54 protein-coding genes (2 of these 54 only partly in view) are annotated in these 55,057 nt (G+C 69.5%); 42 read left to right on the top strand and 12 right to left on the bottom strand.

The genetic code is table 11. The annotated features are described in order from the left end of the window. On the top strand, positions 1-158 hold the final stretch of the coding sequence (locus tag AC1RAA_RS25990; RefSeq protein ID WP_159275680.1) for a YciI family protein. Its footprint begins 262 nt before the window's first position; 158 of the gene's 420 nt are visible here — the last part of the coding sequence; the start codon falls outside the window, past its left edge; the stop codon is at positions 156-158. A 13-nt stretch (positions 159-171) separates the two neighbouring features. Here AC1RAA_RS25990 and AC1RAA_RS25985 read toward each other — a convergent pair whose 3' ends face one another. Beyond that, positions 172-1,167 (bottom strand): formylglycine-generating enzyme family protein, encoded by a 996-nt coding sequence (locus AC1RAA_RS25985; protein ID WP_492728290.1) that lies wholly within the window; start codon positions 1,165-1,167, stop codon positions 172-174. Positions 1,168-1,208: 41 nt separating this feature from the next. Between AC1RAA_RS25985 and AC1RAA_RS25980 the strand changes: the two genes are divergently transcribed. Further along, on the top strand, positions 1,209-2,501 hold the full coding sequence (locus tag AC1RAA_RS25980; protein ID WP_492728288.1) for an RNA polymerase sigma factor: 1,293 nt from the start codon (positions 1,209-1,211) through the stop codon (positions 2,499-2,501). Here the strand turns inward: AC1RAA_RS25980 and AC1RAA_RS25975 are convergent. From AC1RAA_RS25975 to purM, 5 genes are all read right to left on the bottom strand, one after another. Then, complete coding sequence (locus AC1RAA_RS25975) at positions 2,498-3,493, bottom strand: GlxA family transcriptional regulator (RefSeq protein WP_492728286.1); 996 nt, start codon at positions 3,491-3,493, stop codon at positions 2,498-2,500. The two genes, AC1RAA_RS25980 and AC1RAA_RS25975, sit on opposite strands and share 4 nt — an antisense overlap. Continuing rightward, positions 3,478-4,092 (bottom strand): DJ-1/PfpI family protein, encoded by a 615-nt coding sequence (locus AC1RAA_RS25970; RefSeq protein ID WP_492728284.1) that lies wholly within the window; start codon positions 4,090-4,092, stop codon positions 3,478-3,480. The genes AC1RAA_RS25975 and AC1RAA_RS25970 overlap by 16 nt, the downstream gene beginning before the upstream one ends. A gap of 61 nt (positions 4,093-4,153) precedes the next feature. Continuing rightward, positions 4,154-4,726 (bottom strand): isochorismatase family protein, encoded by a 573-nt coding sequence (locus tag AC1RAA_RS25965; RefSeq protein ID WP_369629771.1) that lies wholly within the window; start codon positions 4,724-4,726, stop codon positions 4,154-4,156. A gap of 112 nt (positions 4,727-4,838) precedes the next feature. Next, positions 4,839-5,909 (bottom strand): AI-2E family transporter, encoded by a 1,071-nt coding sequence (locus AC1RAA_RS25960; RefSeq protein WP_095950558.1) that lies wholly within the window; start codon positions 5,907-5,909, stop codon positions 4,839-4,841. A gap of 50 nt (positions 5,910-5,959) precedes the next feature. Beyond that, complete coding sequence (gene purM, locus AC1RAA_RS25955; RefSeq protein ID WP_062475090.1) at positions 5,960-7,000, bottom strand: phosphoribosylformylglycinamidine cyclo-ligase; 1,041 nt, start codon at positions 6,998-7,000, stop codon at positions 5,960-5,962. A 152-nt stretch (positions 7,001-7,152) separates the two neighbouring features. On the opposite strand from purM, the gene hda reads away from it, so the two are divergent. The 5 genes from hda to AC1RAA_RS25930 all read left to right on the top strand — a co-directional run bounded on the left by hda (position 7,153) and on the right by AC1RAA_RS25930 (position 12,045). Then, on the top strand, positions 7,153-7,842 hold the full coding sequence (gene hda, locus AC1RAA_RS25950; RefSeq protein WP_056571899.1) for a DnaA regulatory inactivator Hda: 690 nt from the start codon (positions 7,153-7,155) through the stop codon (positions 7,840-7,842). Positions 7,843-7,884: 42 nt separating this feature from the next. Continuing rightward, entirely contained in the window at positions 7,885-9,522 is a 1,638-nt protein-coding gene (gene pcnB / locus AC1RAA_RS25945) for a polynucleotide adenylyltransferase PcnB (RefSeq protein ID WP_492728281.1), read from the top strand. Beyond that, positions 9,519-10,154 carry a 2-amino-4-hydroxy-6-hydroxymethyldihydropteridine diphosphokinase gene (gene folK / locus AC1RAA_RS25940; RefSeq protein ID WP_492728279.1) on the top strand — a complete coding sequence of 212 codons (636 nt, stop codon included), beginning with the start codon at positions 9,519-9,521 and terminating at the stop codon, positions 10,152-10,154. The genes pcnB and folK overlap by 4 nt, the downstream gene beginning before the upstream one ends. A gap of 221 nt (positions 10,155-10,375) precedes the next feature. Further along, positions 10,376-11,020 (top strand): DUF47 domain-containing protein, encoded by a 645-nt coding sequence (locus tag AC1RAA_RS25935; RefSeq protein ID WP_056571891.1) that lies wholly within the window; start codon positions 10,376-10,378, stop codon positions 11,018-11,020. Positions 11,021-11,034: 14 nt separating this feature from the next. Beyond that, positions 11,035-12,045 carry an inorganic phosphate transporter gene (locus AC1RAA_RS25930; protein ID WP_062475084.1) on the top strand — a complete coding sequence of 337 codons (1,011 nt, stop codon included), beginning with the start codon at positions 11,035-11,037 and terminating at the stop codon, positions 12,043-12,045. A 53-nt stretch (positions 12,046-12,098) separates the two neighbouring features. Here AC1RAA_RS25930 and AC1RAA_RS25925 read toward each other — a convergent pair whose 3' ends face one another. After that, positions 12,099-12,545, bottom strand: coding sequence for a TM2 domain-containing protein (locus AC1RAA_RS25925; RefSeq protein WP_095950592.1), 447 nt, complete (start codon positions 12,543-12,545; stop codon positions 12,099-12,101). An 8-nt stretch (positions 12,546-12,553) separates the two neighbouring features. Further along, positions 12,554-13,078: a GNAT family N-acetyltransferase gene (locus AC1RAA_RS25920; protein ID WP_492728277.1), complete on the bottom strand. Its 525-nt coding sequence runs from the start codon at positions 13,076-13,078 to the stop codon at positions 12,554-12,556. 179 nt (positions 13,079-13,257) lie between these two features. Here AC1RAA_RS25920 and rpsP point away from each other — a divergent pair, with 179 nt between their 5' ends. From rpsP to AC1RAA_RS25880, 8 genes are all read left to right on the top strand, one after another. Continuing rightward, positions 13,258-13,521 (top strand): 30S ribosomal protein S16, encoded by a 264-nt coding sequence (gene rpsP, locus AC1RAA_RS25915; RefSeq protein ID WP_007831311.1) that lies wholly within the window; start codon positions 13,258-13,260, stop codon positions 13,519-13,521. Positions 13,522-13,536: 15 nt separating this feature from the next. Further along, positions 13,537-14,091: a ribosome maturation factor RimM gene (gene rimM / locus AC1RAA_RS25910; protein WP_492728275.1), complete on the top strand. Its 555-nt coding sequence runs from the start codon at positions 13,537-13,539 to the stop codon at positions 14,089-14,091. Positions 14,092-14,107: 16 nt separating this feature from the next. Then, positions 14,108-14,854, top strand: a complete 747-nt coding sequence (trmD, locus tag AC1RAA_RS25905; RefSeq protein WP_139701983.1) for a tRNA (guanosine(37)-N1)-methyltransferase TrmD — start codon at positions 14,108-14,110, stop codon at positions 14,852-14,854. A 110-nt stretch (positions 14,855-14,964) separates the two neighbouring features. Beyond that, a complete protein-coding gene (gene rplS, locus AC1RAA_RS25900) occupies positions 14,965-15,348 on the top strand; it encodes a 50S ribosomal protein L19 (protein WP_056572437.1) in 384 nt (127 codons plus the stop codon). Between the two features lie 127 nt (positions 15,349-15,475). Beyond that, on the top strand, positions 15,476-16,219 hold the full coding sequence (locus AC1RAA_RS25895) for a CoA pyrophosphatase (RefSeq protein WP_492728272.1): 744 nt from the start codon (positions 15,476-15,478) through the stop codon (positions 16,217-16,219). Between the two features lie 58 nt (positions 16,220-16,277). Next, entirely contained in the window at positions 16,278-17,279 is a 1,002-nt protein-coding gene (locus AC1RAA_RS25890) for a CobD/CbiB family protein (protein ID WP_492728270.1), read from the top strand. A 4-nt stretch (positions 17,280-17,283) separates the two neighbouring features. Then, positions 17,284-18,369 carry a histidinol-phosphate transaminase gene (gene hisC / locus AC1RAA_RS25885; RefSeq protein WP_492728268.1) on the top strand — a complete coding sequence of 362 codons (1,086 nt, stop codon included), beginning with the start codon at positions 17,284-17,286 and terminating at the stop codon, positions 18,367-18,369. 17 nt (positions 18,370-18,386) lie between these two features. After that, positions 18,387-19,412, top strand: a complete 1,026-nt coding sequence (locus tag AC1RAA_RS25880) for a hypothetical protein (protein WP_492728266.1) — start codon at positions 18,387-18,389, stop codon at positions 19,410-19,412. A 25-nt stretch (positions 19,413-19,437) separates the two neighbouring features. On the opposite strand, the gene rsgA is transcribed toward AC1RAA_RS25880, so the two are convergent. From rsgA to AC1RAA_RS25865, 3 genes are read right to left on the bottom strand one after another with little or no spacing between them, the layout of a single operon-like run. Beyond that, the gene (rsgA, locus tag AC1RAA_RS25875) at positions 19,438-20,397 is read right to left on the bottom strand and encodes a ribosome small subunit-dependent GTPase A (RefSeq protein WP_489058032.1); all 960 of its coding nucleotides are present in this window, start codon (positions 20,395-20,397) and stop codon (positions 19,438-19,440) included. Positions 20,398-20,409: 12 nt separating this feature from the next. Further along, positions 20,410-20,760 carry a 4a-hydroxytetrahydrobiopterin dehydratase gene (locus tag AC1RAA_RS25870; RefSeq protein WP_492728264.1) on the bottom strand — a complete coding sequence of 117 codons (351 nt, stop codon included), beginning with the start codon at positions 20,758-20,760 and terminating at the stop codon, positions 20,410-20,412. Between the two features lie 31 nt (positions 20,761-20,791). Next, positions 20,792-22,057, bottom strand: a complete 1,266-nt coding sequence (locus AC1RAA_RS25865; RefSeq protein ID WP_492728363.1) for a M48 family metallopeptidase — start codon at positions 22,055-22,057, stop codon at positions 20,792-20,794. Positions 22,058-22,119: 62 nt separating this feature from the next. Here AC1RAA_RS25865 and orn point away from each other — a divergent pair, with 62 nt between their 5' ends. From orn to AC1RAA_RS25835, 6 genes are all read left to right on the top strand, one after another. Beyond that, positions 22,120-22,716 carry an oligoribonuclease gene (gene orn / locus AC1RAA_RS25860; protein WP_487848937.1) on the top strand — a complete coding sequence of 199 codons (597 nt, stop codon included), beginning with the start codon at positions 22,120-22,122 and terminating at the stop codon, positions 22,714-22,716. A 248-nt stretch (positions 22,717-22,964) separates the two neighbouring features. After that, positions 22,965-24,872 (top strand): DEAD/DEAH box helicase, encoded by a 1,908-nt coding sequence (locus tag AC1RAA_RS25855; protein WP_070062330.1) that lies wholly within the window; start codon positions 22,965-22,967, stop codon positions 24,870-24,872. 215 nt (positions 24,873-25,087) lie between these two features. Further along, positions 25,088-26,161: an NAD/NADP octopine/nopaline dehydrogenase family protein gene (locus tag AC1RAA_RS25850; RefSeq protein ID WP_487848936.1), complete on the top strand. Its 1,074-nt coding sequence runs from the start codon at positions 25,088-25,090 to the stop codon at positions 26,159-26,161. Further along, complete coding sequence (locus AC1RAA_RS25845; RefSeq protein ID WP_492728261.1) at positions 26,151-27,155, top strand: 3-hydroxybutyryl-CoA dehydrogenase; 1,005 nt, start codon at positions 26,151-26,153, stop codon at positions 27,153-27,155. Before AC1RAA_RS25850 ends, AC1RAA_RS25845 begins: the two co-directional genes overlap by 11 nt. Next, positions 27,152-27,955 (top strand): alpha/beta fold hydrolase, encoded by an 804-nt coding sequence (locus tag AC1RAA_RS25840; RefSeq protein ID WP_492728259.1) that lies wholly within the window; start codon positions 27,152-27,154, stop codon positions 27,953-27,955. The genes AC1RAA_RS25845 and AC1RAA_RS25840 overlap by 4 nt, the downstream gene beginning before the upstream one ends. Further along, on the top strand, positions 27,952-28,839 hold the full coding sequence (locus tag AC1RAA_RS25835) for a quinone oxidoreductase family protein (RefSeq protein WP_492728257.1): 888 nt from the start codon (positions 27,952-27,954) through the stop codon (positions 28,837-28,839). The genes AC1RAA_RS25840 and AC1RAA_RS25835 overlap by 4 nt, the downstream gene beginning before the upstream one ends. 21 nt (positions 28,840-28,860) lie before the next feature. Here the strand turns inward: AC1RAA_RS25835 and AC1RAA_RS25830 are convergent, their stop codons facing one another. Further along, positions 28,861-29,337, bottom strand: coding sequence for a MarR family winged helix-turn-helix transcriptional regulator (locus AC1RAA_RS25830; RefSeq protein ID WP_062475035.1), 477 nt, complete (start codon positions 29,335-29,337; stop codon positions 28,861-28,863). Between the two features lie 144 nt (positions 29,338-29,481). Between AC1RAA_RS25830 and AC1RAA_RS25825 the strand changes: the two genes are divergently transcribed. The 21 genes from AC1RAA_RS25825 to AC1RAA_RS25725 all read left to right on the top strand — a co-directional run. Further along, positions 29,482-31,674 carry a thiamine pyrophosphate-dependent enzyme gene (locus AC1RAA_RS25825; RefSeq protein WP_492728255.1) on the top strand — a complete coding sequence of 731 codons (2,193 nt, stop codon included), beginning with the start codon at positions 29,482-29,484 and terminating at the stop codon, positions 31,672-31,674. 4 nt (positions 31,675-31,678) lie between these two features. Further along, entirely contained in the window at positions 31,679-33,184 is a 1,506-nt protein-coding gene (locus tag AC1RAA_RS25820; protein WP_492728253.1) for an indolepyruvate oxidoreductase subunit beta family protein, read from the top strand. 13 nt (positions 33,185-33,197) lie between these two features. Next, complete coding sequence (locus AC1RAA_RS25815; RefSeq protein WP_307637399.1) at positions 33,198-34,184, top strand: PDR/VanB family oxidoreductase; 987 nt, start codon at positions 33,198-33,200, stop codon at positions 34,182-34,184. 32 nt (positions 34,185-34,216) lie between these two features. After that, a complete protein-coding gene (locus AC1RAA_RS25810; RefSeq protein ID WP_492728249.1) occupies positions 34,217-35,530 on the top strand; it encodes an aromatic ring-hydroxylating dioxygenase subunit alpha in 1,314 nt (437 codons plus the stop codon). Next, the gene (locus AC1RAA_RS25805; RefSeq protein WP_492728245.1) at positions 35,530-36,027 is read left to right on the top strand and encodes an aromatic-ring-hydroxylating dioxygenase subunit beta; all 498 of its coding nucleotides are present in this window, start codon (positions 35,530-35,532) and stop codon (positions 36,025-36,027) included. The genes AC1RAA_RS25810 and AC1RAA_RS25805 overlap by 1 nt, the downstream gene beginning before the upstream one ends. Positions 36,028-36,034: 7 nt before the next feature. After that, entirely contained in the window at positions 36,035-37,660 is a 1,626-nt protein-coding gene (locus tag AC1RAA_RS25800) for an AMP-binding protein (RefSeq protein ID WP_492728243.1), read from the top strand. After that, positions 37,657-38,829, top strand: a complete 1,173-nt coding sequence (locus AC1RAA_RS25795) for a thiolase family protein (protein WP_062475018.1) — start codon at positions 37,657-37,659, stop codon at positions 38,827-38,829. Before AC1RAA_RS25800 ends, AC1RAA_RS25795 begins: the two co-directional genes overlap by 4 nt. Then, entirely contained in the window at positions 38,826-40,079 is a 1,254-nt protein-coding gene (locus AC1RAA_RS25790) for an SDR family NAD(P)-dependent oxidoreductase (RefSeq protein WP_070062341.1), read from the top strand. The genes AC1RAA_RS25795 and AC1RAA_RS25790 overlap by 4 nt, the downstream gene beginning before the upstream one ends. Before the next feature lie 16 nt (positions 40,080-40,095). Beyond that, positions 40,096-40,908: a cyclase family protein gene (locus AC1RAA_RS25785; protein WP_492728241.1), complete on the top strand. Its 813-nt coding sequence runs from the start codon at positions 40,096-40,098 to the stop codon at positions 40,906-40,908. Next, the gene (locus AC1RAA_RS25780; protein WP_492728239.1) at positions 40,905-41,639 is read left to right on the top strand and encodes an SDR family NAD(P)-dependent oxidoreductase; all 735 of its coding nucleotides are present in this window, start codon (positions 40,905-40,907) and stop codon (positions 41,637-41,639) included. The genes AC1RAA_RS25785 and AC1RAA_RS25780 overlap by 4 nt, the downstream gene beginning before the upstream one ends. A 62-nt stretch (positions 41,640-41,701) precedes the next feature. Beyond that, positions 41,702-42,868 (top strand): ABC transporter substrate-binding protein, encoded by a 1,167-nt coding sequence (locus AC1RAA_RS25775; protein ID WP_492728236.1) that lies wholly within the window; start codon positions 41,702-41,704, stop codon positions 42,866-42,868. 37 nt (positions 42,869-42,905) lie between these two features. Continuing rightward, on the top strand, positions 42,906-45,368 hold the full coding sequence (locus AC1RAA_RS25770; RefSeq protein ID WP_492728234.1) for a penicillin acylase family protein: 2,463 nt from the start codon (positions 42,906-42,908) through the stop codon (positions 45,366-45,368). Between the two features lie 43 nt (positions 45,369-45,411). Next, a complete protein-coding gene (locus tag AC1RAA_RS25765) occupies positions 45,412-46,554 on the top strand; it encodes an ABC transporter substrate-binding protein (protein WP_062474995.1) in 1,143 nt (380 codons plus the stop codon). A gap of 26 nt (positions 46,555-46,580) precedes the next feature. Next, the gene (locus tag AC1RAA_RS25760; protein ID WP_492728232.1) at positions 46,581-47,900 is read left to right on the top strand and encodes an aromatic ring-hydroxylating dioxygenase subunit alpha; all 1,320 of its coding nucleotides are present in this window, start codon (positions 46,581-46,583) and stop codon (positions 47,898-47,900) included. Continuing rightward, positions 47,897-48,361, top strand: a complete 465-nt coding sequence (locus AC1RAA_RS25755) for an aromatic-ring-hydroxylating dioxygenase subunit beta (RefSeq protein ID WP_492728230.1) — start codon at positions 47,897-47,899, stop codon at positions 48,359-48,361. Before AC1RAA_RS25760 ends, AC1RAA_RS25755 begins: the two co-directional genes overlap by 4 nt. Before the next feature lie 39 nt (positions 48,362-48,400). Next, complete coding sequence (locus tag AC1RAA_RS25750) at positions 48,401-49,564, top strand: ABC transporter substrate-binding protein (RefSeq protein ID WP_492728229.1); 1,164 nt, start codon at positions 48,401-48,403, stop codon at positions 49,562-49,564. A gap of 55 nt (positions 49,565-49,619) precedes the next feature. Next, on the top strand, positions 49,620-50,675 hold the full coding sequence (locus tag AC1RAA_RS25745; protein WP_070062349.1) for a branched-chain amino acid ABC transporter permease: 1,056 nt from the start codon (positions 49,620-49,622) through the stop codon (positions 50,673-50,675). Next, entirely contained in the window at positions 50,672-52,459 is a 1,788-nt protein-coding gene (locus tag AC1RAA_RS25740) for a branched-chain amino acid ABC transporter ATP-binding protein/permease (protein WP_095746373.1), read from the top strand. The genes AC1RAA_RS25745 and AC1RAA_RS25740 overlap by 4 nt, the downstream gene beginning before the upstream one ends. Further along, positions 52,456-53,187: an ABC transporter ATP-binding protein gene (locus tag AC1RAA_RS25735; protein WP_070062350.1), complete on the top strand. Its 732-nt coding sequence runs from the start codon at positions 52,456-52,458 to the stop codon at positions 53,185-53,187. Before AC1RAA_RS25740 ends, AC1RAA_RS25735 begins: the two co-directional genes overlap by 4 nt. Then, positions 53,177-54,766 (top strand): ATP-dependent acyl-CoA ligase, encoded by a 1,590-nt coding sequence (locus AC1RAA_RS25730; protein ID WP_492728227.1) that lies wholly within the window; start codon positions 53,177-53,179, stop codon positions 54,764-54,766. Before AC1RAA_RS25735 ends, AC1RAA_RS25730 begins: the two co-directional genes overlap by 11 nt. Beyond that, on the top strand, positions 54,763-55,057 hold the 5' portion of the coding sequence (locus AC1RAA_RS25725) for an SDR family NAD(P)-dependent oxidoreductase (RefSeq protein WP_492728226.1). 455 nt of this gene lie beyond the right edge of the window; 295 of the gene's 750 nt are visible here — the first part of the coding sequence; the start codon lies at positions 54,763-54,765; its stop codon lies beyond the right edge, outside the window. The genes AC1RAA_RS25730 and AC1RAA_RS25725 overlap by 4 nt, the downstream gene beginning before the upstream one ends.

The following is a 55,057-nucleotide window of genomic DNA, read 5'->3' as shown; positions in this document are numbered from 1 at the left end:
CTTCGCGCGCCGAGGCTATCGAATGGGCGAGCCGCTGCCCGGGCAGCGAAGACGAGGTCATCGAGATCCGTCAGGTGCAGGAGATGGAGGACTTCTCGCCCGAGGTGCAGGACGTGGCGAGCGAGTTCACGTCGATGCAGCAGACGCTCAAGAAGTGAAAGTGAGCGGGGCCTAGTCGTCCCGCACCAGCCGGATGCCCACCAGCGTGTAGCGCGTGTCCGGCGCATTCCAGTTGCGGTACGACGAGCGGGCATAGAAAGCCCAGGTGTGCCAGGAGCCGCCGCGGCGCACCCGCACGGTGCCCGTGGCCGGGCCCTGGGGGTCGTCGACCGGTGAGCGCGCGTAGTATTCGTCGCCATGCCAGTCGGCCACCCACTCCCACGCATTGCCGTGCATGTCGTAGAGGCCCCAGGCGTTCGGCGCGAAGCTGCCGACCGGGGCGGTGAAGGCAAAACCGTCGTCGCCCGCGAGCGCCATCGCGCGCCAGCGCGGCCAATGGGCGGCGCTGCGCGTGTCGAACACATTGGCCCCGCGCAGCAGCGTGGCCGGATCGTCCCCCGTGCTGTAGCGCGTGCGCGTGCCGGCGCGGCAGGCGTACTCCCACTCGGCCTCGGTCGGCAGGCGGTAGCGCCGGCCCTCCGTCTTGCTCAGCCAGGCGGCCAGCGCCTGCGCGTCGTTCCAGCTCACGTTGACCACCGGGTGGTCGTCGCCCTGCGCGAAGCCCGGGTTGCGCCACGAGTAGCGCGGGTCGCGGCCTTCGAAGGCGTCGCCGCGCCGCGTGGTGGCGGGGTCGTAGTCGGCGCGCCAGCCGTAGCCGCCGGTGCCGTCGGCCACCGATTCGGGCACGTGACCCGAGGCCTCGAGGAAGCGCCGGAACTGGCCCACCGTCACCTCGTGCCGGCCCATCCAGAACGCCCGCGTGATGCGCACCTTGTGCACCGGCCCTTCGTCGGCCAGCTGGGTGAAGCGCTCCTTGGGCAGTTGGGGGTAGTCGCGAGCCAGCGCGTCGGGCGCCTCGTCGCTGCCCATGAGGAATTCGCCGGCCGGCAATCGCACGAAGGCCATGCCCAGGCTGTTACGTTCCACGGCGAGGTCGTCCGCCCCGGCGCCGCCGCAGGCGAGGCCGAATGCGAAACCCAGGCTCCACAAGACGAGGCGTGGTGTCATGGCCGCATGCTATCCGGCCCGCCGGGCCGCAGCGAGGCCGCATGAGCAGCGGACAGGACGCCACCGCCATCCACCGCGCCATCGAGGCGGTCTGGCGCATCGAGTCCGCGAAGATCATCGCCGCGCTCGCGCGCAAGGTGCGCGATGTGGGCCTGGCCGAAGAGCTGGCGCAGGACGCGCTGGTGGCCGCGCTCGAGCAGTGGCCCGTCGACGGCGTGCCCGACAACCCCGCCGCGTGGCTCACGCAGGTGGCCAAGCATCGCGCCCTCGACCGCCTGCGCCACGTGCAACTGGCCGAGCGCAAGGCGCCCGAGATCGGCCGCGAGCTCGATGCGCTGCACGCCATGGCGCAGGCCGATTTCGCGCAGGCGGTGGATGCGGCGCTCGACGACGACATCGGCGACGACCTGCTGCGCCTGGTGTTCACCGCCTGCCACCCGGTGCTCTCGACCGAGGCGCGTGTGGCGCTCACCTTGCGGCTGATGGGCGGCCTCACGACCGACGAGATCGCGCGCGCCTTTCTCGTGCCCGAGGCCACCGTGGCGCAGCGCATCGTGCGTGCCAAGCGCACGCTGGCCGAGGCGCGCGTGCCCTTCGAGGTGCCGCGCCGCCACGAGCTCGAAGCCCGGCTGGCCTCGGTGCTCGAGGTGCTCTACCTGATCTTCAACGAGGGCTACTCGGCCACCGCCGGCGACGACTGGATGCGCCCCGCGTTGTGCGACGAAGCGCTGCGCCTGGGCCGCATCGTGGCCGAGCTGGTGCCCGGTGAAGCCGAGGTGCACGGGCTGGTCGCGCTGATGGAAATCCAGGCCTCGCGCACCGCCGCGCGCGTCGGCGCCTCGGGCGAGCCGGTGCTGCTGCTCGACCAGAACCGCGCGCGCTGGGACCCGATGCTGATCCGCCGCGGCCTGGCGGCGCTGGCGCGCGCCGAAGCGCTGGGCGGCGCGCTCGGCCCCTACGCGCTGCAGGCCGCCATCGCCGCCTGCCATGCCCGCGCGCGCACCGCGGGCGAGACCGACTGGGCCCGCATCGCGGCGTTGTACGACGCACTGGCCGCGCTGTCGCCGTCGCCCATCGTCGAGCTGAACCGCGCGGTCGCGCTGTCGATGGCCTTCGGGCCGGCGGCCGGGCTGGAGGTGGTCGATGCGCTGCAGGACGAGCCCGCGCTGAAGGGCTACCACCTGCTGCCGACCGTGCGCGGCGACCTGCTCTTCAAGCTGGGCCGCCGCGACGAGGCGCGGCGGGAGTTCCAGCGTGCCGCCTCGCTCACGCGCAACACGCGCGAGCAGGCGCTGCTGCGGGCGCGCGCCGAGGCCTGCGGCGACAAGCCTTAGCGGACGGGCGCCGATGTGCCCGCGGAAGGCGAGCCCGGCAACCCGAACTGGTGCCACGCGCGGCGCAGCTGCGTGTCCGAGCCGAAGCCCGACAGCTCGGCCGCCCGCGTCACGCTGGCGCCCGAGGCCAGCGCCAGTTGCGCGGCGGCCAGCCGCAGTCGGCGCAGGTAGGCCAGCGGCGCCACGCCTGCATGCTCGACGAACAGGCGCGTCAGGTGCCGCGCCGAGGTGTGGGCGACCTCGGCCATGCGCGGCACGCTCCAGTCGGCCTGCGGTTGTTCGCTGACCGCGTCCTGCACCCGGTGCAGCGCCGCGTGCAGGTGGTTGCGGTAGGCGAGAAAGGGCGACAGCTCCGGGTCGTGCGGGCCGCGCCGCAGCGCGACCACCATCGCCTGCGCGACCTGGGCCGCCAGCGCCTCGCCGCAGGTGTCGGCGATGCGGTGCAGCATCAGGTCGATGCCCGTCGTGACGCCCGCGCTGCTGTAGACCGGCGGGTCGATCACGAAGACGCGGTTGCTCACCACCTCGCAGCGCGGCTCCACGGTGCGCAGTTCGTCCAGGTGATGGTGGTGCGTGGTGACGCGCCGGCCCGCGAGCGCACCTGCGTGTGCCGCGAGCAGGGCGCCCGCACAGACCGTCACCAGCTCGACGCCGCCGCGCGTGAAGCGCTGGCCGCGCAGCCAGTGCAGCAGGTCCTGCGCCTCGGGCGTGTCGGTCGCGATGGTGTCGCCCGGCAGGCCGACCAGCACCACCCAGCCCGGGCCATCCCACTGCGTCGGCAGCGGCGACAGCCCCGAAAGCGCGACGCCGACCGAGCCCCTCATGCTGGGCCGCGGCCCCGCGAATTCGATGAGGAAGCGCTCGGGCTGGCCCGCCGCGCGCAGCCGCTGGTTGGCGATGCGCAGCGCCTCGGCCGGTCCGGCCCAGTCGAGCACCAGGCTGTCGGGCAGGAGCACGAAAACTACGCGGACAGGGGCTAGTTGTGGGTCCATGTGTAGTCCATCTGGCGCGCGGTGCGCTCGGCCAGGTCGCGCCCGGCCAGGCGTTCGACCAGGTGCAGGCTCATGTCGATGCCCGCGCTGATGCCGGCCGAGCTGACGATGCGGCCGGTGTCGACCCAGCGCACGCCGTCGCGCACGTCGAGTTGCGGGAACTGGGCGCGCAGGTCGGCGAGGTCTTCCCAGTGCGTGGTGACCGCCTCGCGCGTCACGACGCCGCTTTGTGCCAGCAGGAAGACGCCGGTGCAGACCGAGGCGACGAGCTGCGCGCCGGCCGCGCACCGGGCGATCCAGCGCAGGGTGTCGGGGCTCGCCATCGGCGCATCGACCACGCCGCCGGGGACGACCAGCACGTCGGCGGTGGCGGCGGCATCGGCCAGCGTGTGGTCGGCGAGCAGCCGCAGGCCGGCGCGCGCCTGCACCGGTTCCCCGGCGCGGGTGTGGGCGACCGAGGCGACCTCGAAGGGCGCGGGCGCACCCGGCTGCAGGCGCTGGTGGACGCGCGCGGCGGTGGTGAAGACCTCGAAGGGGCCGGCGAAGTCGAGCGCCTCGACGCCGTCGTAGGCCAGGATGCGCACGCGCAGCGGGGTCATTGAAATACCTCCGTGCTTCGCACTTCGGTGCGAGCTTGCTTGGGGCGGCCCGGCGCGGCGCTCATGCGGTCGCGCCTTCCGTGGCACGCGCCAACGCCTGCGCCACGCTGCAGACCGTGGCGAAGCGCCCGTCCAGCACGGTCGCGGTGCGCGCCTTGATGTCGGCGGCCGACAGGGGGCGGCCGTCGGGCTGCACCATGTCGAAGGTGAGGGTGGCGTCGGTCACGTAGTCGACCTCCCAGCCCAGGTCCGAGGCGTGACGCGTGGTGGTTTCGCAGCATTGCTCGGTGCGGATGCCGCTCACGATCAGGCGGCGGATGCCGTGCTGCGTGAGCCATACGTCGAGCCCGCTGTTGACCAGCGCGCTGTGGCGGTGCTTGGTGAAGGTGGCGGCCGCCTCGAAAGGCGCGAGGCCCTCGATCGGGCGCACGTGGCCCGATTCGAGCGCGAAGGGGTTGGCCGGGGATGGCGGCGCATCGACGTGGAAGACGCGCACCACCGGCAGTCCGGCCGCCACGGCGCCGGCGATCAGCGCGTTCTGGGCCTCGAGGTAGGGCGCGAGCAGGGCGGCGTTCCAGTAGGGGCGGTGGCGGAACGATTCCTGGGCGTCGATCACAATCAGACAGGTGGTCATGGCGGTGGCGGGTAAGGCAAAGTGGATGATGCCGCCTATTTTTGGGCGCCGCCAGCGCTTCGTCCGCGCCGAAGCGGACCGGAACCGATCAGATCAGGACATTGCCCGGTCGCTAGACTAGGCCGCCCGCGTGCAGTTCTTTTTTCAGGTACGCGTAGTACAGCGGCGCCGCCACCAGCCCGGCCGGGCCGAACACCGCTTCGGCCACGAACATCACCGACAGCAGCTCCCACACGCGCATCTGTGTGCGTGCGCCGACCACCTTGGCGTTGATGACGTACTCGGCCTTGTGGATCAGGATCAGGAAGGCTAGGCAGGCCGCGGCCGTGACCGGCGACACCGACAGCGCCACCAGCGTGATCACCGAGTTGCAGACCAGGTTGCCCACGATCGGCACCAGCCCGGCCACGAAGGTCAGCGTGATGAGCGCGGGCGTGTAGGGCAGCTCCAGGCCCCACAGCGGCATCAGGAACAGCAGGAAGATCGCGGTCAGCAGCGTGTTGAAGGCGGCGATCCAGAACTGCGCGGCCACGATCTGGCCGAAGGCCTCGCCGAAGGTGGTGATGCGCAGGAACATCTGCTGCGCCAGCGGCCGGCGCTGGGCTGGCGCCGGCGCCACGGCGGCCAGCGCGCCGATGATCAGGCCCACGTAGGCGAACAGCAGCCCGCCCAGCCAGGCGCGCCCGGCCATGGCGAGCGAGCCGGCCTGCGTGCGCAGGTAGTTGGCGACGATGCGCTGCACCTCGGCCGCGCCCTCGGGCAGGTAGACGGCGATGTCGGGTGGCAGCTTGGAGCGCAGCTCGAGCACCGTGCGGGCCGTGTAGTCGAGCAGTTCGCGGTACTGGTCGGGCGCATCGAGCACGTACTCGCGCGCCTGCGAGAACCCCAGCGTGACCAGGCCGATCGGGCCCAGCAGCACCAGCGTGACCGCCACCACCCGGGCCAGGCTGCCGGCGGCGGAACGCAGGGGCTTCAGGCGCGACAGCCAGCCGCCCAGCAGCCGGGCGAACCAGCGCGCGACCAGGAAGCCGATGCACACGCACAGCAGCCCCGGCAGCAGGTGCTGCCACATCACGAGCATCAGCCCCGCGAGCATCAGCAGGTAGCTGGCCAGTACCACGTGGCGGGAGGCGGCGGCCGGGGGCGGGGCGGCGAGGGTGGCGTCGGGCAGCGGCGTGGCCATCCGGGGAGCGGGGCGTGCGGTGAGAAAAAGAAAAAAGAACGGGCGCGCGATCAGGCGACGACCACGGCCGCGCCGTCGCCGCGCTCGGCGATCACGCCGATCTCGTGCACCGATTCACCGGCGGCGCGCAGCGTGGCGGCGCAGGCGGCGGCTTCGGCCGCATCGATCACCACGACCATGCCGATGCCGTTGTTGAAGGTGCGGTTCATCTCGATGTCGTCGATGCCGGCCACCTTCTGCAGCCAGGCGAAGAGCTCGGTCTGCGGCCAGCTGCCCTTCTTCAGGTGGGCGGCGGTGCCTTCGGGCAGCACGCGCGGGATGTTCTCGAGCAGGCCGCCACCGGTGATGTGGGCCAGCGCCTTGATCGGGTGCTTGCCCAGCGCTTCGAGCACGGGCTTCACGTACAGGTGGGTGGGCTCCATCACGGCTTCGCGGAAGGGCTTGCCGTCGAGGGTGGCGGGCAGGTCGGCGCCGGCGCGCTCGATCACCTTGCGCACGAGGCTGAAGCCGTTGGAATGCACGCCGGCCGAGGCCAGGCCCAGGACCACGTCGCCGGGCTTGACGTTCTGACCGGTGAGGATCTTGGACTTTTCGACCGCGCCGACCGCAAAGCCGGCCAGGTCGTACTCGCCGGCCGGGTACATGCCGGGCATTTCGGCGGTTTCGCCGCCGATGAGGGCGCAACCGGAGATTTCGCAGCCGCGGGCGATGCCGCCAACCACGGCCGCGGCCGTGTCCACGTCGAGCTTGCCGCAGGCGAAGTAATCCAGGAAGAACAGGGGCTCGGCGCCCTGCACCAGCACGTCGTTGACGCTCATGGCCACGAGGTCGATGCCGACCGTGTCGTGCATGTTCCATTCGAAGGCCAGCTTGAGCTTGGTGCCCACGCCGTCGGTGCCGCTCACCAGCACCGGTTCCTTGTAGCGCTTGGGCACTTCGAACAGCGCGCCGAAGCCGCCGATGCCGGCCAGCACGCCTTCGCGCATGGTTTTCTTCGCCAGCGGCTTGATGCGGTCGACCAGGGCGTCGCCTGCGTCGATATCGACACCGGCGTCCTTGTAGCTGAGCGGGGTGGGCGTGGAGGAGGTCATGGGCGGGCGGTGTCGAGAAGAAGGAGCGAAAAGGTTCGCGAAGCAGCGAGGAAGGGCGGGCAGGGGAGGCGCCGGCGACCGAGGCGGCCGGGCCGATAGAATTCCTCACGATTTTAAGGGCCCTCCGGGCCCCCTCCATGAACCTTCCCGGGATGAAACAGCTCGCGCTCGATATCGGCATTGCGACGGGCCCCAGCTTCGACGCCTTTTTTGCCGGCCCCAACGAGGCGGCGCTGCGACACCTGCAAGTGTGGGTCGGCGGCGCCGATGGCAGCCCCGCGCTGCACTCGCCGGTGCCGACCTACCTCTGGGGCGACAGCGGCAGTGGCAAGACCCACCTGCTCGAATCCGTGCGTGTCGCACTGGCCGAGCAGGGCGCCAGCGTGGGCTGGCTGCATGCCGGCCTGCTGGAGCCGCCCGAGTTCGACGAGCGCTGGGGCGCCGTCCTGCTTGACGACGTCCACCTCTACACCGCGGTGCAGCAGCACGCGGCCTTCAACTGGTTTGTCAACGCCCAGACCCTGCAGCGCGGCGTGGTCGCCGCCGGCGCCTTGCCGCCGGCCGACCTGCCGCTGCGCGAAGACCTGCGCACCCGCCTCGGCTGGGGCCATGTCTTCCACCTGCAGGTGCTGAGCGAAAGCGAACGCCGCGCGGTGCTGCGCCAGGCGGCCGACGCGCGCGGCGTGATGCTGTCCGACGACGTGCTCGACTTCATGCTGCACCGCTTCAGCCGCGACCTGGGCAGCCTGATGGAGCTGCTGTCGCAGCTGGACGGCTACGCCCTGCAGACCCAACGCGCGATCACCATTCCGCTGATCCGCTCCATGCTCGAAAACGAATAGACAGATAAGAAGAAGCGCCTGCTCCTCCTCAAAAAACAACCAATGATCAAGAAATTCATCGACAAGCTGCTCGGCAAGTCCGCCGGCGGCACGCAGGGCAAGAGCCGCTTCGGCAAGCGCCAGGAGGTGCCGGCAGAGGTTCACAAGATCGATCCCGCCCTGGTCGACGAACGCGCGAAGAACGTGGTCACCACGCTGCAGCAAGCGGGCTACGAGGCCTACGTGGTGGGTGGCGCGGTGCGCGACCTGCTGCTGGGCCTGCGCCCGAAGGACTTCGACGTGGCCACCAACGCCACGCCCGAGCAGGTCAAGTCGCTGTTCCGCCGCGCCTTCATCATCGGCCGGCGCTTTCGCATCGTGCACGTGGTGTACGGCCGCGGCCGCGAGCACGAGGTGATCGAGGTCTCGACCTTCCGCGCCTACATGGACAGCGCCGCCGCCGAGCAGGTGGCCGGCAACGAACGCACCAGCAAGGGCGAACTGGCGAGCATGAAGCACGCCGTGGACGCCAGCGGCCGCGTGCTGCGCGACAACGTCTGGGGCCCGCAGGAAGAAGACGCGGCGCGCCGCGACTTCACCGTCAACGCCATGTACTACGACCCGGCCAACCAGGTGGTGGTCGACTATCACAACGGCATCAAGGACGCCCAGAAGCTCACGCTGCGCATGATCGGCGACCCGGTCACGCGCTACCGCGAAGACCCGGTGCGCATCATTCGCGCCATCCGTTTCTCGGCCAAGCTCGCCGCGCTCGGTTTCAAGATGGAAGCCAAGACCGCCGCGCCGCTCATCGAATCGAGCAAGCTGCTGGCCGACGTGCCGCAAAGCCGCATGTTCGACGAGATGCTCAAGCTGCTGCAGACCGGCCATGCCATCGCCACGGTGGAGCAACTGCGCAAGCTGGGGCTCGCCACCGGCATCTACCCGCTGCTCGACGTGGTGGTGGAGCGCGCCGACCAGCCCTTCGTGAAGGCCGCCCTGCAGGACACCGACCGCCGCGTCGGCGAAGGCAAGCCCGTGGCGCCCAGCTTCCTGCTGGCCTGCGTGCTGTGGGCCGACGTGCGCGACGGCTGGGCCCAGCGCCAGGAAGGCCGCCACGGCCAGCGTCCGCAGCCTCCGTTCCCGGCGCTGCAGGATGCGATCGACGACGTGTTCAATTCGCGCATCGGCGACGTGTCGGGCCGCGGCAAGCTGGCCGCCGACATGCGCGAGATCTGGATGATGCAGCCGCGCTTCGACAAGCGCACCGGCTCCACGCCCTACAGTCTGGTCGAGCAGGCGCGCTTCCGCGCAGCCTTCGACTTCATGCGCCTGCGTGCCGACGTGGGCGAGGTCGGTGAAGCCATCGCCGAGTGGTGGCAAGAGTTCAGCACCGCCGACGACCTGCGTCGCCAGGACTTGCTCGAACAGGTGCGCGAAGAACAGAAGGTGCGCCAGCGCGTGCGCCTGCGCGACCCGGCCGCTGCGCCCAAGCCGCGCAGCGAGCAGCCGGCACGCCAGAAGCAGGCCGCCGCCGGGTCGGACGATGGCGACGGCCCCGACATCGAGGCCGATGCCGTGCCGCCGGACGGCGAAGCCGCCGCGCCGCGCAAGCGCAAGCGCCGGCGCAAGCCGCGCCCCGTGGGCGGCGGTAGCGGTGGTGGCGGCAGCGAGGGCGGCGGGAGCGCCGCAGGCGAATGAGCACGCCCGACCGGCCGAAGGACGGCAAGAAGAGCGCCCCGACTGCCAAGGCAGCCAAGGGGGGCAAGCCCGCGCCGCGCGCCGGAAGCAAGCCGCCATCGGCCGGCAGCAAGAGCGGCCCGCCCGCACGCCGCGCGTCTTCGCGTCCACGCGGTCCGCGCGAGGACTACCCCACCGTGCAGGCCTTCGTCGCCATCGGCGCCAACCTGGGCGATGCCGAGGCGACCGTGAAGGAGGCCATGGCCGCCATCGGCGCGTTGCAACGCACCCAGGTCACGGCCCGCTCGTCGCTCTACCGCAGCGCGCCGGTCGATGCCGAAGGCCCCGACTTCATCAACGCCGTGGTGGCCGTGCGCACCGGGCTGGACGCGGAGCAGCTGCTCATCGCGCTGCAGCGCCTGGAAACGCTGGCCGGCCGTGAGCGGCCCTTTCCCAATGCGCCGCGCACGCTCGATCTCGACCTGCTGATGCACGGCAACTCGGTGATCGAAAGCCCCACGCTGACCCTGCCACACCCGCGCATGCGCGAGCGCGCCTTCGTGCTCAAGCCGCTGGCCGAGATCGCGCCCGACAAGGTGCCGCGCGCCGCGCTGGCACGCGTGACCGGCCAGGTCATCCAGAAAATCCGCTGACTCTCGGGGCTGCCGGCATGCGGCTGTCCCTGCCCGATCTCGCCGGCGTTGCCGCGTGCGTGCGGCTGGTCGTGGCACTGCGGCTGCCGGCCTGAGCGAGCCTGTCGCGCCGGAGCCCGAAGGTCGGCCCGACCGGGCGTTCCGGTCGCGCCCGTTAAACTCGGGAAGTTTTCACGAAGGCGTCATGAAATTGTGATTGGCGCGTCCCAGGAGTTTTTTCCATGTTCGGCAAGCTGCTGCCCCGAGAGGGCAATTTTTTTGAAATGTTCAACCAGCATGCCGAGCGCATCGTGGAGGCGGCGCGTGCGTTCGAGCAGCTCGTCACCCACTATGCGGACGTGCACCTGCGCGAACAGTACAACCGCGACGTCGACAACGCCGAGCGCGCCGCCGACCGCGTGACGCACGACGTCAACCGCCTGATCCACAAGACCTTCATCACGCCCATCGACCGCGAGCAGATCCACAAGCTCATCAACACGATGGACGACGTGGCCGACCTGATCCAGGACTCGGCCGAGACCATGGCGCTGTACGACGTGCGCCACATGACCGACGAGATCGTGCGCCTCACGGCCCTGAGCGTGAAGTGCTGCGACCGCCTCAAGGACGCCGTGAAGTACCTCGGCAAGATCGCCGACCCGGCCGTGGCCGAGGCCACGCTCAAGACCTGCGAGGAAATCGACCGCCTCGAATCCGACGCCGACCGCGTGATGCGCAGCGCCATGAGCAAGCTGTTCCGCGAAGAGCCGGACGTGCGCGAGGTCATCAAGCTCAAGGCGATCTACGAGCTGCTCGAGACGATCACCGACAAGTGCGAGGACGTGGCCAACGTGATCGAGGGCATCGTCCTCGAGAATTCCTGAGCGGGTAGCAGCCGATGACAACGGTGCAGGTCGCCCTCTGGGTGGTGGTGGTGCTGGTCGCGCTCGCGATCCTGTTCGACTTCATGAACGGCTTCCACGATGCCGCCAATTCGATCGCGACGGTGGTGTCCACCGGCGTGCTCAAGCCGGGGCAGGCCGTGGTGTTCGCGGCTTTCTTCAACCTGATCGCGATCTTCGTCTTCCACCTGAGCGTAGCGGCGACCGTGGGCAAGGGCATCGCCCAGCCTGGGGTGGTCGACGTGCACGTGGTGTTCGGGGCGCTCATCGGCGCCATCAGCTGGAACCTCGTCACCTGGTACTACGGCATCCCGAGCAGCTCGTCGCACGCGCTGATTGGCGGCATCGTGGGCGCCGTGATCGCCAAGACCGGCACCAGCGGCCTCGTGGCCTCCGGCATCTGGAAGACCGTGGCCTTCATCTTCGTGTCGCCGCTGCTGGGCTTCCTGCTGGGCTCGCTGATGATGATCGTGGTGGCCTGGGGCTTCCGGCGTGCGACGCCCTCTCGGGTGGACCGATGGTTCCGGCGATTGCAGCTGGTCTCTGCCGGTGCCTACAGCCTGGGCCATGGTGGCAACGACGCGCAGAAGACCATCGGCATCATCTGGATGCTGCTGATCGCCACCGGCTACGCCTCGGCCAGCGACGCAGTGCCGCCGACCTGGGTCATCGTGAGCTGCTACGCAGCCATTGCGCTGGGCACCATGTTCGGCGGCTGGCGCATCGTGAAGACCATGGGCCAGAAGATCACCAAGCTCAAGCCCGTGGGCGGCTTCTGCGCCGAGACCGGCGGGGCGCTGACCCTGTTCCTGGCCACCGCGCTGGGCATTCCGGTGTCGACCACCCATACCATCACGGGCGCCATCGTCGGCGTCGGTGCCACGCAGCGCGCCAGCGCGGTGCGCTGGGGCGTGGCGGGGAACATCGTCTGGGCCTGGGTCCTGACCATTCCCGCCTCGGCCTTTGTGGCGGCGATGGCTTACTGGTTCAGTTGGCAGATTTTCTGAAGCACTGAAGCGTCGGCGCCTCGTTCGCAGAGGCGCCGCGCTTGGCCGAGCGCCTATTGCGAGATTTTTCGGCCTTCTTCGATCTGGTGTTCGAAGTAGTGCTGGAAGCTGTACACGATGCTCGCCATCAGGATCGAGCTCCCGAAGAACAAAGACGCGACCACGGCGCCGATCGTGAGCCAGTTGGTCTGGCCCGGTGCGGCGTCGGCCGGTGCGCCGGCGTTGAAGCGCGCATTCCATTTCTCCGGTGTCATCAGGCCGTAGATGATCGCCATCAGCGCGCAGCCCGCGATCGTGAAGCCGAGCAGCGGGATCAGCGCCCAGCTCACGCCGTCGTCCACGCCGTACATGCGCAGGCGCTCGATGCCGTAGATGCCCAGCGCCGTGGGAATGGGCAGCAGCCAGCCGAGCCAGTCGCCCATGCCGCGCAGGTAGAAGCGGTGCAGGCCCAGCGGGCCACCGAGGAAGGAGAGCCAGGCGGCGACGGTCTTGCTTTTCATCTTTTTCATCATTCGGGTTTGGTGCGGCTGCCTTCGCCGAGTACTTTTTCCATCAGGACCACGTCCCGCCAGGCGTCGAACTTCCAGCCGCAGTCTTTCAGCACGCCCACGTGCGTGAAGCCCTGGCTGCGGTGCACGCCGACCGAGCCGGCGTTGGCCGAGTCGCCGATCACCGCGATCAGCTTGCGCACGCCGACCGCCTCGGCCGCCTGCGAAAGCGCCGCCAGCAGCTGTGCGCCCACGCCTTTGCCGCGCGCGGCCTCGGACATGTAGATCGAGTCTTCGGCCGAAAACCGGTAGGCCGGGCGGGGCTTGAACCAGTTGCAGTAGGCAAAACCCAACACTTCGCCGTTTTCTTCGGCCACGAGGTAGGGCAGGTTCTTGCCCAGCACGTCGGCGCGCCGGGCGGCCATGTCGGCCTCGGACGGAGGCTCGGTTTCGAAGGTGCCGGTGCCGTGCAGCACGTGGTGGGCATAGATGGCCGTGATGGCTGCGATGTCTTCGTCGCGGCTGGGGCGGAGGGCGAGGGTCATGCGGGTGGGGCAGGCGGCGCGGGGCCGGAATTCGGAGAAAAACCCGGGTCGGGCTATAATCGTGGGCTTTTCAGCGTGCGCTGGCCGGGTGGCCATGTCGCGTGTCTCGACGCTGGAAGAACATCGTGAGCGGGCCTCTTTCTATTTGAACTGGCTCGCTGACCACCCAAGGATAAATCATGGTCGTCATTCGACTCTCCCGCGGCGGCTCCAAAGGCCGTCCGTTCTTCAACATCGTCGTGTCGGACAAGCGCGTTCGCCGCGATGGCCGTTTCATCGAGCGCCTGGGTTTCTACAACCCGACCGCCAAGGAAAACGAAGAAAGCATCCGCATCGCCCAGGACCGCCTCGCCTACTGGAAGAGCGTCGGTGCTCAGGCTTCGCCCACGGTGCTGCGCCTGATCAAGCAAGCCGCTGCCGCGGCCCCCAAGGCGGCCGCCTAAGCCGCCCGCACGGCGATGCTGCCCACACTCGAAGCCGCCGAACTGCCGGCGGATGCGATCGAGGTCGGACGCATCGCCGATGCCTGGGGCATCAAGGGCTGGTTCAAGGTCCTGCCCCACAGCGCCCAGCCCGAGGCGCTTTTTTCTTCCAAGCGCTGGTTCCTGCAGGCTCCCGGAGCCTCCACGCCCGCCGCTTTCCGGCTCGCGGTCCGCGAAGCCAAAGAACATTCCGACTGCATCGTCGCCTCGTCCGAGGATGTGCCCGACCGCAACGCGGCCGAGGCGCTGCGCGGCGCGCGCGTGTTCGTGCCGCGCTCGAGCTTCCCGACCGCTGGCGATGACGAGTACTACTGGGTCGACCTGATCGGCCTGTCGGTCGTCAACCGCGAAGGCGTCGTGCTCGGTGCGGTGCGCGAACTGCTCGCCACCGGCCCGCAGACCACGCTGGTGCTGACGGCCGAAGAAGACGGCAAGGCCATCGAGCGCATGGTGCCGTTCGTCTCGGTCTTCGTCGACAAGGTCGACCTGCCCGGCCGCCTCATCACGGTCGACTGGCAACCCGATTTCTGATCCGGGCCGCGCGCGCATGCGCTTCGACGTCCTCACGCTTTTTCCCGAACTGTTCGCGCCTTTCATGGCCAGCGGCGTGACGCGCCGCGCCTACGAATCGAAGCAGGTCGAGGTCGTGCTGTGGAATCCGCGCGATTTCGCCCAGGGCAACTACAAGCGCGTGGACGACCGGCCGTTCGGCGGCGGACCCGGCATGGTGATGATGGCCGAGCCCCTGGCGGCCTGCCTCGATGCCGCGCTGGCGGCCCGCGGCGCACCGGCACCGGTGGTGCTGTTCTCGCCCATCGGCGAGGCGCTGCGCCACGAGGCCGTCGAGCGCTGGTCGGCGAGCGAAGGTGCGGTGCTGGTCTGCGGACGCTACGAAGGCATCGACCAGCGCTTCATCGATGCGCGTGTCACCCACCAGGTCAGCCTCGGCGACTTCGTGCTGTCGGGCGGCGAGATCGCGGCCATGGCGCTGCTCGACGCCGTGGCCCGCCTGCAGCCCGGCGTGCTGGGCGACGAGGCCAGCCATGTGCAGGACAGCTTCAACCCGGCGCTCGACGGCCTGCTCGACTGCCCGCACTACACACGGCCCGAGCAGTGGAACGGGCAGGGCGTTCCGGCGCCGCTGCTCTCGGGCCACCATGCGCAGATCGAGCGCTGGCGGCGCGACCAGCGCCTGGCCATCACGGCCGCGCGGCGCCCCGAGCTGATCGATGCCGCCCGGGCGGCAGGCAAGCTCAACAAGGCCGATGAGGCCGCGCTGAAAAAAAAGCTATAATCCGCGGTTCCCCGATCCTCTGTCCGGCCGCGCCCGGTTTCTTGGTGGTTCTTCCGCCTAAGCCCACGGCGCCTTTAGTGCAGCCCGAAACGATCGATATCCAGGAAATCATGAACCTCATCCAGACCCTCGAGCAGGAAGAAATTTCCCGTCTCGGCAAGACCATCCCCGATTTCATGCCCGGTGACACGGTCATCGTCAGCGTGAACGTCGTCGAAGGCAGCCGCAAGCGCGTGCAGGCCTACGAAGGCGTCGTGATCGCCAAGCGCAACCGTGGCCTCAACAGCGGCTTCACCGTGCGCAAGATCTCCAGCGGCGAAGGCGTGGAGCGTACGTTCCAGACCTACAGCCCGCTGATCGCCGGCATCGAAGTCAAGCGCCGCGGCGACGTGCGCCGTGCCAAGCTGTACTACCTGCGTGAGCGCAGCGGTCGTTCGGCACGTATCAAGGAAAAGCTGCCGGGCAAGTCGCAGAAGGCTGCGTCGGCCGCTTAATCAGCCGCCGTCCTTTCTGCTCAAAAAGCCGCCGCTCTGGCGGCTTTTTGCGTTGGCGCCGCGCTTCAAGACAGTTTTCCATTTTTACGCTCTACTCCTTTCATTCCGCCACAGGCCGCATCCTCTCTTGACCTCCTCCACTTCCGCCCCCACGTCCTCCGCCGTCGTCGAACCCGTCAATGCCGTGGTGCCGCCCGCGTTGCTGCAGATCGACCCGCGCCAGGCGCCCTTCGTGGACGGAAGCGATGGTCTGCCGGCGGTGGTGCCGGCGCAGCTGACGGCAACGGCCCTGCGCGCGCGCTTTGCCTCGCCGCCCGTGTGGACGCCCGAGCTGCGCCGCGAGCCCCGCATGACCGACCGCGTGCCGGCCCAGGCCGCCGTGCTGGTGCCGATCGTGCAGCGCCCGCAAGGCGCGACCGTGCTGCTCACCGAGCGCACCACGCACCTGTCGACCCATTCGGGGCAGGTGGCCTTTCCCGGCGGGCGCGTCGACCCCGAGGACGCCAACATCCAGGCCGCCGCGCTGCGCGAAGCCTGGGAAGAGGTCGGCCTGTCGGCGCAGTTCATCGAGGTGCTCGGCACCTTGCCGACCTACACGACGGTCACCTCGTTCGTCGTGACCCCGGTAGTCGCGCTGGTGCAGCCCGATTTCGTGCTGGACATCAATCCATTCGAGGTGGCCGAGGCCTTCGAGGTGCCGCTGGCCTGGCTGATGGACCCGGCCAACCACCGCCGCCACGCGGTCAGCGCCACCGATGGGGTCCGTCGCGAGTGGTACTCGATGCCGTACGTCGACGGGCCGCACGAGCGCTTCGTCTGGGGCGCCACCGCGGGCATGCTGCGCAACCTCTACCGCTTCCTAGCCGCCTGAGTCGGATCGGGTGCCACCTGGGGCCAAAACCTTCAGGTGCTCTCGCTATCATCGAAGGATGAGCTTCTTTGCCATCCTGTGCGCGTTGCTGATCGAGCAGGTGCGGCCGCTGGGCCCGCACAACCCCGTGTACGGCGGCGTCCTGGCGTGGACGCGCTGGACCAGCCGCAATTTCGATGCGGGCAAGCCGCACCACGGATGGATCGCCTGGGGGCTCGCGGTGTTCGTGCCCACGTTGCTGTCGCTGGGCGCGCACTGGCTGCTGGTGCTCACGCTGGGCCTGCCGTTCGCCGTGCTGTGGAGCGTCGCGGTGCTCTACATGACGCTGGGCTTTCGCCAGTTCAGCCACCATTTCACCGACATCCGCGATGCGCTCGACGAGGGCGACGAGCCGCTCGCGCGCTCGCTGCTGGCGCACTGGCAGGGCGTCGATGCCGCCGAGCTGCCGCGCAGCGAAATCGTGCGCCATGTGATCGAGCATTCGGTCATCGCGGCGCACCGGCATGTCTTCGGCGTGCTGGCCTGGTTCTCGGTGCTTGCTGCGCTCGGCCTGGGGCCGGCGGGCGCGGTGTTCTATCGCATGAGCGAGTTCGTCGCGCGCTACTGGGCCCACAAGAACGGCGCGCCGGTGCAGCCCTCGAGCGTGGCGGTGCAGGACGCGGCCGAGCGTGCCTGGCATGCCGTCGACTGGCTGCCCTCGCGCATCACGGCGCTCGGCTTCGCCGTGGTCGGCAGCTTCGAAGAGGCCATCGACTGCTGGCGCAACGATGCGCGGCGCTTCCCCAACGAGAACGACGGCGTGATCCTCGCGGCCACGTCCGGCGCGGTGAACGTGCGCCTGGGCGGTGGCTCGCTGAGCCCGATCCCGGTGGCCGATCCGCTGCCGCGCGCGCAGGCCGGCGAGTCGCCAAGCGTCGGCCGGCGCCTGGACAGCGGCAGCACGCCGGGTCGCGAGCCCGAGCCCGGCCACCTGCGCAGCGTGGTCGGCCTGGTCTGGCGATCGGTCGTGATGTGGATGGTGCTGCTGGCCTTGCTCACGCTCGCGCGCTTGCTCGGCTGACCCCATGACCACCCCGTCCGCACCGGCCTTCTGGAGCCCGCGCATCGGCGCGCTCGAGCCCTACGTGCCCGGCGAGCAGCCGCGCATCGCCAACCTCGTCAAGCTCAACACCAACGAGAACCCGTACCCGCCGTCGCCGGACGCCATCGCGGCGATCCAGCGCGCGGCCGCCGACGGCCTCGAACGCTACCCCGACCCCACGTCGCTCGCGCTGCGCGAAGCCGTGGCGCGCCGCCACGGCCTGCAGGCGGGCGAAGTGTTCGCGGGCAACGGATCGGACGAAGTGCTCGCGCACGCGTTCTTCGCCTTCTTCCAGCAGGCGCAGCCGCTGCTGATGCCCGACGTGAGCTACAGCTTCTACAAGGTCTATGCCCAGCTCTACGGCATCGCCTGCGAGCAGTTGCCGGTCGATGAGGGCCTGCGCATCGACATCGATGCGTTCGCGGCGCGCGCACGGCAGGGCTGCGGCGGCATCGTCATCGCCAACCCGAACGCGCCGACCGGCATCGGCCAGCCGCTGGCGCGCATCGAGCAGCTGCTTGCGGCATGTCCCGATCGCGTCGTGCTGGTCGACGAGGCGTACGTCGATTTCGGCGGCGAGAGCGCGCTGTCGCTGATCGGTCGGTATCCGAACCTGCTCGTGGTGCAGACCCTGTCCAAGTCACGCTCGCTGGCCGGCCTGCGCGTCGGTTTCGCTTGTGGGCAGGCGCACCTGATCGACGCGCTCGTGCGGGTCAAGGACAGCTTCAATTCGTACCCGATCGACCGGCTGGCGTCCGCCGGCGCCGTGGCTTCGCTGGATGACGAGGCGTGGTTCCGCAAGACACGCGACCAGGTTGTCGACACGCGCGAAGGCCTGACGCTGCAGCTCGAGGACCTGGGCTTCGAGGTGCTGCCGTCGCAGGCCAACTTCGTGTTCGCGCGCCATCCGCAACGCGATGCGGCCGAGCTGGCCGCGTTGCTTCGCGAGCGCGCGGTGCTGGTGCGGCATTTCAGGCAACCGCGCATCGCGCAGTACCTGCGCATCAGCATCGGCACGCGGGATCAATGCAGCGCGCTCGTGCAGTGCCTGCAGGACATCCTGGCCTGACATCCCGAGGCAAGTCCATGTCGACCCTTCACGCCGATCCGCGCGCCGTTGCCTGCGCATCGTTCTGGCAAGCCTTGAGCGACAGGCTCGAGAGCCTGCATGCCTTGTCGGGCCCCGCGCTGGTGGAGGCGCTGAACGCGCTGCTGCAGCCCTTCTTTCCGAACCTGGCCGCCGAAGTGCTGGGCGACCCGCCGGCTTTCACGCTCGTGCTGACGGCGCATGGCGCCGAAGCCGATTTCGAAGACCTCATGGCGCTGGTGCGCAGCGCGCCCGCGTTGCCCCAGGTCGAGGTGGAGGCCTTCCGGCAGCGCATGCGCGAAGGTTTCAGCATGCGCATGAACGACTTCGAACTTGCTTGTTCGGACGTTCTCGTGAAGCACGAGCCCTACAGGGGGCGGGTGGCGCTGGAGATCGGCTTTGCCAAGCCCATTCCGATGGACATGCAGGACCACGCGCGCCACATGAGCCTGATCATGCTCGACCACATCCTGGGCGAGTACGACTTCGCCGTGAAGGTCGGGCCGGTCGATCACGTCGAGGCGGATGCGCAAGCGGATTTCGATGGCGTGCCGCTCGACGGCTTCGTGCCTCTGTTCGACGCATGCTGGCGCGAGGACCTGGGCCATACCGGCGTGTTTCCCGCGGGCGAGCATGGCTGGTCCGGCCTGACCGCCACGCGCACCGCCGAGGACGGCAGCGAGGTCGAGGCGGTCGTGATGCGAAACGACGCCGCGAACGCACTGCTCGGGCGTGCCGACCTGGGCCATCGGCTCTCGGCTGCCATCCCCGTCGAATCGGGCGAGGAGCTGGACGAGGCCCGTGCTTACGAAGACCGGCTGACCGCGCTGCTGCAGACGCACGGCGAAGGCTGCTGCACGCACATCGTGCTGGAGGCGGGCGTTCGCACCGTGCACTTCCATGTGGCCGATCCGCAGGCGGCCATTGCGCATGCGCAATCGGTGCAAGAGGCGCTGGAATTGCCGGTGACGCTGGCCCTGGCCTTCGACCCGACCTGGAAGTCGTACCGCACCTGGCTGGCTTGAGCGCGGCCGGCCCCTCGGTGCACCGTCAGTAGCGCGTCTGGCTCAGCTCGGCGAACAGCTCGCCGTAGATCTTGTAGCGCGAGGCGCTGATCGGCCCGGGTTGCGTCGCCGTTTCGACGTTCGAGATCACGCCGCAGCCGGGCTCGTGCAGGTGGGTGCAGTTGTAGAACTTGCAGTCGCCCGTGTGCTCGGCGATGTCGGGCATGAGGCCCGCGAGCTGCATCGGCTCGATGTGGTTCAGGCCGAATTCCTGGAAGCCCGGCGAGTCGATGAGGCCGGTGGTGCGGGCCTCGTCGATCCAGTACCAGGTGGTGCTGGTGGTCGTGTGCTTGCCCGAGTTGAGCGCCTGCGAAATCTCTTGCGTCAACACGCTCGCGCCGGGCACCAGCAGGTTGGTGAGCGTGCTCTTGCCCGAGCCCGACGGGCCGAGCACCAGGGTCGACTTGCCCGCCAGCAGCTTCATCAGCGAGGCGTAGTCCGCTTCGCCCGAGGCCTTGAGCGACAGCGGCAGCACGCCGTGGTGCATGCGGCGATAGGGCGCCAGCTTGGCCCAGGCGCGCGCAAAGGGCTCGACGAGATCGCTCTTGTTGAGCGCGATGATGGGCGTGATGCGTTGGGCCTCGGCCGCGATCAGCGCGCGCGCCAGCTGGTGTTCGGAAAACTCCGGTTCGGCTGCGATCAGGATCAGCACATGGTCGAGGTTGGCCGCGAACGACTTGGTGCGGATCTCGTCCTGCCGGTAGAAGAGGTTGCGCCGCGGCAGCACCTCTTCGATGGTGCCTTCGTCTTCGGTGGCCTGCCAGCGCACGCGGTCGCCGACCACGGCCTGGCTCTTCTTGCCGCGCGGATGGCAGATCAGCCGCTCGCCCGTGGGTGTTTCGACGAGGCAGTGGCGCCCGTGGCTGGCGACGACGAGACCGTCGTGGTGCGCCTTCCCCGTGTTGTGCGCAGCGGGGGTGAAGGCGGCGCGGCCCGGCTTAGCCACAGGCGCGTGTCCTCATGCGACGGGGCTCGCGACCAGCGCGTCGGCTTGTCGTGCGCAGTCGAAGTCGGTGATCGAGAGACCGTTCACGTCGTGCGTGTTGAAGCGCACCACGCAGCGGTTGTAGTGCACCGACAGGTCGGGGTGGTGGTCCTGCGTGTGGGCCACCATCGCCAGCGCATTCACGAAGGCGATGGTCTCGAAGTAGTTCGCGAAGGTGAAGGTCTTCTCGATCGCGACATCGGCGCCGTCGCCGGTGAGCTTCCAGCCGTCGAGCTGGGCCAGGCCCGAGACGATCTCGGTGGCGCTCAGGGCCTTGCGGGGCGGAAGGTTCTTCCAGTCCTTGGGTTTGAACATGCTGCTCATGAGGGGTTTCGCTGAAAAGGTGGGTCGAGGGTCACGCCGCGGCCATGCGCGCAAGGCGCTCGGAGGCGGGCGGGTGGGAGTAGTAGAACTTGACGAACACCGGGTCGGGCGTGAGCGTCGAGGCGTTGTCCTGGTAGAGCTTGAGCAGGGCGGCCGACAGGTCGGCGCCGCTGGTTTGCGCCACGGCGTAGGCGTCGGCCTCGAACTCGTGCTTGCGCGACAGGCGCGCCGGCAGCGGGGCGACGAAGAAGCTGAACACCGGCACGGCCAGCATGAACAGCAGCAGCGCCAACGCGTTGTTGGGCGCGGCCGGCGACAGGTTGGGCTGCACGCCCAGGCCGGCATAGAACCAGACCTGGGTCGAGACCCAGCCAAGCAACGCGAAACCGGCCAGGCTCAACGCGAACATCGCGATGAGCCGCTTCACGATGTGGCGGTGCTTGAAATGGCCGAGTTCGTGTGCGAGCACGGCCTCGACTTCGCCGGCGTTGAGCTGGCGCAGCAGCGTGTCGTAGAACACCACGCGCTTGCTGGCGCCGAAGCCGGTGAAGTAGGCATTGGCGTGCGCGCTGCGCGTGCTGCCGTCCATCACGAACAGGCCCTTGGCCGCGAAGCCGCAGCGCTTCATGAGCGCCGTGACGCGCGCCTTGAGCGTCGGGTCGTCCAGCGGCTTGAACTTGTTGAACAGCGGCGCGATGAAGGTCGGGTAGATCAGCATCAGCAGCAGGTTGAAGCCCATCCACGCGCCCCAGGCCCAGAGCCACCAGAGTGTGCCGGCCGCACCCATGAGCCACAGGATGAGTGCCGCGATCGGCAGCCCGATCAGCGCGCCGAGCAGCGTCGACTTGACGGTGTCGGTGAGCCAGAGCTTCCAGGTCATCTTGTTGAAGCCGAAGCGCTCCTCGAGCCGGAAGGTCTGCCACAGCGTGAACGGCAGCTCCAGCAGCCCGCCGATGACGGCAAAGGCCGCCAGCAGCGCCAGTTGCTGCACCATGCCGCCGCCCAGCCACACCAGCAGCAGCTTGTTCAGCAGGTCGAGCCCGCCGAGCAGCGTCCAGCCCAGCAGCAGGGCGGCGCCCCAGGCCATCTCGACGAGCCCGAAACGTGCCTTGGCGATCGTGTAGTCGGCCGCCTTCTGGTGCGCGGCGAGCGTGATGGTTTGTGCAAAAGCTTCCGGCACGGCGCCGCGGTGGCGCGCCACGTGGCGCACCTGGCGGGTGGCCAGCCAGAACTTCACGAGCAGGCCCGCCACGAGCGCCGCCGCGAAGGCAAGGGTGAAGATGAGCGAATAAGACATCATGAAGCGGCGAGTTTAGTCCGCGGCCCATGGGGGTGCAGGCCTTCGACGACAATCCTGCGATGCCCGAATCCCTTGACCCGACGCCCCCCGCAGCCGCCCCCACCCTGAAGAAAAGCGACCAGAACCTGGTCTGGCTGGACTGCGAAATGAGCGGCCTCGACCCCGAGAAAGAGCGCCTGCTCGAGATCGCCGTGGTCGTCACCGGCCCCGACCTGACGCCCCGCATCGACGGCCCCGTGCTCGTCATCCACCAGAGCGACGCCGTGCTCGACGCCATGGACGCCTGGAACAAGGGCACCCACGGCCGCAGCGGCCTGATCGACAAAGTGAAAGCCTCCACGCTCGACGAAGCCGCGGCCGAGCAGCAGCTGCTCGAATTCATCGCCAAGTACATCCCCAGGAGCGGCTCGCCGATGTGTGGCAACACCATCGGGCAGGACCGGCGCTTCCTGGTCAAGTTCATGCCCAAGCTCGAGGCGTACTTCCACTACCGCAACCTCGACGTCAGCACCCTCAAGGAGCTGGCCAAGCGCTGGAAGCCGGCGGCCTACAGCGCCTTCAAGAAGCAGCAGGCGCACACCGCGCTGGCCGACGTGCACGAGTCCATCGAGGAGCTCGCGCACTACCGGGAAACCTTCCTGCGCTTGGTAGATTGACAACAATTAGGTAAAAACCCGAAGCCGTGCCATAATCGCAGGCTTCGCTGATTTGAACGCGTCTTTGGACACAGATCAGCGTCTCTCGCATCTCCCTATCTTGCACACCGCGCCCGATCGCATTCGCTGATCAAAAAGGGCCGCAGCCTCCGACGAAAGCCGGAAGTTGAATGTCGTTGGATGGTTGATGTTTTTAACCACCAACGGGGCGCCGCCCACGGCAGCGCTCGCGTTTGAGATTGATATTCATGACCGACGCTTTTGAAGCGCAGGGCGAACTCGCGCCTGTGCAATCCGCTACCCATAACGAATTCACCGCTGTCGCGGAAACCGTGTCCGAGGCGCCGATCCTCGACGCACTGGACGCCGCAGCCCCCGAGGCCGCCGAAGCCGAGGCGCCCGCCGCGCCCAATGGTTTCATCAAGCTGGGCCTGGCCCCCGAACTGATCGCCGCCGTGGCCGACATGGGTTTCACCCAGCCGACCACCGTGCAGGAAAAGGTCGTGCCGATCGCCATGGGCGAAGCCGGTTCTGCCCGCTTCGTCGACCTGATGGTCTCGAGCCAGACCGGTTCGGGCAAGACCGCCGCCTTCCTGCTGCCCGTGCTGCACACGCTGATCAAGCGCCAGGCCGAAGCCGAAGCCGAAGCCAAGGCCGAGTTCCAGCGCCTGGCCGCTGAAGCCGCTGCCCGTGGCGAAGCGCCGCTCAAGAAGCCCAAGCGCAAGGACCCGACCAACGCCCGTCATTTCAAGGCCGCCACCCCCGGCGCCCTGATCCTGTGCCCGACGCGTGAACTCGCGCAGCAGGTTGCACACGACGCCATCGAACTGGTTCGCCATTGCCGCGGCCTGCGCGTCGCCAACGTGGTAGGCGGCATGCCTTACCAGCTGCAGATCGCCAAGCTGCAGAACGCCGACCTCGTGGTCGCCACGCCGGGCCGCCTGCTCGACCTGCAGCGCTCGCAGCAGCTCAAGCTCGACCAGGTCAAGTTCCTGGTCGTCGACGAAGCCGACCGCATGCTCGACCTCGGCTTTGCCGACGACCTGGCTGAAGTCAACCAGCTCACCATCGAGCGCCAGCAAACGATGATGTTCAGCGCCACCTTCGCGCCGCGCATCCAGCAGCTGGCCCAGCGCGTCATGCGCGAGCCGCAGCGCATCACCATCGACAGCCCGCAAGAAAAGCACGCCAACATCAAGCAGTCGCTGTACTGGGCTGACAACAGCCAGCACAAGCGCAAGCTGCTCGACCACTGGCTGCGCGACACCAGCATCAACCAGGCGATCGTGTTCGCCAGCACGCAAGTCGAATGCGACGGCCTCGCCAACGACCTGCAGCAAGAAGGCTTCAGCGCCGTCGCGCTGCACGGCGCCCTGAGCCAGGGCCTGCGCAACCGCCGCCTGATGGCACTGCGCCAGGGCCAGGTGCAGATCCTGGTGGCCACCGACGTTGCCGCCCGCGGCATCGACGTGCCGACCATCACCCACGTCTTCAACTTCGGCCTGCCGATGAAGGCCGAGGACTACACCCACCGCATCGGCCGCACCGGCCGTGCCGGCCGCGATGGCCTGGCCATCACCTTCGCCGAGTTCCGCGATCGCCGCAAGATCATGGACATCGAGCACTACAGCCGCCAGCAGTTCAAGGCGGAAGTGGTTGCCGGCCTCGAGCCGCAACAGCGCATGCCGCAATCGCGTCCCCCGATGGGCGAGTACCGCGGCGGCCGCGGCGACAACTTCTCGCGCGATCGCAAGTTCGGCAACGGCGGTGCGGGCGGCGGCGGTGGCTACCGCGGCAACAACAACGGCGGCGGCTATGCCGGCGCCAGCGGCTTCAACGACCGCAATTCGCGCGGCCCGGCCCAGGGCCAAGGCCCGCGCGGCTTCCAGGGCGGCCAGAACGCCGGCTTCGGCGGCGGTCGTGACGAAGGCGGCAACGGCGGCGGCTACGGTCGCAAGCCGGGCTGGGGCGACAGCGCCCCGCGCGGCGGCCACGGCCATGGCGGCGGTCGCGGCGACGGCGGTTTCGCACCCCGTGAAGGCTTTGCACCCCGCGAAGGCTTCGCACCGCGCGGCAACGGCGCCGGCCACGGCGGCCCGGGCAAGGTGTTCGTGCCCCGCGACGCGCAAAAGCGCGCGTTCAAGCCCAGCCGCTGATCGCCCCCGCAAGCGGCCCTGAAAAGGGCTGCTTCCCCCCAAAAGCCCGCGCTTCTCACGAACGCGGGCTTTTTCGTTGTCGGGTTTCCGAGCACTCCGGCGCCCATGAAGTTGGTTGACACCTGAATCGATGAAAAGTAATGTAATGGCGCATTGCTTCTCCCCGGTCCGTTCGCGGCTGCCGGTTCATCGACACCTGTTCTCGACTTTCGATCATGAAAATTGCGATTCTTGGGGGTGGCCACGGCGCCTATGCGGCCGCCGCGGACCTGTCTGAAACCGGCCATGAAGTGCGCCTGTGGCGCCGCGACGCCGCCGCGCTTGAACCCGTCGTGCAGGCCGGCGCGATCACGCTGAAAGACGCCGCCGGTGCGCGCGAGGTGCCCATCGCGCTGGCCACCGCCGACATCGGCGCCGCGCTGAAGGGCGCCGAGCTCATCGTCATTCCCACGCCCGCCATCGCCCAGCACGACATCGCGCTGGCCATGGCGCCGCACCTGGTCGACGGCCAGGTCGTGTTCCTGCCGCCGGGCACCTTCGGCAGCTACGTGATGGCACAGGCGGTGAAGGCCGCCGGCAACCGCGCCGACGTGGCCTGGGCCGAGACTGGCACCTTGCCGTACCTTGCGCGCAAGCACGGCGAGCGCGAAGTCAACGTCACCATCCGCGCGATCCGCCTGCCCACCGGCGTCTACCCGGCGCGCAAGGAGGCACAGGCCATCGAGGTGATCCGCCGCGCCTACCCGGCCGTGCACGGCTGCGGCGACGCGCTCTCGGGCGCGCTGATGAACGCCGGCCCCGTCATCCACCCGCCGCTGATGGTGATGAACGCCGCGCCGCTGCAGCACTTCGAGCGCTGGGACATCCACAACGAAGGCACGCAGCGCGCCGTGCGCGACGTGACCGACCGGCTCGACCGCGAACGCATGGCCGTGCGCGAGGCCTTCGGGCAGGGCGCGCCGCACTATCCGCTGGCCGACCACTACAACAACGACCAGTGGATGTACGGCGACGCGCACAAGCAGCTCGTCAAGTCGGGCGATTGGCGCGAGAACATCGACCTGCACACGCACCGCTACATCACCGAAGACACCGAGCTTGGCCTGGCCTTCCTGGCCTCGGCCGCGCGCCATGCGGGCGTGGATGCGCCCATTGCGCACGGCCTGCTGGCCATCGTCGGCGGCTTCCTCGGGCGCGACCTGCGCCAGGGCCCGCGCACCTTCGAAAGCCTGGGCCTCGCCAGCCTGAGCGCGACTCAGCTCAAGCAGAGGCTGCACGATGGCGAATGAGCCCGCGCCGCCGCGCTTTGCCGCCGTGGGCGCCGGCCGCATGGGGCGCGGCATCGCCATCGCGTTCGCCTATGCGGGCCATCGCATCGCGCTGATCGACCTGCGCCCGCGCACGCCCGAGGCGTGGCAGCGGCTGCGCGACGAGGCGCAAGCGGAAATCACCGCGAGCCTTTCGGGCCTTGCGCAGCTGGGCGTGATCGATGCCTCGCAGGTCGAGCGCATCGCCGCGCGCGTGGACTTCGTGAATGCAGCAGAAGCACCACGCGCATTGGCCGCTGCCGAGCTGGTGTTCGAAGGCGTGCCCGAAACCATGGACGCCAAGCGCGAGGCCTTCGAGCAGCTCAACCGCCATTGCCGCGACGACGCGATCCTCACCTCGACCACCAGCAGCATCCTCGTGACGCAGCTGGCCGCGTTCGTGCGCCGGCCCGAGCGCTTCCTGAATATGCACTGGCTCAACCCGGCCTACGTGATTCCGGTGGTCGAACTGAGCTGCCATCCCGGCACCGACGCCGGCGTGCTCGCACGCACCAAGGCACTGATGGAGGCCATCGGCAAGTTGCCCGTGGTCTGCGGCGCCTCGCCCGGCTACATCGTGCCGCGCCTGCAGGCGCTGGTGATGAACGAGGCGGCCCGCATGATCGAAGAAGGCGCTGCCACAGCGGAAGAAATCGACAAGGCCACGCGCTACGGCCTGGGCCTGCGCTTCGCGGCGCTCGGCGTGGTCGAGTTCATCGACTTCGGCGGCTGCGACATCCTGCATCACGCGAGCCGCGAGATGTCGGCCTCGCTCGACGCGGGGCGCTACACGGCGCCGGCCATCGTCGGACGCATGGTCGAGGAAGGGCGGCTGGGCCTGAAGAGCGGCAGCGGCTTCTACGACTACGCGGGCCGCGACACCGCCGCCTACCGCCGCGACGTGCTCTCGCGCACGCTCGGCGAACTCAAGCACGCGGGCCTGTGGCGCGCGCCGGCCGACGAGACGCTGTCATGACGATCCGCCGCGCCTTCGCCGACCTGTCGGTGGGGCAGGTGCACCACGCCGTGTGCGGCGATGCGCAGGCGCCGGCCGTGTTGCTGCTGCACCAGTCGCCGCGCAGCTGGGCCGAGTACCGCGAGGTGCTGCCGCTGATCGCCGGCGCGGGCTACCGCGTCATCGCCATGGACACCGCGGGCTTCGGCGACTCGGCCGACGGCGGCGTGCCGGCAAGCATTGCGCAGTGGGCGCGCGTCGCATGCGAGCTGCTCGATGCGCTCGGCATCGCGCAGGCCGACGTGGTGGGGCACCACACCGGCGGCGTGATCGCGATCGAACTGGCCGCGGCGTTTCTGCAGCGCGTGCGCAGCCTCGTGCTCTCGTCCACGCCGTACACCGACGAGGTGTTTCGCCGCGCCCGCGCGCAGCGTCCGCCCATCGACGAAGTGGCGCCCAGCGACGATGGCAGCCACCTCGCCGCGCTGTGGCAGAAGCGGCAGGCCTTCTATCCGCCGGGACGCCCTGACCTGCTCGAGGCCTTCGTGCGCGATGCGATGAAGGTCGGCCACCGTGTCGAAGAAGGGCACCGCGCCGTGGCCTCGTACCGCATGGAAGAGCGCATCGGCCGCGTGACGCAGCCGACGCTCATCGTGCGCGCCACGCTCGACCCTTTCGCCGCGTCGCATGCGGCAGAGCTGCAGCATCAGCTGCCGCAGGCGCGCATCGTCGACATCGACGGTGGCATGGTGCCCTTGCCCGACCAGATGCCCGAGGCCTTTGCGCGCGCGGTGCTCGACTTTCTGGCGACACGGCCATGAAGGCCGTTCGCATCCAAGGCTTCGATGCCGCGCCGGTGCTTGAAGACGTGGCCGACCCCGTGGCGCGACCCGGCCGCACCCTTGTGCGCATGCAGGCCGCCACCGTCGGCCACATCGATCGCACCGTGTGGCAGGGCCGCTTCCTGCGGCATCCGCCGTTGCCGTACACGCCGGGCGTGGAAGCCGCGGGCGTTGTCGTCGCGAGCGAGCGCTATGCAGAGGGGCAACGCGTGTGGTTGCGTGGCAGTGGTTTGGGCACGCTGTTCGACGGCACGTGGTGCGAGCTCATCGATGCGCCTGACGATGCACTCGGTGTGCTGCCCGATGCAGTGCCGATGACGCTCGGCGCAGCGTTCTTCTCGCCCACCACATCGGCGTGGGTCGCCTTGCATGAGGTCGCCCGATTGCAGTCTGGAGAGCAAGTGTTGGTGACGGGCGCGAGTGGCGCGGTGGGTTCTCTTGCGATGCAGCTGGCATGCGATGCAGGCTGCACCGCAACGCCCGTCGATCCGAAAGCAGCGCCGCCTGAAGTCGCCAGCGTCGACCTGCTCATCGACACCGTCGGCGGCGACGTGCTCGCCTCCGCCTTGCCTGCCGTGCGCCCCGGCGGTCGCGCCGTGCTGATCGGCTACACGGCTGGCCCAACGCTGCACCTGGACATCGCGCACTTCCTGCAGCGCGACGTGGCGCTGCTGCCGCTCAACATGTTCCGGCGCGAAGCCGCAGGCCGCGCAGCCGCTCCAGAGTTGCTTGCGAGGCTGGCCGATGGCCGCCTGCACCTCGACGTGCAGTCCTTCGCGCTCGCCGATGCAGCCCTCGCACTCGACTGGATCGCCAGACGCGGTCATGGCGGCCATCGCGGCCGCGCGGTGCTCGTGCCCTAGTCAGGCCTCAGGCCGCACGCTTCAGTCTTCGTCCGGCACCTCGACCGGCACGTGCACATGCAGGTCGATCATCTGCCGCAGCGTCTGCTTGAGCTCTTCGGCGCGTCGCAGGCCGAAGGGTTCGAGCACGCGGCGCTCGTGCTCGCGCGCCAGTTCCATCAGGTGCTCGACCGCCTTCAGTCCCGCGGGCGTGATGCGCACCAGCGTGATGCGGCGGTCACTCTCATGGGGCAGGCGCTCGACCTGGCCGCGCGCTTCCATGCGGTCGAGCAGCCGCGTCACCGTCGGCTGCTTGGTCACCGTCACCTGTGCGAGCTGGCCGATGCTGACCGCGTCGCTGCCGGCCAGCGACGCCATCACGCGCCACTCCGACACCGAAAAACCCTGCTGCCGCGCCACCTCGTGGAACTCCGAAGAGATCAGCTGGCTGGCCTGCGCGAGCAGCGCGGGCAGGTAGTCATCGACGAAGCGATGCGTTTCCTTGGATGGTTCAGACATGAAGGCGCCTCCTGTTTGCCGCAGGCATGCGGATTGCATGGCTAGGGTAATTCATGATTGTGGATACATTCATTTCTAAACATTATAGGAACCGTGATGTGACCCCGGGGCCGCATCCTCCCACGAGAAAGAAGAAGGACATCCATGGCTGAGCGTTCGTTCGTCGAAGAAGTCAAGAAGCTGAGACTTACTGGTGGAGAAGTGTTCCGCGGCGAAGGCATTCTGGCCGTCACCAAGGCCCTGCTGGAGTCGGGGGTGTCGTATGTGGCGGGCTACCAGGGCGCGCCCATCTCGCACCTGATGGACGTGCTGGCCGATGCGCAGGACATCCTGACCGACCACGGCATCCGCTTCGAGAACAGCGCGAGCGAAGCCACCGCCGCCGCCACGCTGGCCGCCTCCGTCAACTACCCGCTGCGCGGCGCCGTCACCTTCAAGGCGACCGTGGGCACCAACGTGGCGTCCGATGCATTGGCCAACCTGGCCTCGGGCGGCGTCACCGGTGGCGCGCTCATCATCGTGGGCGAGGACTACGGCGAAGGCTCGTCGATCATGCAGGAGCGCAGCCATGCGTTCGCCATGAAGTCGCAGATCTGGCTGCTCGATCCGCGCCCCAACCTGCCGAGCATCGTCGATGCGGTGAAGACGGGCTTCGACCTCTCCGAGGCCAGCCACACGCCCGTGATGCTCCAGCTGCGCATCCGCGCCTGCCACGTGCACGGCCACTTCATCGCCGGCGACAACAAGCGCGCCAAGTTCACGCTGAAGGAAGCGCTGGAGAACCCGCAGCGCGACGTCAGCCGCATCGTGCTGCCCCCCGCGAGCTTCGTGCACGAGCAAGAGAAGGTGAAGGACCGCTGGCCCGCCGCCGTGCGCTTCATCGAGGAGCGCCAGCTCAACGAGTTTTTCTCCGAAGACGCCGACGACATCGGCATCATCGTGCAGGGCGGCAGCTACAACACGCTGTTGCGTGCGCTCGAACGCCTGGGCCTGGCCGACGTGTACGGCGAGACCCGCGTGCCGCTGTATGTGATGAACGTGGCCTACCCCGTCATCGAGAACGAAGTCATCCGCTTCTGCGAAGGCAAGCGCGCCGTGCTCATCGTGGAAGAAGGCCAGCCCAACTTCGTCGAGCAGAACCTCGCGACCATCCTGCGCCAGGCCGGCTCCACCACCGCGCTGCATGGCAAGGACATGCTGCCCGTGGCCGGCGAGTACACGACGCTCGAACTGCTCAAGGGCACGCGCACCTTCTGCGAGCGCTACGAACGCCTCGCGCCGCTGCCCGTGCCCGCACCGGTGCGCAAGGTGATTCCGCTCAAGGAAGTGGCCGCCATCAGCGTCGATGCCGCGCCCGAGCCCGCGCAGCCGTCGAGCGCGCTCGGCGACGTGGTGCATGCGCGTCCGCCGGGCTTTTGCACCGGCTGCCCCGAACGCCCCATCTTCAGCGCGATGAAGCTGGTCGAGCGCGAACTCGGTGCGCACCACGTGAGCGCCGACATCGGCTGCCACCTGTTCTCGATCCTGCCGCCTTTCAACATCGGCAACACGACGATGGGCTATGGCCTCGGCGGTGCGGGCGCTTCGGCGCTCAATGCACCGGCCGGCAAGCGCGCGATCTCGATGATGGGCGACGGCGGCTTCTGGCACAACGGCCTGACGAGCGGCGTGGCCAACGCGGTCTTCAACAAGAGCGACAACCTCACCATCATCGTCGACAACAACTACACCTCGGCCACGGGCGGGCAGGACATCCTCTCGTCGACCGCCGTCAACAAGACGCGCAGCACCGGCCACGAGATCGAACGCGCCGTGCGCGGCGTGGGCGTCGAGTGGGTGAAGACGATGCGCCGCACCTACGACGTCGCCGGCATGCGCGACGCGCTGAAAGACGCACTCACCACCACGAAGAAGGGCCCCAAGGTCCTCATCGCCCAGTCGGAGTGCATGCTCAACAAGCAGCGCCGCGAAAAGCCGCTGGTGCGCAAGGCCATCGCCGACGGCAAGCGCATGGTGCGCGACAAGTTCGGCGTCGACGCCGACACCTGCACCGGCGACCACTCGTGCATCCGCCTGTCGGGCTGCCCGTCGCTCTCGATCAAGCCTAACCCCGATCCGCTGCGCATCGACCCCGTCGCCACCGTGCTCGACAGCTGCGTGGGCTGCGGCAACTGCGGCGACGTCTCGCACGCCGCCGTGCTCTGCCCCTCGTTCTACAAGGCGCAGGTCGTGAGCAACCCGACCGCCTGGGACCGCTTCCGCCAGCGCGTGCGCACCGCCGTCATCGGCTGGCTGCAGCGCGGCGACGCGCGCCGCCGCGACGCCTATGCCTTCTGACGCCATGACGAACAAGGTTCAACCGATCAAGATCGCCATCCTCGCCATGGGCGGGGAGGGCGGCGGCGTGCTTGCCGACTGGATCGTCGACATGGGCGAGGCCAACGGCTACGTCGCCCAGACCACCTCCGTGCCGGGCGTGGCCCAGCGCACCGGCGCGACCATCTACTACGTCGAGCTGTACCCCGACGCGCAGGCCCACGCCGACGGCGGGCGCCCCGTGCTCGCGCTGATGCCGCTGCCGGGCGACGTCGACGTGGTGCTCGCCTCCGAGCTCATGGAAGCCGGCCGCGCGGTGCAGCGCGGGCTGGTCACGCGCGACCGCACCACGCTCATCGCCTCCACGCACCGCGTCTTCTCCATCGCCGAAAAGAGCGCCATGGGCGACGGCCGTGTCGACAGCGACCAGCTGCTCGCCCACACCGCGCGCGCCGCCAAGCGCTTCATCCGCTTCGACATGGCGCAGGCCGCCGAGGCCTCGGGCAGCGTGATCAGCGCCGTGCTGTTCGGCACGCTTGCAGGCTCGGGCGTGCTGCCCTTCGGCCGCGCGCAGTTCGAGGCCACCATCGAGCGCGGCGGCGTGGGCGTGAAGCCCAGCCTCAAGGCCTTCGGCGCGGCCTTCGACCGCGCACAGGACGGCGACGACGGCGAACCCGCCAAGGTCGCACCGGCCGCCACGCCTGCACCGCAACCGCGCCACCCGGCCGTGCGCGCGCTGGTCGAGCGCGTGCAGCGCGACTTTCCGCTGCCCGCGCACGACTTCCTGTTCGAAGGCGTGCGCCGCCTCATCGACTACCAGGACCTGGCCTACGCCGGCCTCTACCTCGACCGCATGGCCGCTGTTGCGAAACTGCCCGACGACGCCCACCGCCTGCTGCGCGAAACCGCGCGCCACCTCGCGCTGTGGATGTCCTACGAAGACACGGCCCGCGTCGCCGCTCTGAAGACCCGCGCGACCCGCTTCGAGCGCGTGCACGGCGAGGCCGGCGTGCAGCCGGGCCAGCTGCTCGCCATCCACGAGTACATGCACCCGCGCCTGCAGGAAATCTGCGAGACGCTGCCCGGCGGCCTCGGCCGCTGGCTCATGCACTCCACGGTGCCGAAGAAGATCGTCGAGCGCTTCACGCAGCACGGCCGCGTGATCCGCACCAGCTCGCTGCGCGGCTACCTGATGCTGCGCATGGTCGCGGCCTGCAAGGGCTGGCGCCGCTCGACGATGCGCTACGCCGACGAAAACCGCCGCATCGAGGAATGGCTGCAACGCATCGCCGCCACCGCGCCACGCAACCCCGCGCTCGCCGTCGAACTCGCCCAGTGCCAGCGCCTGGTCAAGGGCTACAGCGACACGCACGAGCGCGGCCTGCGCAACTACGACACCGTGATGCGCGCGTTCGAGCGTGCAGGTGCCGCGCTGGCGCCCGCCACCCTGCGCGAACTGCGCGACGCGGCGCTCGCCGACGAACACGGCCACAAGCTGCAGGCCGCGCTGGTGCAGCACGCCTTGGCCTGAAGGGACCCGAACCATGACCGCCCCCACGCTCCAGCTTCGCGTCGCCGAAGCGCGCGCCCTCAACCCGCTGATCCGCCTGTTGCGCCTGCGCGCCGAAGACGGTCGCGCGCTGCCCGGCTTCGCCGCCGGCGCGCACATCCGCGTGCAGGTGACGCTGGCCGACGGCACCACCGACTGGCGCCACTACTCGCTCATCAATTTCGCCACCGAGCGCAACGCCACCAACGCCCCGACCGACTACGTGATCGCCGTGCGCAAGGAGGCCGATGGCCGCGGCGGCTCGCGCTTCATGCACGAAGGGCTGGCCGAGGGCAGCGTGCTCACCATCGAGCCGCCGAAGAACGACTTTCCGCTGCACACCGGCCCGGGCGGCACGGTGCTGGTGGCCGGCGGTATCGGCGTCACGCCGCTCGCCTCGATGGCCGCGCGCCGCCGCGCCGAAGGCGCCGCCGTGCGCATGCACTACGCCGGCCGCAGCCGCGACCTGATGGCCTTCCTGCCCGAGCTGCAGGCGCTGCTGGGCGACGACCTGCGCGTGCATGCCGACGCCGAGGCCGGCGCGCCGCTGGACATCGACGCGCTGCTCGACGCCGTGCCCGCCGGCGACCGCCTCTACGTGTGCGGCCCCAAGGTCATGCTCGACGCCGTGCTCGCGCGCACCCAGGCCCGCGGCTGGGAGCACGACCGCGTGCACTTCGAGCTCTTCACCGAACCCGTCGTGGAGGAGGGCGACCAGCCCTTCGAGGTGGAACTCGCCCAGTCGGGCCAGCGCTTCACCGTGCCGGTCGGCCAGAGCATCCTCGACTGCCTCATCGAACACGGCTGCGACCCGATGTTCGATTGCAAGCGCGGCGAGTGCGGCGTGTGCGCCGTGCCCGTGATCGAGGGCGAGATCGACCACCGCGACTACGTGCTCACCGCCCGCGAGAAGGCGGAAGGCACCGTCATGCAGATCTGCATCTCGCGCGCCAAGGGAGCGCGCCTGGTGCTCGACCTCTGAGAAAAGCCAGCCAGGAAGGAGCCAGGAGAACCATGCCTTCGTACCGAGACAACCCCGATGCCGTTCGCGCGCTCGTGCAGAACGACCGCGTGCACCGCGACCTGTACACCAGCCAGGAGCTCTTCGAGCTGGAGCAGGAGCACTTCTTCGCCAACACCTGGAACTACGTCGGCCACGAGAGCCAGCTGCCGAAGTCGGGCGACTGGATCACCAACGAGATCGCGGGCCGCCCGCTGATCGTCGTGCGCCACAGCGACGGCAGCGTGCGCGTCATGATGAACCGCTGCGCCCACAAGGGCTCGCGCCTGGTGAACGGGCCCTGTGGCAACACCGGCAAGTTCTTTCGCTGCCCGTACCACGCCTGGACCTTCAAGACCGACGGCGCGCCGCTGGCCATTCCGCTGAAGACCGGCTACGAGCACACGCAGCTGCACGAGTGCGAGTCGGGCAAGGGCCTCACCCCGGTGAAGCATGTGCGCAGCCACCGCGGCTTCATCTTCGTGAAGATCAACGACGCGGGCCCCGACTTCGACGACTACTTCGGCGATTCGCTCAGCTCCATCGACAACATGGCCGACCGCTCGCCCGAGGGCGAGCTGGAGATCGCAGGCGGCTGCCTGCGCTTCATGCACCAGTGCAACTGGAAGATGTTCGTCGAGAACCTCAACGACACCATGCACCCCATGGTGGCGCACGAGTCGTCGGCCGGCACCGCCAAGCGCATGTGGGCCGACAAGCCGGAGGACGAACCCAAGCCCATGGCCGTGGAGCAGTTCGTGCCCTTCATGTCCGACTACAAGTTCTTCGAGGACATGGGCATCCGCACCTACGACCACGGCCACAGCTTCACGGGCGTGCACTTCAGCATCCACAGCAAGTACAAGGCGATCCCCGAGTACGACGACGCCATGAAGGCGCGCTACGGCGAAGAGAAGACGGCGCAGATCCTGGGCATGGCGCGGCACAACACCGTGTACTACCCGAACCTCACGATCAAGGGCGCGATCCAGGCCATTCGCGTGGTCAAGCCCATCTCGGCCAACCAGACGCTCATCGAGAGCTGGACCTTCCGCCTCAAGGGCGCGCCGCCCGAGCTGCTGCAGCGCACCACCATGTACAACCGCCTCATCAACTCGCCGTTCTCGGTGGTGGGCCACGACGACCTGCAGGCCTACCGCGGCATGCAGGCCGGCCTGCACGCCAGCGGCAACGAGTGGGTGAGCCTGCACCGCGACTACGACGAATCGGAGCTGAAGGGCGGCGAGATCACCACGGGCGGCACCAACGAGCTGCCCATGCGCAACCAGTACCGCAGCTGGGTCGAACGCATGACGGAGACCATGTAATGGCCGCCCTCGACATCACCAAGATCACGCATCAGGACCTCGTCGACTTCGTCGTCAACGAAGCGCGCCTGCTCGACACCCGCCGCTACGAGGAATGGAACGCGCTCTTCACCGACGACGCGTTCTACTGGATTCCGCTCGTGCCCGACCAGGAAGACGGCCTCAACCACACCTCGCACCTGTACGAAGACAAGCTGCTGCGCGAGCTGCGCATCGAGCGCCTGAAGAGCCCGCGCGCGTTCTCGCAGCAGCCGCAAAGCCGCTGCCACCACTTGCTGCAGGTGCCCGTGGTCGAGACCTTCGACACCGAGGCCCAGCGCTTCGTGGTGCGCACCGAATTCCACTACACCGAGTCGCAGGGCGACGAGCTGCAGTTCTACGTCGGCACCTTCTTCCATCACCTCACGGTGCAGGACGGCGCGCTGCGCATGACGCTCAAGCGCGTCGACCTGCTCAACTGCGACGCGGCGCTTCCGGCCGTGCAGCTCTTCATCTGAGGACGCGATGACCCACGCCACCGTCCACCAGGTGTTCGCCGCCACGGCCGCGCGCACGCCACAGGCCGAATTCCTCTTCACCGAATCGGTGACCGCCGCCGCCTACGGCATCGCCGCCGGCGCCATCCGCTGGGGCGAAGCCGCCGCAGAAATCGATCGGCTGCGCACCGCCTACGCTCAGGCCGGCTACGGCCACGGCCACCGCGTCGGCCTGCTGCTGGAGAACCGGCCCGCCTTCATCTTCCACTGGCTCGCGCTGAACGCGCTGGGCGCCAGCGTGGTGCCCATCAACGCCGAGATGCGCTCGGCCGAGCTGGTCTACCTCATCGGCCACAGCGAGATCGGCCTGGCCGTCACGCTGCCCGAGCGCGCCGCCGACCTGCAGGCCGCCGCCGCGCAGGCCGGCGTCGCCTTCGAGACCATGGGCCCCGACGACGCCGTGCCGCCCGCGAAGACCGCCGCGCCGCGCGCCGGCGAGCCCATCGGCACCGACACCGAATGCGGCCTGCTCTACACCTCGGGCACCACGGGCCGGCCCAAGGGCTGCATCCTGAGCAACGCGTACTTCCTGCGTGCCGGCGAGTGGTATGCCGCGCTCGACGGCGTGTGCAGCATCCGCCCCGATGCCGAACGCGTGATCACGCCGCTGCCGCTCAACCACATGAACGCGATGGCGTTCTCGACCATGGTGGTGCTGGTGGCGGGTGGTTGCCTCGTGCAGCTCGACCGCTTCCATCCGAAGAGCTGGCTGGCCAGCGCGAAGGAAAGCGGCGCGACCATCGTCCACTACCTGGGCGTGATGCCCGCGATGCTACTGTCGGCCCCCGCGTCGACGGCCGACCGCGACCACGCGATCCGCTGGGGCTTCGGCGCCGGTGTCGACCGCAAGAACCACGCGCCCTTCGAGGAACGCTTCGGCTTCCCGCTGGTCGAGGCCTGGGCCATGACCGAGACCGGCGCGGCCGCCTGCATCATGGCCAACCGCGAGCCGCGCCTCGTGGGCACCAGCTGCTTCGGGCGGCAGGAAGACTTCGTCGAGATCCGCCTCATGGGCGAGGACGGCAGCGACGTGGGCACCGACATGCCCGGCGAACTGCTGGTGCGCTCGGCCGGCGCCGACCCGCGCCGCTACTTCTTCTCCGGCTACCTGAAGGACGAAGAGGCCACGCGCGAGGCCTGGGCCGACGGCTGGTTCCACACCGGCGACCTCGTGCGCCGCGACGCCGACGGCAACTTCTTCTTCGTCGACCGCAAGAAGAACGTGATCCGCCGCAGCGGCGAGAACATCTCGGCCGTCGAGGTCGAGAGCGTGCTCAACCAGCACCCGGCCGTGAAGACCTCGGCCGTGGCCGCCACGCCCGATGCGGTGCGCGGCGACGAGGTGCTGGCCTGCATCGTGCTGCGCGACGGCAGCGATGCGTCGCAGCGCGCGGCGGTCGCGGCCAGCATCGTCCAGCACGCGCTCGCGCAGCTGGCGTACTACAAGGCGCCCGGCTACGTGGCCTTCGTCGACGCGTTGCCGCTCACGCCCTCGCAGAAGATCCAGCGCGGCCAGCTGCGCGAGATGGCGCAGTCGCTGCCGGGCCAGGGCCATTGCATCGACACGCGCTCCATGAAAAAGAGGCAGGCATGACCAAGCGACGGCTCTCTTATGAAGGCGTCGCGGTCGCGGTGCCCGTCACCGTGCCCTACGTGCGCTACTCCACGCGCACCGCGCACTGGTTCGTCGGCCAGGCCATCGACGCGCTGGTCCAGGCCAGCGGCGTGGCCAAGGAACAGATCGACGGCCTGTGCCTGAGCAGCTTCTCGCTGGCTCCCGACACGGCCGTGGGCGTCACGCAGCACCTGGGCCTGTCGCCGCGCTGGCTCGACCACATGCCCACCGGCGGTGCCTCGGGCGTGATGTGCCTGCGCCGCGCGGCGCGCGCCGTGCAGGCGGGCGATGCCGACATCGTCGCCTGCGTGGGCGCCGACACCAACCACGTCGATTCCTTCCGCCAGACGCTGGGCAGCTTCAGCAACTTCGCGCGCGACGCGAGCTACCCCTACGGCTCGGGCGGCCCGAACTCGATCTTCGCGTTCATCACCGCCAACTACATGCGCACCTACGGTGCCACCCGCGAAGACTTCGGCCGCATCTGCGTGGACCAGCGCACCAACGCGCTGGGCAACCCCAACGCCATGTTCAAGAAGGGCCTCACGCTCGACGAGTACATGGCCGCGCGGCCCATCTCCGACCCGATCCACCTGTTCGACTGCGTGATGCCCTGCGCCGGCGCCGACGCCTTCCTCGTGATGAGCGAGGAGCGCGCGCGCGACCTGGGCCTGGCGCACGTCGTGATCCGCGGCGCCATCGAGCGCCACAACGCCTACGCCGAAGACCCGGTGATGGTGCAGGGTGGCTGGCGCAAGGACCGCGACGACCTCTATGCACAGGCCGGCGTGCAACCCGCCGCGCTCGACTTCGTGCAGACCTACGACGACTACCCCGTCATCGTGATGATGCAGTTCGAGGACCTGGGCTTCTGCGAGAAGGGCGAGGGCTCGGCCTTCGTGCAGGCGAACACCATGACCTTCGACGGCAGCTTTCCGAACAACACCAGCGGCGGCCAGTTGTCGGCCGGGCAGGCCGGTGCGGCGGGCGGCTTCCTCGGCATGGTCGAGGCGATCCGCCAACTGACCGACCAGGCCGGCGCGCGCGCCGTGCCCAACGCCCAGCTGGGCCTTGTCGCCGGCTTCGGCATGGTGACCTACGACCGCTGCCTCTGTACGGGCGCCGTCATTCTCGGGAGACCCGCATGACGATGCCCATGATGCGCCCCCCGCGCAAGAACCCGGTGCTGCGCACCCGGCAGATGAACCTGCCGCCCGGCGCGCGCGGCCGTGTCGCGCTCGGCCTCACGGCCGCCGCCGCCGAAGGCCGCTTCGAGCTGCAGACCTGCGAGGACTGCGGCACGGTGCAGTACCCGCCGCGCGAGGTCTGCCACAAGTGCCTGTCGTCGGCGTTGCGCTGGCGCCAGCAGAGCGGCGAGGGCGCGCTGCTCGGCAGCACCACGCTGCACCACAGCAACGACCTGTTCTTTCGCGAGCGGCTGCCCTGGCGGCTGGGCCTGGTGCACCTGGATGCCGGCCCCACGCTCATGGTCCACCTGCACGGCGAGGTCGGCGATGCGCCCACGCGCGTGCGTGTCGGCGCCCGGCTCGACCGCGCCGGCCAGGCCGTCCTCATTGCTTTTCCGACTGAAGGGAGTCCCCACATGGCCGACGACAAGATGCTGCGCGAAATGACCAGCGACCCGAAGTTCCGCAAGGTGCTGGTGACCGACGGCAAGACCGAGACGGGCCAGGCCCTCGTGCGTGCGCTGGTGAAGGCCGGCGCCGACATCGTCTGGGTCGGCCATGCCGAACCGTGGAAGAAGATGGGCGACGGGCTGGACGACATCTCGGCCCTGCCGCAGGTCACGCTCGTGCCGCTGGACCTCACCAACGGCCGCCAGGTGACCGAACTGGCCGGCTCCATCGGTGGCAAGGTCGACATCGTGATCAACAACGCCGAGGTGCACCGCACCTTCGGCATCGGTGCGCGCCGCGGCACCGACGTGGCCAAGGCCGAGATGGACATCAACTACTTCGGCCTGCTGCGCCTGGCGCAGGAGTTCGGCCCCGCGCTCAAGGGCCGCTCGGCCGACGGCGCCACGGGCGCGACGGCGTGGGTCAACCTGCTGTCGATCTATGCGCTGAGCAACTTCCCGCCGCACGGCACCTTCAGCGCCTCGAAGGCCGCGGCGCATTCGCTCGCGCAGTGCCTGCGCGCCGAGATGCGGCCCGCCGGCATCCGCGTGATCAACGTGTTCCCCGGCCCCATCGACGACGAATGGAACCAGCACACGCCGCCGCCCAAGCTGGCGCCCACCACGCTGGCCAACGCCATCGTGAAGGCGCTGCGCGACGGCGTGGAAGACGTGTACCCGGGCGACGTGGCGCAGGAGTGGCTGGAGCGCTGGCGCGACAACCCCAAGGTGCTCGAGCGCGAACTGGCCGCTGGCGGCTGAGCAGAGGAATCACACGATGACAACTACCAACGAACTGATGTCCGCCGCCGAAGTCCTCGGCAGCCTCGTGACCGCCATGGCCAGCGGCCGCATCCGCGTGATCGACCTCACGCAGACGCTCACGCCCGAGTTCCCGCAGATCGCGCTGCCGCCCGAGATGGGCCAGTGCTGGCCCTTCCGCATCGAGGAAGTGTCGAAGTACGACGAGCGCGGCCCGGGCTGGTACTGGAACAACTTTTCCTGCGGCGAGCACACCGGCACGCACTTCGACGCGCCGATCCACTGGATCTCGGGCCGCGACCTGCCGAACAACTCGGTCGACACCATCCCCGTGCAGCACTTCGTGGCACCGGCCTGCGTGATCGACTGCTCGCCGCAGGTGAAGGACGACCCCGACTACCTGCTGACGCTCGAAGACATCGAGGCCTACGAGGCCGCGCACGGCCGCATTCCCAAGGGCGCGTGGGTGCTCATGCGCACCGACTGGTCCAAGCGCACCGACCCCGAGGCGTACCAGAACTTCGACGAGACCGGCCAGCACACGCCCGGCCCGAGCACCGAGGCCGTGCGTTTCCTGGTCGAGCAGCGCGACGTGCTGGGCTTCGGCTCCGAAGCCATCGGCACCGACGCCGGGCAGGGCTACCACCTGCGTCCGCCGTACCCCTGCCACTACTACATGCACGGCGCGGGCCGCTACGGCCTGCAGTGCCTGAGCAACCTCGACCTGCTGCCAGCCTCGGGCGCGGTGCTGATCTGCCCGCCGCTGAAGATCGAAAAGGGCAGCGGCAGCCCGCTGCGCGTGCTGGCCCTGGTGGGAGCCACGGCATGAGCGCCGCCGCCCCCAAGGTCGCGGCCGTCACCGGCGGCAGCGCCGGCATCGGCAAGGCCATCTGCGAAGACCTGCTCGCGCAAGGCTACGAGGTGGTCTCGCTCGCGCGCCGGAAGGCCGAGATCGACCACCCGAAGATGCACAGCCTCGAGGTCGACCTGGCCGACCGCGCCGCCACTGGCGAGGCCGTGCGCGAACTGGTCGAGCGCTTCGCACCGACCACGCTCGTCCACAACGCCGGCGTCATCCGCGCCGCGCTGCTGCCTGACGTGAAGCTCGACGACCTCGATGCGCTGGTCGACCTGCACCTGGGCTGTGCCATCCAGCTCGTGCAGGGCGCGTTGCCCGCGATGCGTGCGCAGCGCTTCGGCCGCGTGGTGCTGCTGTCGTCGCGCGCCGCGCTGGGCCTGGCCACGCGCACCAGCTACTCGGCCACCAAGGCCGGCATGCTGGGCATGGCGCGCACCTGGGCGCTGGAGCTCGCGGCCGACGGCATCACGGTGAACGTGGTGGCGCCGGGCCCGATCCGCACCGACATGTTCTACGACGTGGTCGAGGCCGGCAGCGAGAAGGAGCGCGCGCTCGCGGCCTCGGTGCCCGTCAAGCGCCTGGGCGAATCGGCCGACGTGGCACGCGCCGTGCGTTTCTTCGCCGCGCCCGAGAACAGCTTCGTCACCGGCCAGGTCTTGTATGTCTGCGGCGGCACCAGCGTCGGCAGCCTGGCCCTCTAGTTTTCATTTCAGCGTCCGTTTCGTTCCGTTCCGTTCAAAAACATCACCTCTGGAGCATCGCCATGAAAGTCCTGAACCGAATTCGCACCCTCGCGGCTGTTGTCGCGGGCCTCGGCGCGCTGAGCGCCGCCAGCGCGTGGGCCGCCGATCTCAAGGTCGGCTTCATCACCTCGCTGTCGGGGCCGGTGTCGTCGCTGGGCATTCCGTACGAAAAGGGCATGAAGGCCGCGCTCGCCTACAAGGCCGACCTGGGCGGTCGCAAGATCCAGCTGGTGCAGCTCGACGATGCGTCCGACCCCACCACGGCCGCGCGCAACGCACGCAAGATGATCGACGAGGACAAGGTCGACGTCATCATCGGCACGGCCGGCTCGCCCGGCGCGCTGGCCATTGCCGGCGTGGCGCGCGAAACCAAGACGCCGCTGATCTCCATCGCCAACGCCAACCTGCCGGGCGAGGAGGGCGCGTGGATGGTCACGCTGCCGCAGCCCGCGCCGCTCATGGTGAGCGCGGTGGTCGAGCGCATGAAGAAGTCGGGCGTGAAGACGGTGGGCTACATCGGTTTCTCCGACGCCTGGGGCGACCTGGTGTACGGCGCGCTGCAAAAGAGCGCCGAGCCGGCCGGCATCAAGATCGTGTCGAACGAGCGCTATGCGCGCGGCGACGCGTCGGTGACCGGGCAGGTACTCAAGATCGTGGCGCTGCGCCCCGACGCGGTGATCACCGGCACCTCGGGCACGCCCGGTGCGCTGCCGTACCTGGCCCTCTCGGAGCGCGGCTACAAGGGCCAGATCTACGGCATGCACGCGCTCATCAACCCCGATTTCGTGCGCGTGGGCGGTGCCTCGGTCGAAGGCCTGCTGGCTCCCACGGGCCCGGTGATCGTGGCCGAGCAGCTGCCCAGCGACAACCCGATCCGCAAGGTGTCGATGGACTTCCGCGCGGCCTACCAGAAGGCCAACGGCGCGCCGCCGACCGACGCCTTCTCGGCCTACACCTTCGATGCATGGCTGGTGTACCTGGACGCCGCCCAGCGCGCGCTGGCCACCAAGGCCGAGCCGGGCACGCCGCAGTTCCGCCTGGCGCTGCGCGATGCCATCGTGAGCACCAAGGAGCTGGTGGGAACGCACAGCGTTTACAACTTCAAGCCGACCGAGCGCTACGGCTCGGACGACCGTTCGCGCGTCGTCGTGAAGCTCGAGAAGGGCCAGTGGAAGCTGGTGCCCTGAGCGCCCTCGCGTCGATCCGATGAACGCCGCCCACCCCATGCACCCGCTGCTTCGTTCCCTGCGTCGCCGGCGCGCGACCGGCACCGTGCTGTTCGCCGCCGCGCTGCTGGCCGGCTGCGCCGCGACCGCGCCCAGTGGCAACGGCAGCGGTGAAGTCACCATCAAGCGCGACCGCTACGGCGTGCCGCACGTCTACGCCAGCGACACGCGTGGCCTGTTCCACGGCTTCGGCTATGCCGTCGCCGAAGACCGGCTCTACCAGCTGGAGATGGCGCGGCGCTCGGGCAACGGCAGCGTGGCCGAGGTGCTGGGGGCCGAGTTCGTCGCGACCGACAAGGCCACGCGCTCCAACATCGATCCGGTGTCGATCCGCCGCCAGATCGATGCGCTGAACGCGGACGACCGCGCCATGTTCGAAGGCTACGCCGCGGGCGTCAACGCGCGCATCCGCGACGTGCTGGCCGACCGCGCGAAGTTGATGCCGCGCGAGTTCATCGACAACGGCTTCGAGCCCGCACCCTGGACCGCGGACGACGTGGCCATGGTCTGGATCGGCCTCATCCTCAACCGCTTCTTCGCGGGCACGGCGGAGGTCGCGAACCTCTCGCTGCTCAACCAGCTCAAGGCCGCGCGCGGCGACGTGGCCGGCCTGCAGCTGTATGAGCAGCTGCGCTGGCTCGAAGACCCGACCGCGCCGACCATCGTGCCGCGCGGCAACGCGAACAGGCTGGCGAGCGCCGAGCCCGGCGACGCCGCGCTCGCGCCGGTCTCCGCGCAGGCCGCGGCCGACTTCCGCGCCACGCAGGTCGCCCGCATGGGCCTGGCCGCCACCGAAGGCATGCCGACCGCCAGCAACGCCTGGGTGCTCGGCCCCTCGCGCACCAAGGAAGGCGTGGCCGTCCTGTACAACGGCCCGCAGCAGGGCTTCAACAACCCGTCGTTCGTGCACGGCATCGGCTTGCACGGCGCGGGCTACGACCTCACGGGCCTCACGCCCATCGGCCTGCTGCCCGTGCTGTTCGGCACCAACGGCACCATCGCCTGGGGATCGACGGTGGGCTCGCTCGACACCAACGACATCTACCAGGAAGAACTGAACCCGGCCAACCGCCACGAATACAGGTTCGACGGCGCCTACCGCCCGATGACCCGGCGCACCGACGTCATCCGCGTGAAGGGCGCCGCGCCGCAGAGCGTGGACATCTACGCCACGGTGCACGGCTTCGTGCAGAGCTGGGACGCGGACAACGCCCGCGCCTACACCGCGCGCAGCACCTGGCAGGGCCGCGAGGTCGAGACCATGCTCGGCTGGGCGCGTGCCGCCCGGGCGCGCGACTGGTCGGGCTTTCTTGCGCAGGGCGAGCGCGTGGCCGCGTCCATCACCTGGTTCTATGCCGACGTGGCGGGCAACATCGGCGCCGTGGGCCTGGGCCGCATGCCGCGCCGACCGGCCACGCAGGACATCCGCTTTCCCGCGCGCGGCGACGGCAGCATGGAGTGGCAGGGCCACCTGCCGTTCAGCGCCAACCCGCGCGCCTACAACCCCGCGCAGGGCTACTTCGCGAGCTGGAACAACCAGATCGCCGAAGGCCTGCGCGCGGATGGCGCGAACTTCTCGCACGTCGACCGCGTGGCCGAAATCCACGCGCAGCTGCAGGGCCCGGCCAAGCTGGGCGCCGATGAGGTCTGGCGCGTGAGCCAGGGCGCGGCATTGGCCGACCTGAACGCGCGCTACTTCGTGCCCCTCATCGTCGACGCGGCGAAGGGCCTGCCGGCCGGCGACCCCGCGCGCCGCGCGGCCGACCTGCTCGCCAACTGGGACCTGAAGAACCGCGTCGCCCCGGGCGGTGAGGTGTACGACAACCACGCCACCACCGTGCTGCGCGCGTGGCTGGGTGCAATGTCGCGGCGCCTGCTGGCCGACGACCTGCCGCCGGCCGTGTTCGCCACTTACGCCAACCTCGGCTACCCCACGCTCACGCCGCGCGGCTCGCCCGGCAGCGCCCAGCCCGCGGCCGTGGCCAAGCTGCTGTGGAACGCGCTGAGCGGCCCGGCCTCGGGCGTGCCGCAGCGCCACGACTTCTTCAACGGGCAGGACCCGCGCACGATGGTGCGCGCCGCGCTGACCGATGCGGTGGGCGAGCTGCGCACCCGCCTCGGGCCCGACATGGCCGCGTGGACCACGCCCGTGGTGCGGCACCGCTTCTCGCGCATCAACGCCATCGGCGTGCCGTGGGCCGGCGCCGGCGACGAGCCCGAGGTCAGCCCCTACATGAACCGCGGCACGCTCAACTACCGCGTCGTGCTGCGCCCGGGCGCGCTCGACATGTGCTCGGTCGCCGCGCCGGGGCAGAGCGGCTTCGTGAGCCCGGCCGGCGTGCGCGACCGCCATTACGCCGACCAGTTGGCGCTGTTCGAGCGCTTCGAATGCAAGCCGGAGCGGCTCACGCCCGCGCAGGTCGACGCCGACCTCGAATCGCGTCGCACCTTGCGCTACTGACCCGTCCCTCGTCCCCATTCCAACCCCCGAAGAGGAAGCTCCCATGAAGAAAATCTCCCGCCTTGGCCTCGCGCTGCTGGCCGCCTTCACCGCCGTCGGTGCGGCGGCGGCAGACCTCAAGATCGGCTTCATCAGCTCGCTCTCGGGGCCGGTCGCGGCGCTGGGCGTGCCCTACGAGAAGGGCATCCGCGCGGCCATCGCCGAGCGGCCCGAGATCGGCGGGCGCAAGGTGCAGCTCATCGTGCTCGACGACGCTTCCGACCCGACCACCGCCGGGCGCAACGCGCGCAAGCTGGTGACGGAAGACAAGGTCGACGTGCTCATCGGCACCTCGGGCGTGCCGGGCGCGATGGCCATCGCCTCGGTGGCGCGCGAGCTCAACACGCCGCTCATCTCGCCCACGCCCGTGACCATTCCGGGCGCGGACGGCGCGTGGACCGTCACCGTGTCGCAGCCGTTCCCGCTCATGGTGGCGGGCGTGGTCGAGCGCATGCAGAAGTCGGGCGTGAAGACGGTGGCCTTCATCGGTTTCTCTGATGCGCTGGGCGACCTGGCCTACGACTCGCTCGTGAAGAGCGCCGCCACCGCCGGCATCAAGGTGGTGGCGAACGAGCGCTATGCGCGCAGCGATTCGTCGGTGGCCGGGCAGATCCTGAAGATCGTCGCGGCGCGGCCCGACGCGGTGTTCGCGGGCAACTCCGGCACGCCGGGCGCGCTGCCCTACCTGGCACTGGCCGAGCGCGGCTACAAGGGCAAGATCTACGGCACGCACGGCCTCATCAACGCCGACTTCGTGCGCGTGGGCGGCACGGCCATCGACGGCCTGCAGGTGCCCAGCGGCCCCGTGCTGGTGGCCGACCAGCTGCCCGAGAGCAACCCCATCAAGAAGGTCGCGATGGGCTTTCGCGCTGCGTACCAGAAGGCGAACGGCGCGGTGCCCACCGATGCGTTCTCGTCGTACACCTACGACGCCTACCTGCTGCTGGCCGACGCGGCCTCGCGTACCAAGGGCGAGCCCGGCACGCCGCAGTACCGCACGGCGCTGCGCGATGCCATCGTGGGCACGAAGGAGCTGGTGGGCACGCACGGCATCTACACCTTCAAGCCCGACGACCGCTACGGCTCGGACCAGCGCGGCGTCGTGATCGTGCAGATGAACAAGGGCCAGTGGAAGCTGGTTCCCTGACCCCGGTCTAACCGAAGCCCACCGCCATGACCGCCTACCGCAACCGCCCCGATCTCGTCGCGGCGCTGGTCCGCGACGACCGGGTGCACCGCGACCTGTACCTCAGCGACGAGCTGTTCGCGCTGGAGCAGGAGCGCCTGTTCGCCCGCACCTGGGTCTTCCTGGGCCATGCCAGCCAGGTGCCGGCGGCGGGCGACTTCGTCACGCAGGAGATCGCGGGCCGCCCGCTGCTCATGGTGCGCCAGCCCGACGGCGCGGTGCACGTCATGTACAACCGCTGCGCCCACAAGGGCACCCAGCTGGTGACCGACGAGAGCGGCAACACCGGCCGCTTCTTTCGCTGCCCGTACCACGCGTGGACCTACAAGCTCGACGGCGCGCCGCTGGGCCTGCCGCTGAAGAACGGCTACGAGGGCACGCAGCTCAAGGCCTGCGAGTCGGGGCAGGGGCTGTCGGTGGTGAAGCACGTGAAGGTGTACCGCGACTTCGTGTTCGTGCGTCTGTCCGACTCCGGCCCGTCGTTCGAGGACTACTTCGGCGACGTGCTCGGCGCGCTCGACAACATGGTCGACCGCTCGCCCGAGGGCAGGCTCACCGTGGGCGGCGGCGTGCTGCGCAACATCGTCCATTGCAACTGGAAGATGTACCTGGAGAACATCAACGACACGGTGCACCCGATGTCGACGCACGAGTCGGCCACCAAGGCGGCCGAGGCGCTGTGGGAAGGGCATGCGCCCACCGACCCCAAGCCGATGGCGATGGAGCAGATCCTGCCCTTCGGCTCGGGCTACGAGTTCTTCGACCAGATGGGCGGGCGCGTGTTCGCCAACGGCCACAGCGTGTTGGGCGTGAACTTCAGCATCCATTCCAACTACGCGCAGCTGCCTGAATACGAAGCGGCGATGCAGGCCGCGCACGGCGTAGAGCGCGCCGCCGACATCCTGCAGCGCTCGCCGCAGAACTCGGTGCTGTACCCGAGCCTGTCGGTCAAGGGCTCGCCGCAGGCCATCCGCGTGATCCGCCCGCTGGCGGCCGGCCGCACGCTCATCGAGGCCTGGAGCTTCCGCGCGGCCGGTGCGCCCGCGCTCTTGTTCGAGCGCGCCATGAGCTACAACCGGCTCGTGTTCTCGCCGATGTCGGTGGTGGCGCACGACGACGTGCACCTGTTCGAGAGCATCCAGAAGGGCCTGCGCGCCGGCGGCAACGAGTGGATCAGCCTGCACCGCAACCACGACCCGGCCGAGACGCAGCAGGCCACGGTCACCACCAACGGCACCAACGAGCTGCTCATGCGCAACCAGTTCCGCGCCTGGGCCCGGGCCATGACGCCGGAGGTGGCGGCATGAACGACCCGCGCGACTTCATCGCCCACGAGGCGGCCCTGCTCGACGCGCGCCGCTTCGACGACTGGCTGGCCCTGTTCGCCGACGACGGCCACTACTGGGTGCCGTTGCAGGGCGCGGCGCAGGCCGATCCGTTCTCGCACAACTCGCTGGCCTACGAAGACCGGCTGCTGCTGCAGCTGCGCGTGGAGCGGCTGAAGAACCCGCGCGCGCATTCGCAGCACCCGGCCAGCCACAGCCAGCATGTGCTGCAGCCCTCGCGCATCGAGGAAGAGGGCGCCGACGACGTGCGCCTGCGCACGCCGTTCCTCTACATCGAGGCGCGCGGCGACGACCAGCTGCTGCTGAGCGGTACCGCCCGCCATCACCTCATTCGCACCCCCACGGGCTGGTCGATCCGCGAGAAGCGCATCGACCTGCTCAACGCCACGCGCGCCTTGCCCGCGATCCAGTTGTTCATCTGAGTGACCTGTCCTTCTAACCATCCTCACTGGAGCTACGACATGAAGAACCTGATGCAGACCTTGACGCGCGGTGCCCTCGCCGCGGCGCTGACCGCCTGTGGTGTGGCGAGCGCACTGGCGGCCGACCTCAAGGTCGGACTCAGCGTGTCGCTGTCGGGCCCCAACTCCTCGCTGGGCGTGCCGTACGCCAAGGGCATGCAGGCCGCGCTGGCCTACAAGGGCGAGGTCAACGGCCGCAAGATCCAGCTCGTGGTGCTGGACGACGGCTCCGACCCGACCACGGCCGGGCGCAACGCGCGCAAGCTCATCGAGGACGAGAAGGTCGACGTGCTCATGGGCACCTCGGGCGTGCCGTCGGCCATCGCGATGGCGCAGGTGGGCAAGGAGGCCAAGACGCCGATGATCGGCCTCACGCCCATCCTGCTCGACCCCAACGAGAACCCGTGGGTCATGACGGTGGCGCAGCCCACGCAGCTCATGATCGACGCGGTGGTCGAGCGCATGAAGCGCAACAACGTCAAGACGGTGGGCTACATCGGTTTCTCCGACGCCTGGGGCGACCTGGTGTACGAGGCCCTCAACAAGGCCGCGCCGGGCGCCGGCATCAAGGTGGTGAGCAACGAGCGCTACGCGCGCGCCGACGCCTCGGTGACCGGCCAGGTGCTGAAGATCGTGGCGCTGCGCCCCGACGCGGTGATGACCGGCGGCGCCGGCACGCCGGGCGCGCTGCCGTTCCTGGCGCTGCAGGAGCGCGGCTTCAAGGGCGGCGTGTACGGCCAGCACGGCTTGATCAACCCCGACTTCGTGCGCGTGGTCGGCGCGGCCGGCCAGAACGCGCTCATGCCCACGGGCCCGGTGATCGTCGCCGAGCAGCTGCCGGCCGACTACCCGACCAAGAAGATCGCGACCGACTTCCGCGCCGTGTTCCAGAAGGTCAACAACGCACCCACCAGCGACGCCTTCTCGGCCTACTCGTTCGACGGCTGGCTGGTGTTTGTGGACGCCGCCTCGCGCGCCATGAAGAAGGCCGAGCCGGGCACGCCCGAGTTCCGCGTGGCGCTGCGCGACGCCATCTTCAGCACCAAGGAAGTGGTCGGCACGCACGGCGTCTACACCTTCAAGCCCGGCAGCCTGTACGGCGTGGACGAGCGCGCCCGCGTGATCGTCAAGCTCGACAACGGCCAATGGAAGCTCGCCCCTTGAATCTCCTGTTTCCCTTCACGACAACGACAACGATGACTCCGACAGAGGTTTTTCTATGAACTGGGACGTGGCATTGATCCTCGTCACCGACGGCCTGGCCAACGGTGCCGTCTATCTGCTGGCCGGGCTCGGGCTGGTGCTGATCTTCTCGGTCACGCGGGTGGTGTTCGTGCCGTTCGGCGACATCGCGGCCTTTGCCGCGCTGTCGCTGGCGGCCTTCGAGACCGGCCGCGTGCCGCCGACCATCGGCATGGTCGCGGTGCTGGCCGCGCTGGCGCTGGCCACCGAAATCGGCAGCCTGCTGCGGCGCGGCGAGGCCGCGCGCATCCCGAAAGCGGTGCTGATGTGGGGCGTGCTGCCCGCCATTCCGTGCGTGCTCGCCTGGCTGGCGGCGCGGCCCGGCGTGCCGGTGGCCGTGCACATCGCGGTGGCCGTGCTGCTGGTGGTGCCCATCGCGCCGCTGCTGGCGCGCGTGGTGTTCCAGCCGATCGCCGATGCCTCGGTGCTGGTGCTGCTGATCGTGTCGCTGGCGCTGCACTTCCTGCTGTCGGGCCTGGGCCTGCTGTTCTTCGGGCCTGAAGGTTCGCGCACCACGCCGCTCACGAGCGCGGTGTTCACGCTGGGCGACGGCTTCACGGTCAGCGGCCAGGTGGTGCTGATGGTGGGGGCGGCCGTGGTGCTGAGCGGGCTGTTCTTCCTGGTGTTCGAGCGCACGGTGGCCGGCAAGGCGCTGCGCGCCACGGCCGTGAACCGCGTGGGCGCGCGGCTGGTCGGCATCCGGCCGGTGCGCACGGCGCTGCTGGCCTACGGCTGCGCCTCGCTGCTGGCGGGGCTCATCGGCGTGCTGATCGCGCCGGTGACCACCATGTACTACGACTCGGGTTTCATCATCGGCCTGAAGGCCTTCGTGGCCGCGATCATCGGCGGGCTCGTGAGCTACCCGATGACGGCCATCGGCGCGCTGGCGGTCGGCGTGGTCGAGAGCTTCGCGTCGTTCTGGAGCGGCGCGCTCAAAGACGTGATCGTGTTCAGCCTGCTGATCCCGGTGCTCATGCTGCGCTCCTTCATGGCGGCCCATTCGGAAGAGGAAGAAGACGAGGTGGACCAATGAACGGCAACACGAAACGCATGGCGTGGATCGCGGGCGTCATCGTCGTGCTGGCCCTGGTGCCGGCCGTGGCGGGCAGCTTCACGGTCTCGCTGCTCAACGACATCGGCATCGGCGCGCTGGTGGCGCTGGGCCTCGTGCTGCTCACCGGCGTGGGCGGTGCCACCTCGTTCGGCCAGGCGGCCTTCGTGGGCATCGCGGCCTACGCCACGGCGTGGCTCACCACCGCGCAGGGCCTGTCGCCGTGGCTGGGGCTCTTGTTCGCGCTGCTGCTCACGGGCCTGTCGGCGCTGGCCATCGGCATGCTCACGCTGCGCCTGGGAGGGCACTTCCTGCCGCTGAGCACCATCGCCTGGGGGCTGTCGATCGCGATGCTGTTCGGCAACGTCGATGCGCTCGGGCGGCACACGGGCCTGTCGAACATCCCGGCGCTGCAGATCGGCGGCTGGTCGCTGGCCGATCCGCGCGCGATGTACTACCTGATCTGGGTGGTGGTCGGGCTGGCCTGCCTGTTCAGCCACAACCTGCTGCAGTCGCGCCCCGGCCGCGCGATTCGCGGGCTGCGCGGCGGCGCCACGCTGCTGGCCAGCGTGGGCGCGGATGCGTACCGCGTGCGGCTGTCGCTGTTCGTCACGGCGGCGCTGTTCGCAGGGCTGGCGGGCTGGCTCTATGCGCACATGAACCGCTTCGTGAGCCCGTCGCCCTTCGACGTGCGCGCCAGCATCGAGTACCTGCTGATGGCCGTGGCCGGCGGGCTCGGGCAGCTGGCGGGCGCGCTGGTGGGCGCGGCGCTGGTGCTGGTGCTCAAGAACGGCCTGCAGGACGTGCTGCCGATGCTCACGCAGCGCGCGGGCCAGCTGGAGGCCGTGGCCTTCGCGGCGCTGTTCATCCTGCTGCTGCACTTTGCGCGCGGCGGCGTGATGGGCCTGCTGCGGCGCTGGACGCGCCGGCGCGCCGCGCCGCAGGGCGCCTCGCGCTACACCGGTGCGCCGGTCGAGCCGCTGCCGCACCGGCAGCTGCCGGCGCGCGGCACGCAGGTGCTGTCGGTCAACGGCGCCGTGAAGCGCTTCGGCGGGCTGGTAGCGGTGAACGACGTGAGCTTCGACGTCAAGGCGGGCGAGATCATCGGCCTCATCGGGCCCAACGGCGCGGGCAAGTCGACCATGTTCAACCTGCTGACCTGCACGCTGCCGATGAGCGCGGGCCAGGTGCGCTTTCTCGAGCACGACATCGCCGGCATGCCGCAGCGCGCGGTGGCGCGGCTCGGGCTGGCGCGCACCTTCCAGCACGTGAAGCTGCGCCCGCACATGAGCCTGCTGGACAACGTGGCGCTGGGCGCGCACTCGCGCACGCGCTCGGGCATCCTGAAGGCGGGCCTGCGACTGGACCGCACGGAAGAAAGCCAGATCCTGCAGGAGGCGCAGCGCCAGCTTGACCGCATCGGCCTGGGCGACCGCGCGCACGAGCTCGCGGGCAGCCTGCCGCTGGGCACGCAGCGCATCCTGGAGATTGCGCGCGCGCTGGCCGCCGACCCCGTGCTGCTGGTGCTCGACGAGCCCGCGGCCGGCCTGCGCCGCAAGGAAAAGATGGCCTTGGGCGACCTGCTGCGCAAGCTGCGCGAGGAGGGTGTGACCATCCTGATCGTCGAACACGACATGGACTTCGTGATGAAACTGGTGGACCGTTTGGTGGTGATGAACTTCGGCTCCAAGCTCGTGGAGGGCGTGCCGTCGGCGGTGCGCGCGGACGAGCGTGTGCAGGCGGCTTACCTGGGGAGCGTTGTATGACCGCGATGCTGGAGATCGGGGACCTGCATGTGTCGTACGGGCAGGTCGAGGCCGTGCGCGGCGTGTCGCTGGACGTGCAGCGGGGCCAGATCATCTCGGTGATCGGCCCCAACGGCGCGGGCAAGACCACGCTGCTGGCCGCGGCCATGGGCCTGCTGCCGTGCAAGGGCACGCTGCGCTTCGAAGGTGAAGACCTGCAGGGGCTCGATGTGGAGTCGCGCGTGGAGCGCGGGCTGTGCCTCGTGCCCGAACGCCGCGAGCTGTTCGGCGAACTCACCGTGCTCGACAACCTGCAGCTCGGCGCCTACGCCAAGCGGCTGCGCGGCGATGCGATGAAGAAGCAGCTGCAATCGGTGTACGACCGCTTTCCACGACTGGCCGAACGCCGCGCGCAACGCGCCGACACGCTCTCGGGCGGCGAGCGGCAGATGCTGGCGGTGGGCCGCGCGCTCATGTCGGCGCCGCGCCTGCTGATGCTCGACGAGCCCAGCCTGGGCCTGGCGCCGCTGATCGTGCGCGACATCCTCACCATCGTGCGCAAGCTGCGCGACGACGGCGTGTCGATCCTGCTGGTGGAGCAGAACGCGCGCGCCGCGCTCGAAAGCTCGGACGAAGGCTACGTGCTGGAAACCGGCGAGATCGCGCTGTCCGGTGCTTCCGGTGACCTCGCGAGCGACCCGCGCGTGCAGGCCACCTACCTCGGCGGAGGCACGCACGATGACGAGTGACCCGCGCGCGGTGCCGCCGGCGCAGCGCACGCTGCCCGCCATGCTGCAGCGGCAGGCGGCGCTGTTCGGCAGCCGCCCGCTGCTGCGCATCGCGGGCCGGCAATGGACGCACGCCGATGCGGCCGACGCCGCGGCCACGCGCGCCGGTGCATTGGCCCAGCACGGCGTGGCGCGCGGCGACCGCATCGCCGTGATGTGCGGCAACCGCATCGAGTTCCTCGACACCTTCCTCGGCGCGGGCTGGCTCGGTGCCTCGGTCGTGCCGGTCAACACCGCGTCGATGGGGCCGCAGATCGAGTACTTCCTCGCGAACAGCGAGGCGAAGCTGCTGGTGATCGAGGCGGGCTTTCTCGATCGACTGGCCACGGCCGACCTGGCCCGCACGGCGCTGCGCGAAGTGTGGGCGGTCGGCGAGGCCGAAACGCCGTGGACACCGCCCGCCGGCGTGCGCGTGTCGGCCTACCCGCCGGGTGCGCAGGCCCTGCCGCCAGCCACGGTGCAGCCGGGCGACCCGCTCGCCATCCTCTACACCTCGGGCACCACGGGCCCGGCCAAGGGCGTCATCTGCCCGCAGGCGCAGTACTTCTGGTGGGGTGTGAACAGCGCCGAGGTGCTCGGCGTCGGCCGCGACGACGTGCTGTGCACCACGCTGCCGCTGTTTCACATCAACGCACTCAACACCTTCGCGCAGGCCGCGCTCACCGGGGCCGAGGTGGTGTTCGAGTCGCGCTTCTCCGCCTCGGGCTTCTGGCCGGCGATGCGCGCCAACGGCGCGACCGTGGTCTACCTGCTCGGCGCGATGGTGCCGATCCTTCTGGCCCAGCCCGAAGGCGAGGGCGAGCGCAACCATCGCGTGCGCACCGGCCTCGGGCCCGGCGTGCCTGCGGCGGCAGGGCAGGCCTTCCAGGCGCGCACGGGCGTGGCGCTGCTCGAAGGCTACGGCTCGACCGAAACCAACTTCGCCATTGCCACCGCGCCCGATTCGCCGCGCGGCGGCGTCATGGGCTGGCTGCGCCCCGGCTTCCAGGCCTGCGTGGCCGACGAAGACGACGTGCCGCTGCCACCCGGCGAGGCCGGCGAACTGCTGCTGCGTGCCGACGAGCCCTATGCCTTTGCCAGCGGCTACTTCCACATGCCAGAGAAGACCGTCGAGGCCTGGCGCAACCTGTGGTTCCACACCGGCGACCGCGTGGTGCGCGATGCCGACGGCGCGTTCCGCTTTGTGGACCGCATCAAGGACGCGATCCGCCGGCGCGGCGAGAACATCTCGTCCTTCGAGGTCGAGCAGGTGCTGCTGAGCCACCCCGGCGTGGCCTCGTGCGCCGTGTACCCCGTGCGCTCCGAGCTGGCCGAAGACGAGGTGATGGCCGCGCTGGTGGCGCGCGACGGCGTCGTCATCGACCCGGCCGAACTGGCGCGTTTCTGCGAGGGCCGCCTGCCGTACTTCGCGGTGCCGCGCTACATCGACCTCCTGCCCGACCTGCCGCGCACCGAGAACGGCAAGGTGCAGAAGTTCAAGCTGCGCGAGCGCGGCGTGGGGCCGCAGACCTGGGACGGTCGGCCCGCCAAAGCCGGATGACGCACGCCACCGCGCTTCCGCTGGCAGGGCGCGTGGCCTTCGTGACCGGCGCGGGGCAGGGGCTGGGCGCGGCCATCGCGCGCGGGCTGGCACAGGCCGGTGCGCGCGTCGCGCTGGCCGACATCGACGAAGCCAACGCCCAGGCCGTCGCCGCCGAGGTGAACGGCCTCGCGCTGCCGCTCGACGTGCGCGACGAGCAGGCTTTCGGCGACCGCTTCGCGCAGGCCGTGGCGCACTTCGGCGCGGTCGACATCCTGGTCAACAACGCGGCGCGCACGCCGACCACCTCGC

Source organism: Variovorax sp. GW823-FHT04F07 (genome assembly GCF_058795995.1).
This window is presented reverse-complemented; position numbering and strand designations above follow the sequence as displayed.

Excerpts from the sequence above, each read along its gene's own strand:
- AC1RAA_RS25985 (WP_492728290.1), bottom strand. The coding sequence starts at position 1,167 with ATGACACCACGCCTCGTCTTGTGGAGCCTGGGTTTCGCATTCGGCCTC.
- AC1RAA_RS25980 (WP_492728288.1), top strand. The coding sequence starts at position 1,209 with ATGAGCAGCGGACAGGACGCCACCGCCATCCACCGCGCCATCGAGGCG.
- AC1RAA_RS25975 (WP_492728286.1), bottom strand. The coding sequence starts at position 3,493 with ATGGACCCACAACTAGCCCCTGTCCGCGTAGTTTTCGTGCTCCTGCCC.
- AC1RAA_RS25970 (WP_492728284.1), bottom strand. The coding sequence starts at position 4,092 with ATGACCCCGCTGCGCGTGCGCATCCTGGCCTACGACGGCGTCGAGGCG.
- AC1RAA_RS25965 (WP_369629771.1), bottom strand. The coding sequence starts at position 4,726 with ATGACCACCTGTCTGATTGTGATCGACGCCCAGGAATCGTTCCGCCAC.
- AC1RAA_RS25960 (WP_095950558.1), bottom strand. The coding sequence starts at position 5,909 with ATGGCCACGCCGCTGCCCGACGCCACCCTCGCCGCCCCGCCCCCGGCC.
- purM (WP_062475090.1), bottom strand. The coding sequence starts at position 7,000 with ATGACCTCCTCCACGCCCACCCCGCTCAGCTACAAGGACGCCGGTGTC.
- hda (WP_056571899.1), top strand. The coding sequence starts at position 7,153 with ATGAAACAGCTCGCGCTCGATATCGGCATTGCGACGGGCCCCAGCTTC.
- pcnB (WP_492728281.1), top strand. The coding sequence starts at position 7,885 with ATGATCAAGAAATTCATCGACAAGCTGCTCGGCAAGTCCGCCGGCGGC.
- folK (WP_492728279.1), top strand. The coding sequence starts at position 9,519 with ATGAGCACGCCCGACCGGCCGAAGGACGGCAAGAAGAGCGCCCCGACT.
- AC1RAA_RS25935 (WP_056571891.1), top strand. The coding sequence starts at position 10,376 with ATGTTCGGCAAGCTGCTGCCCCGAGAGGGCAATTTTTTTGAAATGTTC.
- AC1RAA_RS25930 (WP_062475084.1), top strand. The coding sequence starts at position 11,035 with ATGACAACGGTGCAGGTCGCCCTCTGGGTGGTGGTGGTGCTGGTCGCG.
- AC1RAA_RS25925 (WP_095950592.1), bottom strand. The coding sequence starts at position 12,545 with ATGAAAAGCAAGACCGTCGCCGCCTGGCTCTCCTTCCTCGGTGGCCCG.
- AC1RAA_RS25920 (WP_492728277.1), bottom strand. The coding sequence starts at position 13,078 with ATGACCCTCGCCCTCCGCCCCAGCCGCGACGAAGACATCGCAGCCATC.
- rpsP (WP_007831311.1), top strand. The coding sequence starts at position 13,258 with ATGGTCGTCATTCGACTCTCCCGCGGCGGCTCCAAAGGCCGTCCGTTC.
- rimM (WP_492728275.1), top strand. The coding sequence starts at position 13,537 with ATGCTGCCCACACTCGAAGCCGCCGAACTGCCGGCGGATGCGATCGAG.
- trmD (WP_139701983.1), top strand. The coding sequence starts at position 14,108 with ATGCGCTTCGACGTCCTCACGCTTTTTCCCGAACTGTTCGCGCCTTTC.
- rplS (WP_056572437.1), top strand. The coding sequence starts at position 14,965 with ATGAACCTCATCCAGACCCTCGAGCAGGAAGAAATTTCCCGTCTCGGC.
- AC1RAA_RS25890 (WP_492728270.1), top strand. The coding sequence starts at position 16,278 with ATGAGCTTCTTTGCCATCCTGTGCGCGTTGCTGATCGAGCAGGTGCGG.
- hisC (WP_492728268.1), top strand. The coding sequence starts at position 17,284 with ATGACCACCCCGTCCGCACCGGCCTTCTGGAGCCCGCGCATCGGCGCG.
- AC1RAA_RS25880 (WP_492728266.1), top strand. The coding sequence starts at position 18,387 with ATGTCGACCCTTCACGCCGATCCGCGCGCCGTTGCCTGCGCATCGTTC.
- AC1RAA_RS25870 (WP_492728264.1), bottom strand. The coding sequence starts at position 20,760 with ATGAGCAGCATGTTCAAACCCAAGGACTGGAAGAACCTTCCGCCCCGC.
- AC1RAA_RS25865 (WP_492728363.1), bottom strand. The coding sequence starts at position 22,057 with ATGTCTTATTCGCTCATCTTCACCCTTGCCTTCGCGGCGGCGCTCGTG.
- orn (WP_487848937.1), top strand. The coding sequence starts at position 22,120 with ATGCCCGAATCCCTTGACCCGACGCCCCCCGCAGCCGCCCCCACCCTG.
- AC1RAA_RS25855 (WP_070062330.1), top strand. The coding sequence starts at position 22,965 with ATGACCGACGCTTTTGAAGCGCAGGGCGAACTCGCGCCTGTGCAATCC.
- AC1RAA_RS25850 (WP_487848936.1), top strand. The coding sequence starts at position 25,088 with ATGAAAATTGCGATTCTTGGGGGTGGCCACGGCGCCTATGCGGCCGCC.
- AC1RAA_RS25845 (WP_492728261.1), top strand. The coding sequence starts at position 26,151 with ATGGCGAATGAGCCCGCGCCGCCGCGCTTTGCCGCCGTGGGCGCCGGC.
- AC1RAA_RS25840 (WP_492728259.1), top strand. The coding sequence starts at position 27,152 with ATGACGATCCGCCGCGCCTTCGCCGACCTGTCGGTGGGGCAGGTGCAC.
- AC1RAA_RS25835 (WP_492728257.1), top strand. The coding sequence starts at position 27,952 with ATGAAGGCCGTTCGCATCCAAGGCTTCGATGCCGCGCCGGTGCTTGAA.
- AC1RAA_RS25830 (WP_062475035.1), bottom strand. The coding sequence starts at position 29,337 with ATGTCTGAACCATCCAAGGAAACGCATCGCTTCGTCGATGACTACCTG.
- AC1RAA_RS25825 (WP_492728255.1), top strand. The coding sequence starts at position 29,482 with ATGGCTGAGCGTTCGTTCGTCGAAGAAGTCAAGAAGCTGAGACTTACT.
- AC1RAA_RS25820 (WP_492728253.1), top strand. The coding sequence starts at position 31,679 with ATGACGAACAAGGTTCAACCGATCAAGATCGCCATCCTCGCCATGGGC.
- AC1RAA_RS25815 (WP_307637399.1), top strand. The coding sequence starts at position 33,198 with ATGACCGCCCCCACGCTCCAGCTTCGCGTCGCCGAAGCGCGCGCCCTC.
- AC1RAA_RS25810 (WP_492728249.1), top strand. The coding sequence starts at position 34,217 with ATGCCTTCGTACCGAGACAACCCCGATGCCGTTCGCGCGCTCGTGCAG.
- AC1RAA_RS25805 (WP_492728245.1), top strand. The coding sequence starts at position 35,530 with ATGGCCGCCCTCGACATCACCAAGATCACGCATCAGGACCTCGTCGAC.
- AC1RAA_RS25800 (WP_492728243.1), top strand. The coding sequence starts at position 36,035 with ATGACCCACGCCACCGTCCACCAGGTGTTCGCCGCCACGGCCGCGCGC.
- AC1RAA_RS25795 (WP_062475018.1), top strand. The coding sequence starts at position 37,657 with ATGACCAAGCGACGGCTCTCTTATGAAGGCGTCGCGGTCGCGGTGCCC.
- AC1RAA_RS25790 (WP_070062341.1), top strand. The coding sequence starts at position 38,826 with ATGACGATGCCCATGATGCGCCCCCCGCGCAAGAACCCGGTGCTGCGC.
- AC1RAA_RS25785 (WP_492728241.1), top strand. The coding sequence starts at position 40,096 with ATGACAACTACCAACGAACTGATGTCCGCCGCCGAAGTCCTCGGCAGC.
- AC1RAA_RS25780 (WP_492728239.1), top strand. The coding sequence starts at position 40,905 with ATGAGCGCCGCCGCCCCCAAGGTCGCGGCCGTCACCGGCGGCAGCGCC.
- AC1RAA_RS25775 (WP_492728236.1), top strand. The coding sequence starts at position 41,702 with ATGAAAGTCCTGAACCGAATTCGCACCCTCGCGGCTGTTGTCGCGGGC.
- AC1RAA_RS25770 (WP_492728234.1), top strand. The coding sequence starts at position 42,906 with ATGCACCCGCTGCTTCGTTCCCTGCGTCGCCGGCGCGCGACCGGCACC.
- AC1RAA_RS25765 (WP_062474995.1), top strand. The coding sequence starts at position 45,412 with ATGAAGAAAATCTCCCGCCTTGGCCTCGCGCTGCTGGCCGCCTTCACC.
- AC1RAA_RS25760 (WP_492728232.1), top strand. The coding sequence starts at position 46,581 with ATGACCGCCTACCGCAACCGCCCCGATCTCGTCGCGGCGCTGGTCCGC.
- AC1RAA_RS25755 (WP_492728230.1), top strand. The coding sequence starts at position 47,897 with ATGAACGACCCGCGCGACTTCATCGCCCACGAGGCGGCCCTGCTCGAC.
- AC1RAA_RS25750 (WP_492728229.1), top strand. The coding sequence starts at position 48,401 with ATGAAGAACCTGATGCAGACCTTGACGCGCGGTGCCCTCGCCGCGGCG.
- AC1RAA_RS25745 (WP_070062349.1), top strand. The coding sequence starts at position 49,620 with ATGAACTGGGACGTGGCATTGATCCTCGTCACCGACGGCCTGGCCAAC.
- AC1RAA_RS25740 (WP_095746373.1), top strand. The coding sequence starts at position 50,672 with ATGAACGGCAACACGAAACGCATGGCGTGGATCGCGGGCGTCATCGTC.
- AC1RAA_RS25735 (WP_070062350.1), top strand. The coding sequence starts at position 52,456 with ATGACCGCGATGCTGGAGATCGGGGACCTGCATGTGTCGTACGGGCAG.
- AC1RAA_RS25730 (WP_492728227.1), top strand. The coding sequence starts at position 53,177 with ATGACGAGTGACCCGCGCGCGGTGCCGCCGGCGCAGCGCACGCTGCCC.